The sequence below is a fragment of the Succinimonas amylolytica DSM 2873 genome (assembly GCF_000378405.1).
Classification (GTDB): domain Bacteria; phylum Pseudomonadota; class Gammaproteobacteria; order Enterobacterales; family Succinivibrionaceae; genus Succinimonas; species Succinimonas amylolytica.
Map to the genome: position 1 here is coordinate 177,051 of NZ_KB899640.1, position 42,697 is coordinate 219,747.

At 49.3% G+C, this 42,697-nt stretch carries 32 protein-coding genes; 10 read left to right on the top strand and 22 right to left on the bottom strand.

The window, feature by feature from the left end; translation table 11 throughout:
* A partial coding sequence (locus F557_RS22830; protein ID WP_019003284.1) for an IS66 family transposase occupies window positions 1–345 on the top strand: 345 nt, incomplete at its 5' end.
* Here F557_RS22830 and F557_RS22450 read toward each other — a convergent pair.
* The 7 genes from F557_RS22450 to F557_RS23550 all read right to left on the bottom strand — a co-directional run bounded on the left by F557_RS22450 (window position 342) and on the right by F557_RS23550 (window position 10,875).
* On the bottom strand, window positions 342–4,148 hold the full coding sequence (locus F557_RS22450) for an RCC1 domain-containing protein (protein WP_019003285.1): 3,807 nt from the start codon (window positions 4,146–4,148) through the stop codon (window positions 342–344). The two genes, F557_RS22830 and F557_RS22450, sit on opposite strands and share 4 nt — an antisense overlap.
* 571 nt (window positions 4,149–4,719) lie before the next feature.
* Window positions 4,720–5,193, bottom strand: coding sequence for a hypothetical protein (locus tag F557_RS0116355; protein ID WP_019003286.1), 474 nt, complete (start codon window positions 5,191–5,193; stop codon window positions 4,720–4,722).
* Between the two features lie 193 nt (window positions 5,194–5,386).
* Window positions 5,387–6,172 (bottom strand): AAC(3) family N-acetyltransferase, encoded by a 786-nt coding sequence (locus F557_RS0116360; protein WP_019003287.1) that lies wholly within the window; start codon window positions 6,170–6,172, stop codon window positions 5,387–5,389.
* A gap of 188 nt (window positions 6,173–6,360) precedes the next feature.
* Window positions 6,361–8,211, bottom strand: coding sequence for a bifunctional metallophosphatase/5'-nucleotidase (locus F557_RS0116365; RefSeq protein WP_019003288.1), 1,851 nt, complete (start codon window positions 8,209–8,211; stop codon window positions 6,361–6,363).
* Window positions 8,212–8,408: 197 nt separating this feature from the next.
* Entirely contained in the window at window positions 8,409–8,894 is a 486-nt protein-coding gene (locus F557_RS20540) for a tetratricopeptide repeat protein (RefSeq protein ID WP_019003289.1), read from the bottom strand.
* Between the two features lie 273 nt (window positions 8,895–9,167).
* Window positions 9,168–10,775 carry an alpha-amylase family protein gene (locus tag F557_RS20545; RefSeq protein ID WP_019003290.1) on the bottom strand — a complete coding sequence of 536 codons (1,608 nt, stop codon included), beginning with the start codon at window positions 10,773–10,775 and terminating at the stop codon, window positions 9,168–9,170.
* Window positions 10,753–10,875, bottom strand: coding sequence for a hypothetical protein (locus tag F557_RS23550; protein ID WP_019003291.1), 123 nt, complete (start codon window positions 10,873–10,875; stop codon window positions 10,753–10,755). Before F557_RS23550 ends, F557_RS20545 begins: the two co-directional genes overlap by 23 nt.
* Window positions 10,876–11,210: 335 nt before the next feature.
* Between F557_RS23550 and F557_RS20550 the strand changes: the two genes are divergently transcribed.
* The gene (locus tag F557_RS20550; RefSeq protein WP_019003293.1) at window positions 11,211–12,359 is read left to right on the top strand and encodes a nucleoside hydrolase; all 1,149 of its coding nucleotides are present in this window, start codon (window positions 11,211–11,213) and stop codon (window positions 12,357–12,359) included.
* Window positions 12,360–12,436: 77 nt separating this feature from the next.
* On the opposite strand, the gene F557_RS0116390 is transcribed toward F557_RS20550, so the two are convergent.
* The 3 genes from F557_RS0116390 to F557_RS0116400 are packed head-to-tail and all read right to left on the bottom strand — an operon-like array spanning window position 12,437 to window position 14,988.
* The gene (locus F557_RS0116390) at window positions 12,437–13,627 is read right to left on the bottom strand and encodes a MalY/PatB family protein (RefSeq protein ID WP_019003294.1); all 1,191 of its coding nucleotides are present in this window, start codon (window positions 13,625–13,627) and stop codon (window positions 12,437–12,439) included.
* The gene (locus F557_RS0116395) at window positions 13,624–14,562 is read right to left on the bottom strand and encodes a DUF3737 family protein (protein ID WP_019003295.1); all 939 of its coding nucleotides are present in this window, start codon (window positions 14,560–14,562) and stop codon (window positions 13,624–13,626) included. The genes F557_RS0116390 and F557_RS0116395 overlap by 4 nt, the downstream gene beginning before the upstream one ends.
* Before the next feature lie 21 nt (window positions 14,563–14,583).
* A complete protein-coding gene (locus F557_RS0116400; protein ID WP_019003296.1) occupies window positions 14,584–14,988 on the bottom strand; it encodes a winged helix-turn-helix transcriptional regulator in 405 nt (134 codons plus the stop codon).
* A gap of 805 nt (window positions 14,989–15,793) precedes the next feature.
* On the opposite strand from F557_RS0116400, the gene F557_RS0116405 reads away from it, so the two are divergent.
* The 8 genes from F557_RS0116405 to F557_RS0116435 all read left to right on the top strand — a co-directional run bounded on the left by F557_RS0116405 (window position 15,794) and on the right by F557_RS0116435 (window position 25,369).
* Window positions 15,794–18,301: an IS1634 family transposase gene (locus F557_RS0116405; RefSeq protein ID WP_019003297.1), complete on the top strand. Its 2,508-nt coding sequence runs from the start codon at window positions 15,794–15,796 to the stop codon at window positions 18,299–18,301.
* Window positions 18,302–18,341: 40 nt separating this feature from the next.
* On the top strand, window positions 18,342–18,578 hold the full coding sequence (locus tag F557_RS23720; protein WP_169335226.1) for a transposase: 237 nt from the start codon (window positions 18,342–18,344) through the stop codon (window positions 18,576–18,578).
* A 480-nt stretch (window positions 18,579–19,058) separates the two neighbouring features.
* The gene (locus tag F557_RS0116410) at window positions 19,059–20,042 is read left to right on the top strand and encodes a 3-oxoacyl-ACP synthase (RefSeq protein ID WP_019003298.1); all 984 of its coding nucleotides are present in this window, start codon (window positions 19,059–19,061) and stop codon (window positions 20,040–20,042) included.
* Entirely contained in the window at window positions 20,032–21,186 is a 1,155-nt protein-coding gene (locus F557_RS0116415; protein ID WP_019003299.1) for an ATP-grasp domain-containing protein, read from the top strand. The genes F557_RS0116410 and F557_RS0116415 overlap by 11 nt, the downstream gene beginning before the upstream one ends.
* The gene (locus tag F557_RS0116420) at window positions 21,179–22,159 is read left to right on the top strand and encodes an NAD-dependent epimerase/dehydratase family protein (RefSeq protein WP_019003300.1); all 981 of its coding nucleotides are present in this window, start codon (window positions 21,179–21,181) and stop codon (window positions 22,157–22,159) included. Before F557_RS0116415 ends, F557_RS0116420 begins: the two co-directional genes overlap by 8 nt.
* The gene (locus tag F557_RS0116425; RefSeq protein WP_157617935.1) at window positions 22,146–22,949 is read left to right on the top strand and encodes an MBL fold metallo-hydrolase; all 804 of its coding nucleotides are present in this window, start codon (window positions 22,146–22,148) and stop codon (window positions 22,947–22,949) included. The genes F557_RS0116420 and F557_RS0116425 overlap by 14 nt, the downstream gene beginning before the upstream one ends.
* Window positions 22,942–24,234, top strand: coding sequence for a F390 synthetase-related protein (locus tag F557_RS0116430; protein ID WP_019003302.1), 1,293 nt, complete (start codon window positions 22,942–22,944; stop codon window positions 24,232–24,234). The genes F557_RS0116425 and F557_RS0116430 overlap by 8 nt, the downstream gene beginning before the upstream one ends.
* Entirely contained in the window at window positions 24,224–25,369 is a 1,146-nt protein-coding gene (locus tag F557_RS0116435) for a hypothetical protein (RefSeq protein ID WP_019003303.1), read from the top strand. The genes F557_RS0116430 and F557_RS0116435 overlap by 11 nt, the downstream gene beginning before the upstream one ends.
* Before the next feature lie 37 nt (window positions 25,370–25,406).
* Here the strand turns inward: F557_RS0116435 and F557_RS20555 are convergent, their stop codons facing one another.
* The 12 genes from F557_RS20555 to F557_RS0116490 all read right to left on the bottom strand — a co-directional run bounded on the left by F557_RS20555 (window position 25,407) and on the right by F557_RS0116490 (window position 42,347).
* Entirely contained in the window at window positions 25,407–25,961 is a 555-nt protein-coding gene (locus F557_RS20555) for a glutamate--tRNA ligase family protein (RefSeq protein WP_019003304.1), read from the bottom strand.
* A complete protein-coding gene (locus F557_RS23725) occupies window positions 25,925–26,113 on the bottom strand; it encodes a glutamate--tRNA ligase family protein (RefSeq protein ID WP_425425353.1) in 189 nt (62 codons plus the stop codon). Before F557_RS23725 ends, F557_RS20555 begins: the two co-directional genes overlap by 37 nt.
* Window positions 26,114–26,128: 15 nt before the next feature.
* Window positions 26,129–26,419, bottom strand: a complete 291-nt coding sequence (locus tag F557_RS0116445) for a PAAR domain-containing protein (protein ID WP_019003305.1) — start codon at window positions 26,417–26,419, stop codon at window positions 26,129–26,131.
* A gap of 22 nt (window positions 26,420–26,441) precedes the next feature.
* The gene (locus F557_RS0116450; protein WP_020621257.1) at window positions 26,442–30,005 is read right to left on the bottom strand and encodes a phage late control D family protein; all 3,564 of its coding nucleotides are present in this window, start codon (window positions 30,003–30,005) and stop codon (window positions 26,442–26,444) included.
* An 80-nt stretch (window positions 30,006–30,085) separates the two neighbouring features.
* Window positions 30,086–34,630, bottom strand: coding sequence for a type VI secretion protein IcmF/TssM N-terminal domain-containing protein (locus F557_RS0116455; protein ID WP_019003306.1), 4,545 nt, complete (start codon window positions 34,628–34,630; stop codon window positions 30,086–30,088).
* 1 nt (window position 34,631) lies between these two features.
* A complete protein-coding gene (locus F557_RS0116460) occupies window positions 34,632–35,570 on the bottom strand; it encodes a DotU family type IV/VI secretion system protein (protein WP_019003307.1) in 939 nt (312 codons plus the stop codon).
* A 19-nt stretch (window positions 35,571–35,589) separates the two neighbouring features.
* Window positions 35,590–36,966: a type VI secretion system baseplate subunit TssK gene (gene tssK / locus F557_RS0116465; RefSeq protein ID WP_157617937.1), complete on the bottom strand. Its 1,377-nt coding sequence runs from the start codon at window positions 36,964–36,966 to the stop codon at window positions 35,590–35,592.
* Window positions 36,967–37,086: 120 nt separating this feature from the next.
* Complete coding sequence (locus F557_RS0116470) at window positions 37,087–37,764, bottom strand: hypothetical protein (protein WP_019003309.1); 678 nt, start codon at window positions 37,762–37,764, stop codon at window positions 37,087–37,089.
* A 4-nt stretch (window positions 37,765–37,768) separates the two neighbouring features.
* Complete coding sequence (locus F557_RS0116475) at window positions 37,769–38,953, bottom strand: DUF6931 family protein (protein ID WP_019003310.1); 1,185 nt, start codon at window positions 38,951–38,953, stop codon at window positions 37,769–37,771.
* A 48-nt stretch (window positions 38,954–39,001) separates the two neighbouring features.
* Window positions 39,002–40,039 (bottom strand): type VI secretion system baseplate subunit TssG, encoded by a 1,038-nt coding sequence (gene tssG / locus F557_RS21580; protein WP_019003311.1) that lies wholly within the window; start codon window positions 40,037–40,039, stop codon window positions 39,002–39,004.
* Window positions 40,018–41,850, bottom strand: coding sequence for a type VI secretion system baseplate subunit TssF (tssF, locus tag F557_RS0116485; protein ID WP_019003312.1), 1,833 nt, complete (start codon window positions 41,848–41,850; stop codon window positions 40,018–40,020). Before tssF ends, tssG begins: the two co-directional genes overlap by 22 nt.
* Entirely contained in the window at window positions 41,850–42,347 is a 498-nt protein-coding gene (locus tag F557_RS0116490; RefSeq protein WP_019003313.1) for a GPW/gp25 family protein, read from the bottom strand. The genes tssF and F557_RS0116490 overlap by 1 nt, the downstream gene beginning before the upstream one ends.
* Between the last annotated feature and the right edge of the window lie 350 nt (window positions 42,348–42,697).

Genomic DNA, 42,697 nt, shown 5'->3' on the forward strand with positions numbered 1-42,697 from the left:
GTCAAGTACTCTCACAATCAGTGGGAAAAATTCACCAGAATTCTGGAGGACGGCTCTATTCCTCTGGATAACTCGGCCGCCGAGAGAGCTATTCGTGACTTTGCAGTGCTGAGACATTCAATGCCCAGCGGATTTGGCTCTATTGAGGGAGCTAAGTCTACGGCTGTGTTCTCATCATTTCATGAAACCTGCAAAGCTCATGGAGTTGACCTGGAAGATTACCTTGAATTTCTGTTCAGATATATGGGTATTCACAGAGACGAACTGAAAGATGAATCGCTGTCTGATGAAAGAAGAAATGCTATTCTTGAGCAGGCTATGCCGTGGAAATTTAAGAAGGCCTAAAGTACTGACTTTAGACCTAATACGAAAAAATTATCTGGATTTTCAAAAATCAACGTCCAATTATCATTGTCAACTAACCATTGCCACGGATAATCCTCGCCATTGGGATAGCCTGTTTGTCCGTACATATTACTGCCCCAGCAATAGGTATCATATTTGATGTTATTATTCCTTCTGGTAGCGCATACAGAATTCTTGTTAACAGATAAGCTAATTACATCAAACAGATTAACCTGAGAGGCCGTTTCAATCCCTGAATCTGTTGAAGAGGTATTTGTTGCACTTATACCGAGTAATCCTAAATGATTATTTCCTAAGCTGTATACTAAACCACGAGCCGTCATAATGTATATATTAGATTCTGTAGCATGTATTCTTGAAACATCAGTTATTTCATCGCCATGATGATCTTTTATAAAATAAACTTTTGTGTTTGGATGATAAGTATTCCACGTTAAGTTTTCAAAACACTGTACTTTTGATGTCTCACCATTAGAAACTACCGCGCAAATCTGTCTCGCTAAATTAGTTCCCTCTATGGCAATATCTGAAGCATTTTCAAATAATGGATTATTTGTTGGACCTGCTGCAGCAAATTTCATCGGAAAAATATTATGCGAATTGGTTCCTTTTTGAAGGAGATATGGCAGATGATATCTCCTGTATTGAGCATCCCCCACACACTTTTTCACTGCATTACCTGATATATATGTAAAGCTATATGTCGGATTGGAATTTAAATCAAAATCCGTCGGTCCAAGCATGCACACTGGATTATCTTGTAAAGTAGGGGCATACGATGAACTGGCAAAACTTTCAATCACATAATCAATAATCCACAGCCCTTTACCATGTGATGTCATGTCATAATAATTATTATGACAATAAGTCAAAGTTGAATAATCTCTAAAAAAATGATAATTGTTTTCTATATATAAGCAATTTATTTCAGATTCTGATAATTTATAATTAAAAACACCATCCTGTTCTATATCAAAAAATGGGTTGCTTGAATATTCATCTCCTGCCTGATCAAAAAAATAACCGGCATCATTAGCTTCTTTATGATATTTATCATAATTATCGGCATTGTTGGTAATTAACAACCCTGAATCATTTCCCCAGCAATAAACATTGTGAGGGTCATTATCATTCCTTTCCACCGTTGCACAGGTTATATCGTAGCCAACAAATAACTTCTTAACAGTCGCAACTTCGCTGGGAAAGGTTACCTTTAAGGGGGTAGGAGAATACCTTCTGGCCTCAATAATTGGCTTACCCAGAGCATCAACCTCGCCAAGTGACTGATTGCCATCAGGAGATTGCCACGGGGTTTCTAAAAGCTCGCTTTCGTTATAGCTGCCCAGCTGCATGGAACCGTTGATTCCCCAGCAAAAAACCTCACCGTCATTTGATAAAGCACAGGCAAATTTCTGACCATGGACAACCTGCTTTATGTTGTTTAAATACGGGTTTTCATATGAACGTTCGGCTGTATTAACAACTTTGCGGGCAACATTCAGACGACTGTTGGAACCATCAGCAAGAACCGGCTCCCCCTGGCCGCCTTCGCCGTCCAAATTCTCGCCCCAGCAGTAGACGTAGCCATCCAGCGTTACCGCACAGGCACTGGTGTATGAGAACGAGATATCACGGACGGGAGGAATTTTGTCATAGCAATGCTCCTCCGTAGAATCCTCGGGACATGCAACCTCTTCTTCAACAGGAACTGGAGCATAACTGAACATATGTTCCGCAGATCCCTGCTGTGGATGATACTTATTCCAAACAGTTTCATGATCAGCACAATATTCATGGTTCCCAAGGGAACACCAGTCAATTGCCAGTCCCCAGCAGTAAGCATTATTTGTTTGAGTTATACCACATCTCCAGTCATCAGATACTCCAGAAGCCAAAATCTTAAATGACTGACCTAACTGTTCATGAGCATCTTCGATGGCCTCTTTTGTCGTTTCTTGATTACTGGATATGACATCGTTGATAAAGATTTTTAAAGCTTCAAGATCCTTCAAGATGTCAGTTATGGTCTGATTCTTATCGATCTTGATTTTTAAATTTTCCATTGATGATGGCATAAAACCTAAACGAGTCAAAAATTCACCAATTATAAGCCATTTGCTTTTTTCATAATTATAATCGGTATGTAAATCATGACTGTTGTTATCGCCAAAATATTCAGCAACTTCATTTAATCTATCGTTATAATCATTTTTAGTGTCGGGATTGGACAGATCTACCATGGTGCTAAATGGAGATAGTATATTAAAACTGTCAGGACTTGAATTTAAAATATCGGAATCAAATAAAATTCTGGTAAATACTGCATCCTTTGTTGTTTTTGTTTCCTGACCTGCTATTATATCCTTAGAATCCTTTTGAACCTTGGCAATAACTTTAATTTTTCCATGAACAGATGTCAGTTCTTTCAGAGTTTTCTTATCAAAATAAACCTTACCTTCATTATCAGTAATTCTTAAATAATCATTACCATCAAGGCATGTTACTCCGTCGACAGAAATACAAACCTGGGATGATGACAAATATCCATCAATAACCTGAACAGGCACTGTATCATTTTCTTGATCTGGAATCTTGGTACCGGTGTCAGTACCGGTGTCAGTGCCGGTACCGGTGTCAGTACCGGTGTCAGTACCGGTGTCAGTGCCGGTACCGGTGTCAGTACCGGTGTCAGTACCGGTGTCAGTGCCGGTGTCAGTGCCGGTACCGGTGTCAGTACCGGTATCAGTACCGGTGTCAGTACCGGTGTCAGTGCCGGTGTCGGTACCGGTGTCGGTACCGGTGTTAGTACCGGTGTCAGTGCCGGTGTCGGTACCGGTGTCGGTACCGGTGTCAGTACCGGTGTCAGTACCGGTGTCAGTACCGGTGTCAGTATCCGGATCGGAATCAGGCTTAAGCCTGGCAGCTTCTTCCAGAGCCTTTACAGCTTCTGAAAAAATATCTGTTTCCGGAGTGCTTTCCTCAATAATCTTTGCGATTTTTTCTTTAGCTGCAGCTACATTCTTCCGATATGCAGAGATTTGTGAAATAACTGCTTCCAGTGTGAATTTTTTGTCAGCGGCGCCTTCCTTCAAGTCATCGATGCTGTCAGGCAGAAGGCCGTTTCTAACCAGAATTTCAGCGGCAATTTCAGGCAGAAGAGCACTGATCTCCTCCTTTGAAAGCTTGGTAATGTCCTTGTTGCCGTACATCTTGCCTAGAGTTCCCTTCGGAATTCCAAAAAGGTCACCCAGATCATCGATATTGGATTCATAGACTTCCTTCGAAAGTTCGCCGGAGCCGGTGGCTTCATGAGCTGTGGATACGAAGGTTGAGAAGGGCGATAGCATAGCGTTTTCGATCTTGCCGTCTTTAATGAAGGCATAGCCGGAGAAAAACAGATCCTTCTTAAAATCAAGCCCCTGTTTCTGACCGAAGAGATGGTTGGTAGCAGCCCCCTTGTTTGCCGCAAAAATTAACTTAAGCCTGCTGCGGTCACTGCCGTCATCATTCCTGAGAGCAGACTTCTTAACCTCAAATTGAGCCTTGCCCTCGTAATCGGTACAGGCCCGGGGTTCCCCTTCATCCTGCTGGAAGTTAGGGATCTGATCGATCCAGCCGCAGGCATTCTCCAGCGCGCCGTCAACTACCTGCACATCAAAGTAAACGGAATCATCCTCGGCATTTTGATTGTTATTGTTGCTGCTATTATTATGGCCGCCGCATGCGGAAAGGCTCATGGCCGCAACCATTGCAATAGAAAGTTTGGAAAAATTGATTTTCATAATCAGGCTCCTTTTTGAGGAACAACAGAAAGAACGGCAGGAATGAAATAATTCCTTTTACTTTATAAAAGAATAATAAATATCAGAAAATCAAACATCCGAACTGATCACAAAATCGTTAGTTCTATGCATAAAAAATAAATTAGTGCGGTGCAAAAAGTTCCCAAGATTATTTGAAGCTGAAACCGCGCCAAGTTCTTTCTCCCGATATTCAAAAAGAAGCTCTTTATTTGAGATTTTAAATTAAGAATATAATTATTTTACTATTTGTCTCTAAATGATGATAACGCAAGCATTATCAGGCTGACTATCTTTATAATCGGCTATTGCTATTTTCAGTCTGGTGATGATTTTTGATTAGATTTAGTGTTAAACCATTGCGGGAATGGCTAGTCAGTATAATTACTAAAGTTTGTGAAACTTTTACTTAAATAGCAATCATGAAGGGGCTCATACGGAGAAATTCTCCCGGTGTCCGGTGCTGCCGTATCACCAGAGGATGTCTTTTCGGGCGGAATACGGCCTGGTTCAGAAATCTCTCCCTAATCACGGGTCCTGCTTTTCTTACGGATCACCAGCTTTTTTCCACTTCGGTACTGTAATCAAAAAAGGTCGTGGAAAACGGAAATTCCTCCTGTATCTCAATACCGGGATCCCCGTCGCACAGTGTTACTGTCATAGTCACCCTGTTACTGGCTGAACGTATGCGGGGTGCCTGAAAATCCCTGACAATGCAGAGCTTCGCGGTGGTGCCGTCCTCCAGGCGGGCCTCGGCGGTGCACTTATGCGTGTACATAGTATGATCTTTTTTGCAGCTGTAATTATAGACGTCCTTTACCACCGCATCACTGCGGCCGGAACGTCTGAGTGCCAGTGTGGACATTTCTGCCAGTGTTTTTTCCAGTCCTTTTCCCGGTGTAATCTTCCGGGTATTCGTGCAGCTGTTTATGTACAGGACGGAGGTGAAAACAAAAAGTCCGGTTCCGATGATTAGCGTCCATTTTTTCTCAGCCGGACTGGCCGGAATGATTTTGATGAGTCCCATTTCTGAAATCCTTTGTTCTTTGTTTCGATGCAAATCTTAAATCTTCAGGGAGGCGTTCCTTCCGGAGGGCAGTGTTCCTTCCGGAGGACATGATCACCGCCCCGTCCGGGGACGGCAGGGAATCATTCCCCGGGCAGCTATGGAAAGGCGCCGGCCTCTCCCTGCCGGAATTCTGCAGCTTTCCGGGTTCCTGCTACCGGCCCCGGTGCTTTTCGATCCAGGAAACTGCAAAGTCCACCAGCTTTCTCTGGCTCATCAGTTTTACTGTAGCCTTTCCCAGCAGAGTCTCTGCTACCGGCTGCTCCTTTTCGAAGGCATTTCCGATATCATTAAAATCCTCACCGTCGACAAACAGCGTTTCATAGCTCTTCCATACTCTGCTGCCGTTTTCGGTTACGGCGCTGTGCTCGGTGCAGAAATGCTTTCCGGGGTAGGAGGCCCGGGCATCGGCCAGATGGAGCGAGGTGTTTTTGTCATAGCCGACACCAATGAGAAGCACCCTGGCGTCCAGATCGTAGAGCCGGCCAATGGGCGAGCCGTCCCCGAAGATATTCGAGAGATCGTGATCCCGGGTCAGAAATGCTGCATTACAGCCCCATGCCGCCACGGATCTGGCCGGGTGATCGCTTCTCAGGGTTCCGGGCCAGGAGCGGAACATTTCCGCTACGGCTCCCATGGTGTTCGTGGGAGTGATGTTCCTGTCGTAGGCCGGCCAGGTGTCTCTGATTACCTGCCAGTATTCCCGGGGAACCTCCCAGTGCACGCCGGTTTCGGGATCCAGGTTTTTCCAGGACTGGGTCGGCATCATAACGGTGCCATTATCTCCGACTGCTTCCGTCAGGGCGGAAATAACCGTCTGAGCGCCGCCGGACACGTAGCCGATGGAGGAGAGGGAGGTGTGAACCATCAGGGTATCCCCGGGAACAATGCCGAGGTCCTGAAAGGCTTTGAGAATGTCGTTTCTGGTTACCGGTTTCATAGAGCTGCCTGCTTAACTTGATAATTATGAACTTCCGTGAATATAGCACAGGATTAGCAGCCTGGGCAGTATTTTAAAATATCCCCGGGGCTGTCCGTAAAAAAGCCCTTCTGACGTGATATCAGAAGGGCCTCATATTATCTTTCCGGAATTTTTCCGGGGAGATATCGGTCTTTCAGAAAAGGCACTTACTCCGAGAAGGAGGTAATGGTCTTAAACTCCTCGGCGCTCAGCTCAGGGAAGGAGCCGTGCTTCTTAAGGTAGTTCTTGACAATATCGGCATCAATGCCCAGGGACTTTCCGGCCTTTTTCTTCTTCAGCAGGGCGAACCCGTCCTTGCCTCTCAGAACGTAGTCAGTGGTAATAACCCGGTAGGTCTTCTTCAGATCAATGGGAGTGGATTTGCCATTGCTGTCAGTGAACATGACCTCGGTAACCGGATTGTCACCGCTCATCTTCATGGCATAGGTGAAGCCCCAGCCGCAGGGGGTGCCGCCGTCACGGGCTGCGGTGTCCGCATTGATGTAGCGGATTACCTGATTCAGCACCGATACAAATTCCTTTCCGGTGAGCCGTACCTGCTTCATCTCGTTGCTGAACGGGATAATGGCCAGCAGATCGCCGTCGGTGAATTCCCCTTCCTCCATGTCAACCCGGAACATGCCGGAATTTCCGAGATAGATATCGCCGCCCAGCTCGTCCAGGAATACCTTTCCGAATACCTTGCAGGTTTCGGAGCCGTAGGGATTCGGGCCGTTCTTGATAACGCATTCGTCAGTGGGGTAGCGGGTGGTGCAGGTGTCCTGGGAAGCCTGGCCGAGAGTGGTGAATTTGGCCTTGATGGCATCACGGTAGGGCTTCATGGCGTCCTGAGCTGCCTGACTGAAACGGGCCTCGATAAACGGGCTTCCGGGTTCGTTAATCAGGTTTTTGACCTCGGCCTCGGCAGTGGTCTTGTTGTCCGGAGACTTCGGAACTCCCTTGAGCTCGGCAGAATCCACCCAGAGCGGCATATACGGAGTGCCTTCGCACTTGAGCACGTTGCCGTCTTTGTCGAAGGATACCTTCAGATCGCCGATGATTTTGCCGTATTCGTTGGCCTGAACCACGCAGATCTTGTGTCCGGACGCATTAACACGGGTCATAGGGTAGGTACACTCGCCCTTGAAGCCGTATTTGGAGAAATCGCCGCAGAGACTGTGGGAATCGCCGCCGACGATGATGTCCACGTCATTCAGAAGCGGGGCATTGGTACGATCGGCAACGACGCCCTGATGGGTAACAAGGACATGGATTTGGGCCTTGTCGCGGTTTCTGGCGGTCATCTGGTTTATCAGCGGAACGGTGTCGATGAACGACATGTCAGGATCCGGGCTGGAGCTGTGGACGATCTTCTTTCCGGTGGTGGCTCCGTAGAACGCTACGGTATGGCCGTCAATTTCCCGGAAGGACTGGGTAACTCCGTTGTGTCCCCTGAGCGGGCTGGCCGGTCCGACTGTCATGTCGGAGTTCAGGAGCACAGACTGGGGACTCAGCTTGGTCATGAAATCCACGTAGGTGCGCAGGCCCTTTCCGCCGTGGTCAAATTCATGGTTTCCGTAAACATAGAAATCGGTGCCGTACATGCCGTGGAGGGCCGCATCAGCTTCGCCGTGGAAATTGTCATAGTTGGAGGCGTTGCCGGTGATCTGGTCTCCTGCAGAGATAACCAGCACGTTAGGATTATCCCGCCGTCTTTCTTCAATGACCGACTTGATAGCCTCCGGTCCGCCCACCTTTACTCTGACAAGACCGGATCCGGTCTTCAGGGAGACCTTGTTGGGATCGATGTAGGAGTGCACATCGTTAACATGAAGAATTTCCAGTGAAAAGTCAGTCTGGGAGGCGATTTCCGGATCGGGACTGTTCAGGGATGCCAGCTTGGCGTCAGTGACATTGTCCGGAGCGGTATTGCCGGCACTGGTGCCGGAGGTGGAGCTGCAGGCGGCAACAGCCAGAGCCAGTGCTGTAAGAGCAGCTTCTTTGTAATATGATTTCATAGTCTGTCTTTCAAAATTCTGTAAAACTCAAAAACACTTTCTGATGACAAAAAGTACCACTAACCCCGGTATTCTAGCGAAAACACAGCTGTTTTTTTGAGAGATTTCCGACATTTGAGATGATTTTCCCTGCCGGAATTCCTTTCCGGAGTCAGCTTTCAGGAAGATTGGCTTCCTTTTCCGGAGCCGGGTTCTGTTCAGATACCGGAGTTGTCCAGCAGATCATTCAGGGCCCGGCAGGCATCCTCCATTCCCGCATCGCAGGATTTCTTGAAGCATTCCAGAGCCTTGGCGGGATTGGCTCCCGCAGGAGTGCTGCCGTTTTTATAGCGGTTCCCGGTGATGTAGCAGTATTCCGGGCTTCCCAGATCGCAGGCCTTTTCGTAGTATTTCAGGGCAGTTTCGGGAGACTTCGGGGTGCCGCCGTAGCCCTTTTCATAGATGGAGGCCAGGGCCCCGCAGCCGTTGGCGACATTGAGGTCACAGGATTTTTTCAGGTATTCCTTCCCCTTTTCGCAGTCGATAACCCCCCAGGGGGCGCAGTATCTGGCGCCGATTTCGCCGCAGGCAGCGCCGTTTCCGGCCTGGCAGGCCTTTTCATACGCCTGAAGACTGGCGGCCGGGGAATATGCCGGAAGAGCTGCCAGAAGTGCTGTTATGAGAAAAGTTCTAAGTTTGGTCATGGCGTGAATTTTCCTTGCTGTCCGCTGATAGTCGGTGAAGTGATATGCCGCTGTTCATTATATTTATCTTGCATTTCCGTCAGGGTGACCGGTTTCAAAATTGCAGGACATTGCCGGACGAATTTTTAGTGTTTTTTCCGGACAAATCTGAAAAGGCAGTAAAAATGCCCCCGCAGGCCTGTTCAGCTTACGGGGGACATTGCAGATGCGGTGTCCTTTTTATGAAAGAGCTTCCGGTCTCACGTCACGACGGGCTGCCGGAAGGGTATCATGTCAGTCATCGCATACCTTGCTGTAGGCGTCCTGGTTGCCCAGCAGAATGGCGGTAAGGGGCTCCAGCAGGATCGGGAAGGCATTTCCTTCGGCCGGAAGCTCCTCGCAGGCTGTCAGGTCGTAAAGAGGCTCTCCGGCACCGCCTGTAACAGCAGTGTCCAGCTTGATGTCAGCGGTTTTATCTTCCCGGACATTCATGAAGAAGTATACCGACTCATCCTCATAATCCTTTCTGATGGAGAAGAGCACATCGTCGGTTTTGATGTCGGTCATGCTGCCCATGTAGAGAGACTTCAGCTTGCTGCGGTATTCCATCAGGAGCGTGAAGACCTCCATAAGTCCCTTCTGTTCTTCTGAAAAGCCGGAGAACTTGCCGTTTACGCGGGATACATGATCATCGTAGTAGCCCATTTCATCCTTCTTGACGTCGAAGTTCGGCACCTCCTGTCCCCATTCATCACCGTAGTAGACGGTCATGGGGCCGCTCAGTACTGCGGTGGTCATGTGCGCCAGCATATAGCGGTTCCAGTACTTCTCGTCCTTGATGGCGTTAAGCTTCTTGGCACGCTGAATGAGGTCTCCGAAGCGGACCAGGTCGTGGTTCCCCAGGAAGTTGTTCGGCATGGCGAAGCTCGGGAAGGCATTTTCGTTGTCCTGGAGCTGTGTCCGGATTACGGTGCCGGTATGGCTGTGGTTGCCGGATTCCTCTACCGCCAGTGCCTGGGTGATGGCATATCTGACATTAAAGTTGAAATTGGACTTGAGTCCCGGAAGCCTTTCCGTGCCGTAGCCCTTTTCGGTCATCTCGGCATTGGATCTCCAGATCTCCCCCACCATGTATCCCAGAGGATTTACCCTTTCGCCGTCCAGACTGTAGGATACCGTAGCCGAGGTGTTCTCCACGGCGGAGCTGAAATCGTTCCAGCTTTCCACAGGAACCTGGTAGGCCTGATCCAGCCGCCAGCCGTCTATCTTGTAGTTCTTTACATAGTAAACAGCTACGTCTCTGAAGAAGTCCTGGGTTCCGGTGGATCCGGGAACATTGTAGTCAGCGCAGAGGGCACTGGCAGGGATATCCTTGCAGTCCTTGGTCTGGTTAACCACATGACCGTCCGGGGATATTCTCTGAATAGTATCCTTGAAGTGTCCGAAAACTCCGTCCAGGAAGATGTAGATACCTCTCTTATGCGCTTCCTCCACCAGAGTTCTCAGGGTGTTCTCGTCACCAAAGTGAGGATCTATCTTAAAGTAATCCTCCCCGTAGTAGCCGGAGGCGTCAAGTTCTGTTGTATGGTCGGTCAGGAGGGCACTCTGGAATACCGGGGTGAGCCAGATGGCGTTAACTCCCAGATCCTTTATGTAATCGAGACGGTTGATGATGCCCTGAATGTCTCCCTTGTGGTCGCTGGTGCCGTAGCCAATGCCGTAATTGATGGAGTCGTCGCCGTTACTGAAGGCCTCCACCATTACCTGGTAAATCCGGAGTCCGCAGAGCTTATCAGCCTTCTCTTCGGTGCTGCGGTTGCAGTAAAGGCTGTTTTTGTAGAAGTTCTGGTTCACACTGCCGATTTCGTAGGCTACCACTTCAGGATTCACCGGGTCCGTCATGCCCGCCGCCGCTGCCGCCACCGCCGCCGCAGGCTGCAAGAGAGGTTGCAAAAATGGAAGTCAGAAGGGCCGAATAAAGCCTGTGCAATTTCAGAGTCATTTCGTATCCGTATAGTCATAATGGGTTAATAACGCCGGTAAGGGCTTCCGTCCGGTTATTTTAGCACGGAGGAGCTCCGCCGCCACATAAGAAGAAAGCCGGATCCGCAATTTTACGGATCCGGTTCCTGAAAATGAGTTTTTTGGTGAAATTTCCTGAAAATTGCTACCTTACCCGCACTTATGGCCTCTGTGCTGTTACGGTGTTTTCAGGTGACGGTACAATAACCGCGGCTGGGCCAGTTCGGCCGCCTTTCCGGAATCCGGCAGTTTGCTGTCAGGGATCGGAAATCCGTCCGGGCTAGTGATAAACGTTTATACAGGACAAGTTTTGGAATGACGAACAATATTTTAAAAAGAACACTGTCTTTTGCCTGCGGCATGCTTATCAGCATGGTTTGCGCAGGAACGGCTGCGGCAGCAGAGGCCCCGGCCATGAATACTCCGGCGAAGGCTCCGGTTAAGGTTATTCTCGATACTGACATGGTAGAGCTTTTTGACGACGGCATTGCCATGATGATGCTGCAGAATGATCCCGGCATTGATCTTCTGGGAGTGGTTACCGTTACCGGAAATTCCTGGGCCAATGACGGCATGGCCTATCTTGTGAAGCAGCTTTCCGTAATGAAGACCCAGAAGCCGCAGCCGGTTCTGGCCATCGGCGAGCAGTATCCGGATCGCCGGGGCGGCGGTTTCGGGCGGGATATCCTGAAAAAGGAGCTGGCCTCCTACGGCGATGTCATGGAGGGCTATATCGGAGCACAGGAAACCGATAATCCGAAATCCTGGAAGGATGCCTACAAAAAGCACTACGGTGTCAGTGCTCCTGACGTGAAGATCCGGGAGGACGGGGTAAACTATCTTATTGAGATGGCTCACAAGTACCCGCACCAGATTAAGCTGGTGGCCATCGGTCCTACCACCAACATTGCCAGAGCCGTTCAGAAGGATCCCGAGGTAGCTGCTCTTTTTGATGAGGTTATCTACATGGGCGGCGCTTTCTGGGTGAAGGGAAATGCTCATGAGAACGCCGAGTTCAATATCTGGCTGGATCCGGAATCCACCAGGGTTGCCTACCGCGCTCCTTTTGACAACCAGACCTTCGTGGCTCTCGATGTTACCGACAAGACCATCATGGATCACGATCGCTTCAACAAGATCCGCTCCCATATCAAAAACCCGGAGCTTCTGAAGATGTTTAACGAATCCTTCTTCGCCAAGCGTTTTGATGCTGACAAGGACGGCAAGTTCTCCTGGTTTGTCTGGGACGTTATTGCCGCTGCCATAACCATTGATCCTTCCCTGATTCTCTCCACCCGTCATGCCTACATTGACTGTGTGGATCAGCCGGGAGCCAGCTACGGCCGTACTGTTCCCTACATGAAGGATGAGGCTCCTGAGGGTGCCAGAAGCGCCAGCATTGTTCAGGAAATTGATCAGGATCGCTTCTGGAAGATGCTTTACAGCTATCTGGAGAAATTCTGATTCCGGGCCGGAATGATTCCGGATCGTAAATAATCAGTAAAGGCCGGTTCTTCCGGCCTTTTTCGCAGCTGCCGGGACTACGGTTCCCGGCTTTTCATTTTCTGAGCAAACCTTTCGGTGCCGTCCCGGAGTCTGGCAAGTCCGTCCATAAGCGTAGTTTCGGGACAGGCCAGATTGATCCGTATAAACCCCCGTCCCGCGTTTCCGAACCCGCTTCCCGGGGAAATCCGGAGTCCGGTTTCTGTTCTGAGAAAGGCGGCAAATTTCTGGTCATCCGCCGTGATGTTTCCAATATCGGCCCAGAGGAGATAGGTAGCTTCGGCCGGGACCGGCAGGATTCCGGGGATCTCCTCCCTGATGAAACGGGAGGCCAGCATACGGTTTTTCTGCAGGGTTTCCCGGAGCGCCAGAAGCCAGTCCCGGCCCCGGGTCAGGGCCAGCACCGCACTCCGGGCTCCCAGAGTGCTGCTTTCGGCCAGCTCCTCATTGTTAAGTCCCCGGGAGATCCGCTGCCGGAGATGCGGATTCGGAATCATTACGGCCGCGGAATGCAGACCGGCCAGATTGAAAGCCTTGGAGGCTGACATGCAGGTAATGCTGTTCCGGCGGGCGCTTTCGGATACTCCGGCAAAGGGGGTATAAGCCCGGCCCGGCAGCGTGATGTCGCAGTGAATTTCATCCGAAACCACGGTAACTCCGTGCTTTTCGGCCAGATCGGCCACTGTTTTCAGATCCTCCCGGGACCAGATCTGACCCGTGGGATTATGCGGGTTGCAGAGAATCAGCATGGTGCACTGGGGATCCCGGAGACATTCCTCCAGTTTTTGCGGATCCATGCTGTAGGACAGGGTTTCCCGGTGGTAGACCAGGGGGCATTCCAGGACTCTCCGGCCCTGGTTTTCCACCGAATTCCAGAAGATCCCGTATACCGGAGGCATGATACAGACCTTTTCATTGGGCAGGGTGATTCTTCTTACAATGGATGAGAGCGCGGGCACCACTCCTGATACAAAGACAAAGCAGTCCTCGGAAACGGAGAGACCGTGCTCCTGATGCCACCAGTCCCGGTAGGCCTGATACCAGATCCGGGGAATGCCGGTGTAGCCGAATATTCCTTCCCGGACTGTTTCCAGAAGTCCCTCCGTGATCTCCGGGGCGGTACGGAAATCCATGTCAGCCACCCACATGGGAAGCTCGGTTTCGGGGCCGCTCCATTTGAGAGCATACTCGTTCCGGCGGTTTACCGGAGTTTCAAAATCGTATTTCATGCCGCTCTCCCTGGCAGAAATTCCCGGGGCACCGGCACCGGATCCGGCTTTTTCCCGTTTCTGACCACGATTTCGGTGGCGGCGGGATTTATTTTTGCAGGATCCAGGATCAGCTCCGTTACCTCGTCCGCGATGATTCTGCCGTCTTCGGGATTAAAAATGCTCTTTATGCCGCCACTGATTTCCGCGTCGATATTCCGGCAGTATTCGAAGGCCAGACTGGTTCCGGAAAGCCGGCAGTTTCTGAGCGTAAGTCCGTCGATGTAGCAGAGACCCTGCAGGCTGTCCACGGTACAGTCAATCAGGGTAATGTTCCGGGAATTCCAGGCAAAGTACTCTCCGGAAATGAAGGAGTTCCGGATGACAATGTTCTCGGAATTCCAGAAGGCATCCTTGGTCAGGAGCCGGGAGGAGGAGATCTCAATGTCCCGGGCACCGTCAAAGCCGTAGTTGCCTACCAGAGTAAGACCGGAGATCCGGGCCTTGCTGAGATTCATGGCAAAGTAATCCCCCCGGGCGGTTACGTTTTCGAGCTCCATGTCCGCGCAGTTCCAGAGAGTTTCCAGGGCGTTCGTAAACTGGACTCTGGCAAGACGGCCCCGCCGTACCTTCCGAAAACCCTTGGGGGCTTCGTAAAGGCAGTCTGTCATGGTGATATCGTCGGTATACCAGATTCCGGCCCGGCCCATTTCAAAAAAGGTGCTATGGGAAACCGCCACGTTCCGGCAGTACCAGAGGGGGTATTTCCATTTGAAGGAGACGCCGTTAAGACGGAGATTCCGGCCTTCCTTGAGGGGGGATTCGCCATTCTCGAAAATACAGTCGTCAATAGCAAGATCCCGGGCCTGAAACAGGGCTCTCTCGCCGGAAAATATTCTGGAGGATACGGTGCTGCAACCGCCGATCTGAGGGTTTTGGCTGATATTTGATGTCATTGCTGCTTCCTGTTCTCAAAATCAGTTTTCAGAACTGCCGTCTTCGTTCGGGATATCGGCGGAGACAATCAGCTTGCGCTGGGGATTGTGCTCCAGGGTGTAGCGCTCCCTGATATACTCGCCGCCCCATTCGCAGATGTTGTTCAGTACCGGCAGCAGTGTTTTTCCGAGAGGAGTCAGGCTGTATTCAGTTTTCGGGGGGATTACGGCATAAACCTTGCGGGAAATCAGAAAATCATTCTCCAGCTCCCGGAGCTGTTTCGTAAGTGTTTTGGCAGTGGCTTCGGGGATCAGCTTCTGAAGCTCGCTGAAGCGCAGCGCCCTGTCCCGGAGATGATAGATAATAACGACCTTGTATTTGCCTCCCACCACCCGGAGGGCGGTTTCTACCGGGCATTCATTTTCGCCATAGCAGTTACTGTTCATAGGGCCTCTCTGTTATCACAGTCTGCCAGTTTCCGGGCTCTCGCGGGGATAGCCGGAACTGACAGGAAGTGCTTCAAAAATAATCTGTACACATCCTTTAATGCGTATATTCGCCCGTTTCAGAACAGAATAAAAGGAGTGTACTTTCCTGAAGAATAACACTTTCTAAAAGAAAGTAAATGAAAATAGTTCCCCCTACTACTTTTCTGGCGGGAGATTGCTTTGGGGATTCATTTTTTCTTGCTAGGTACCGTTAAGAAATAAAGTTTAATTTTTTCAAATAAATACAGATATGAAAGACAAAACAAGAACTCTCCTCACAGGAGAAAAAGTAATCCCTGATTTTACCGTTAAACGGTAAAGGTTGGGAGTAGTGGATTCGGGCAAGTCCTTATAGTTTCTGTGGTCTAAAATATCCATGTTCGTAACCTTGCTGTTTAGCTATTGCAGTTATGAACGGGGAGATTGCGGAAACCGGGTAAAGTTTTGGGCAATCTTCTTCTTAAAACTGTTCCATTTTTTCTTCACTGCTTTCTATTTTCTTCAATATTCTTCGTAAAAACTCAAACATGCTTCTGATTTACTGGATCCTGAGGACCTCCGCCTGTGGTGATAAGGGGGATCAGGAATTTAAAGAACAGACTGTCAAGATTGTATGAAAAGAGGTGTCACTAAATTTCAGCGGAGATGGTCACGTAGGGGGGGGGTAATTTTTATAGTGGGTGCGAAATCGTTGCATTGTAGCCAGCATTATTGTATAATGCCTGTATGGTCATAGCATACTTGAGGTTCAGGGGTACTTATCGTGGGAATTTATGTGGCAATAAAGTCATCTGGAAAAATGCATGAGAAATACCTGTCTGTTGTTGAAAACTACAGAGATAAGGACGGCAAGAAAAAACAGAGAACAGTCGCTTCTTTTGGGAAGTTGAAAGATGCACTAAAAGAAGATCCTCAGATTATTGAAAAATTAAAACTTAAATATGAGCATTCAGAAACAACAGAAAGAAAACAACTGCTCAACAAAATTTCTAATGATGTTAATGATGATGCGCTACAGACTTTTGCTAAATTAAGGGACAATTTGAATAATGCTCCGTTATTTAACGGTGAATTAAACTATGGCATTCAAGCCCTACGGCCAATATGGAATGACTGGCTTGGTTTGTACTATAAATTGAATTACCTGCAACAAGAAAACTCAAAGCTTAAATGTAATATTTCCGATATAGCTCAATATCTCACTGCGTTAAAAATTATTGATCCGCATTCGTATTTTTGTGGGTACAGATCTCAATATAAATATTTATGCAATCCAATTCAAAATGTGTCAATTAGTGATATTTATAACACAATTGAATTTATAGGGCAGAACCGCAGTGCGATAATGGAATATATTAATAGAAAAATGGTTGAGAAATATAATAGAAATCTTACCATGGTTTTTTATGATTGCAGTAATGTATATTTTGAATCGCCATACGATGATCGTGAACATATTTTCAGAGCGCTAATGACAGGTGTGAGAAAACAGTTTAAAGAAGAAAATAAAGAAATAAATGAAGCTGAACTACGGGAGATGAGCAGCGATCCTGAAAAAATTAATGAGGTAATAAATAAATTAAAATCAATGCTAAATGAAGATACCTGCTGGCGAATGAGAGGCATGTTCAAAGAACATCGTTATGATTTACCATTGGTATCTGTTGCTTTGACTATCGATGACAGAGGCATTCCTGTTGATTTTGATATATTTCCAGGAAATTTTTCTGAATACAAAACCATGCCCAAAGTCATAGGTAACATGAAGAAAAAATACAATATTCAGGATACGATAGTTGTAGCAGATTGCGGTTTAAATTCCATTGGTAATATTGAAATGCTGGTCAATCATAAATTGGGTTTTATAGTTGCTCAAAAAGTATCAAATCTACAACCAGAATATGAAGCTGTTATGTACGATCATTCCACTGGATATAAACTTTGGAATACTGATAAAGAAAATTCTCAAAGCAATCAAGATGAAACAAATAATAAAGATAAGGCAGAATACTGCACCAGAAAAAACGATTTGAAAGATGATGAATTCGTGTTCAAGAGAATTCCCTATATCAAAGAAGTGATAGTAACTGACGAAAATGGCAAAAAGCATAAAGCAGCAGTAGATTGTGAAATATTGTTTACTTTTTCACCCAAGAGGTACAAGAGGGATATTGCTCAACTAGAGGATGATTTGGTAAAAGCAAGAGAAGCTGTAGCTCAAAAAAAAGATATGGCGCCATGCGGAGCTGGATGGAAAAGTTTAGTTTCAGTAAAAAAAGAAGTTACAGAAACATCAGCAGAACCAAATAATAATGTTCCTGAAGGACAAAATTTATCAGAACAGGATGTTAGCAGCAAACGGCAACAAGAAAATAATAAAACTGAAAAAGGAAGAACTATCAAATCAACAAATGAAAATATTTCTTCGAGAAATGATGCTTTGGAAAGCAATACCAAAGATAAACAAACTCAAAATAGCAAGAAATCGAGAAAAAAGTCAGAAGAAAAAAGTAAAAAATCCAAATCATGCGATCTTTACAAAGCAGAAAAAATTAAAGAGGATGTCGTAGAAGAGCGAAGAAAGAGAGCTGGGTACGTTGCAATTATATTTAAACAGGCTAATGATAACAATAGTAACAACAAACTCAATAACAGTAAAAATCAAATTGATGATAACAACATCGTTAAAGGAAGTAAAGGCATAACAGACTCAAAATTATTAACCTGTCACGACAAATTAGTTAAAATAGAGGAATGTTTCAGAATTATGAAGAGTAATTTCTCTATTAGGCCAGTATATGTTAGAAAGAAAATTAACATTTGCGGTCATATAACCTTGTGTGTTATAGCCCTAATTATAATGAGGTTAATGGAAATTAAACTTAAGGATGCTGGTACACCTTTGACTATAGAGCAGATACAAACCGCTCTAAACAGCACTGTTACAGCTATGAGCAATAATGGAAAGGATGGATTATTTATTAAAAATAATGAAATAAATAACTTTATCGATATTAAAGAATGGAAAGAACTATCCTCTCCTGAAAAGAATAATTCAAAAGAATCATTTATAACAAGTTTTTTGAATAAAAAGAAATACCTTCAATCTGACATAGATAAAATTTTAAAAGTTGTTGGTCTTGAACCTTTATGCGGAATTTGTTCCCCATCTACTGTCTGCCAAAAATTAAAAATCAGATCCAATTATCAGGATATGATTGGAAATCTGTTATCAGATATACAGAGTGCCGTTTATGAGAATAACACCTAAGCCATAGGAAAGTTTCGCACCCACTAATTTGAAAAGGAGTTTGAGCACAAAGCCAGTTTCCACAAGGCTTTGTGCCTATTTTTCGGCGTTACAAGTCGAAAACGCAGGTTTACTTAGAAACCATCTGGAAGGTATATGCAACTATGCTCTATATCATATTACAACAGGTAAGGTTGAAGGGACTAATAACATGATTAGAACTCTGAGAAGGAGACATTATGGGATCCCTGATGATGACTACCTTTTCTTGAAAATTATAGACGAATCAAGAAGGTGATCCCATTGAAATATTTATTGAGCCATTTTTATTCGTTCATTTTCTTTGTTTATTTCATTTTTAACATAACGTGCTTACTCAATTATAACTGCCTATATTAAGGCCTATGGTTATGAGTCCGGGGTAGCTTGGCGGTTATTTACGTAAAACGGCAGAAAGGGTCCTTTTTCAGAATATGATAATTCAGGTAATCTTTAAAATAAACAATATTTGATTGTGCAATGTTTTGTATATTTATTTTTTGAACTTTTTTATGATAACTGTATCAAATAAACAACCTTTTCAGGATGAAGGTGAAATATTCAGCCGCGGTACGGGAATCGGACAGTTACATGTATGACTGATTATTTAGAATTGACAGGTGTCAATCATAAAAGGCTTTTCAGGCTGAGGCCGGAAAATGTCCGAATACATGGATGTTGATAATTTAGAATCAGTTTAGTTTTTTTGTTAATAGTGTATTTGGAGATAGATTTGAAAATGACAGGTATAAAAATTACATCAACGGGTTCGTTTCTTCCCGGAAAAATTGTTACTGACAGTATTTTCGATGAAAGGTTTAACCTGAAGGAAGGTACCACATTCAAAAAATCCGGAGTAAGAATCAGACATTATGTGGAAAATGAATCACAGGTGGATCTGGCTCTTGCTGCCTTAATCAATATCCCTGAAGAAAGTCGTAGAGACATCGACTTGATAGTTTTTGCCGGAGGTTCCTCACAGCAGCCTATTCCATGCACTGCCTCTTTAATTCAGAAAGCTCTTGGACACGAATATAATTCCATTCCATGTTTTGATATCTGTTCCACCTGTTTAAGTTTTGTAACGGCGCTGGATACCTTGTCATATATGATTGATGCGGGACGCTACAGAAAGGTTCTGCTGGTTTCCAGTGACATTGCCTCAAAAGGGATAAATACCAGAGATTTTAACAGTTCCATACTCTTTGGTGACGCTGCGGCAGCGGCGATACTGGAAAAGACTCCGGAAAATGAGTCATCCGGAATACTCACTTACAATTTCAAGACCTTTGGTGAAGGAGCCGACTGTGCCAGAGTAAGAGGCGGTTCAACCTTTATGCCGTTCTACATGTGGAATGAAGACAACATTGACGATTACCTTTTCCACATGGATGGTCTTAAGCTTTATGAAATATCCTCAAAGTACATAGTGAAAATGTTCAATGACGCACTGACGGATGCCGGTCTGACTATGGATGATATCAGGCTGGTGATTCCGCATCAGGCAAGTCTCCCCGCACTGAAGCTGATACAGAAAAAACTGCGCATTCCTGAAGGTAAAATGCTTATTAATATTGAGAATCAGGGAAATACCATAGCATCCTCCATTCCTCTATGTCTGGATTATGCTGCGAGAAACAAATTAATCGAAAGAGGTGACAGAATTGTTCTTCTGGGGACATCAGCAGGACTCTCCATAGGAGTAATGGTTCTTGAATATTAAGAATATACTGATTACAGGTGGACGGGCTCCGGCAACTCTTTTTCTGATAAGGAAGCTGTACCGTGCCGGCTGCAGAATAATTATTGCTGAGGGCTGTGATTATCACATTGCAAAATACTCTGCGTGCGTTAGCGCCTGCTACAAGGTAATCTCTCCGGTATCTGATACTGAAAAGTTTATTGATGAGATTACCGGAATTGTGAAAAAGGCAAAGATTGATCTGATTATTCCGACCTGTGAGGAGATTTTTTATCTCTCAAAAGGTAAACAGACTTTAGAACAGTACTGCCGGGTCTTTTGTGATGAGCAGAAAAAACTTTTGGAGCTGCACAATAAATGGTCTTTTTATGAAAAGATCAGAAATTCATATACCGGAGTTAAGCTGCCACGGAGCGCTTATGTTGAGAATGCCGTCGAGCTTGAAGAGTTTATTAAAGGTAGCTGTTCCTGTAAAAAATTTATCATCAAGCCTGTTTATTCGCGGTTTGCCACCAGAGTTATGATTACGGACAGGGTACCTGATAACTTCGTTCCTGGGCACTATATTGTTCAGGAGTTTATTGAGGGGGATCAGATCTGCAGTTATTCGGTTATCCGTAATCACCGGATTCTTCTTCACAGTGACTACCGGACGGTATATGCCGCAGGAAAAGGTGTAACAATCGCATTTCAGTACGAGGATAACCGCAGGATTTATGATTTTATCGAAGAGTTTTCCCATAAAGAGGATTTCTTCGGCCAGATAGCCTTCGATTTTATTCAGAATGACACCGGACTCTATCTCATTGAATGCAATCCCCGCCTTACCAGCGGAATTCAGTTATTTGATGAAAGCAGGGATATATCCGGAGTGTTTACCGGAGAAGGGATTTCTGAAACGGTTTATCCGGACCGCGGGTACAGAACGGCACTCATTATGATTATGTTCATGTATATCTTTGCCAATGTCCATTCCTGTAGGGAACTGCGGGCATGGTGGCATACCATAGTGTCTTCTGAGGATGTAATCTATGATAAAAGGGATATCAAACCTTTTTTCATGCAGTTTGCCGTTCTTATTATGGTGCTGTTTTCCGGATTCAGGAAACATGTCGGTCTGAAGGAAATGTCAACTTACGATATAGAGTATAACGGTGATGATTAAGGTACTTGTAACAGGAGCTACCGGATTTTTAGGCTTCCGGCTGGCTCTGAGATTAAAAAAAGCGGGATTTGCTGTAACCGGTCTCGGCCGGAATCAGAGTAAGGGAAGATTTCTGCAGCTTGCCGGGGTGGAGTTTATTTCCTGTGATCTCTCAGAGACTGATAAAATGGACCAGGCTTTTACCGGTGTAACATATGTTTTTCACTGCGCCGCCAGATCCAGCGTCTGGGGTGACTATAAATTATTTTACCGGGATAATGTCAAAGGAACTGAGAATGTGGCATCACTGTGCCTTAAAAAAGGAGTAAAAAGACTGGTGTATGTCTCAAGTCCGAGTATTTACTTTGATTTCAAGGATAAACTCAATATAAAGGAAAGTGAACCGCCGACAGAACATCCTGCCAACAACTACATTAGAAGTAAAATCATGGCGGAAGAGGTTATCGACAGAGCTCATGAACAGGGGCTGGATGTCATTACCATCAGACCTCGGGGAATTTTCGGGGCGGGGGACCGGGCTATTCTGCCACGGCTTCTTAAAGCCAACAGGGAGCGTTTTATTCCCCGAACCAGAAAGGAAGATATCCTTATTGATTTAACCCACGTTGATAATGTGGTGGAAGCCATGATTCTGGCAATGAATGCTGACAGTCGCTATTCCGGTCACAAGTACAACATTACCAATGGAGAGAGCGTCAGAATGTACCGGACATTAGAAAATGTGATAACCGGTTCCGGTGAAAAGTTTAACTCCCGCTACATGTCCTATCGTCTGCTTTTCACCGTTGTCAGACTGACGGAATTATTTCATAAGTATATTCTCAAAAAAGAACCGGTTTTTACGGTTTATTCATTGGGGCTTCTTTCATTCAGTCAGACGCTGGACATTTCCAAAGCCAGGAATGAACTTGGTTACAGACCTGTTATTTCTGTAGAGGACGGACTCCGGGAGGCTTTAAGTGATAGAACATAAAATGATGTGGGCCGGATACTGCCTGCAGAAGGAGGCGAATTCCATAAAGGGTGGCGGAAACAGGGAAATCCGGTTTCATGCGCTTTTTGTTCTGCTGGAGCATCCGCAATACGGCCATATTCTTTTTGATACCGGCTACGGAAGCTATTTTTATGAGGCGACGGAAGTCTTTCCTTATTCTGTATATGCCAGGGTTACCCCTGTTTTTATTAATGAAGAGGATACGGCAAAATCACAGCTGCTGAAGCTGGGGATTAAACCTGAGGATGTCTCATATATCATTATTTCCCATTTTCATGCCGATCATATAGGAGGACTTCGTGATTTTCCTGAGGCAAAATTTGTCTGTCTGGAGTCTGCCTATCAGGCGATTAATAAGCGTACGGGGATTATGGCACTAAGAGAGGGATTTTTACCGAAACTCCTTCCTGATGATTTTTCTGACCGGGTTATGTTTTTAAGGGAAAAGACCTTTTCTGATGAATTCTGCCCGTTCACTTATTACTATGATGTCTTTGGAGATAAAAGTATTCTGGCATTTGCTCTCTCCGGTCATGCCAGCGGACAAATCGGCATTCTTTCCGGAAAAAGGTTTTTTGTGGCGGATGCCTGCTATCACTCCGATGCCTACCGGAAGATGCTGCCTCCGCCTTTAATGGTGCGAATGCTTCTTGGTAGCAACAGGGAGTATCTGAGGATGCTCTCAATACTTCACGCTTTTTATCAAAAGCATCCGGATATCGAAATAATTCCTTCACACTGTAATGAAGTAGTCAGAAAGTATGCTTAAAACAATAATCATTTTATATTACTACTTTAAAACAAAATACTTCATGAGATTTGCTGACAGAGCAGCTCTTTTGAAATGGCAGAATTCCAGAGTGACCGGTTTTCTCAGAAAATATATTGCCAAATCCGGTTATTACAGTAGGAAATTCCGGAATATGGATGTCAGAAACTGGCAGAGTTTTCCAACAATTGATAAAAAGGAAATGATGGAGAACTTTGATGAACTGAATACGGTGGGGATTTCCCAAAAGGAGGCGTTTGAGCTTGCCTTAAACAGCGAAAAAACCAGAAATTTTAAACCGGAGATAAACAATATAACCGTAGGACTTTCCTCCGGGACCTCCGGAAACCGCGGTTTGTTTCTGGTATGCCGGATGGAAAGATACCGCTGGGTCGGTATAATTCTTGCTAAAACCCTGCCGGATTCCATCTTTAAAAAACATCGTATAGCCTTTTTTCTTAGAGCTAACAGTAATCTTTATACCGGAGTTAAAAGCCGGAACATCAGCTTCGAGTTTTTTGATCTGCTTGATTCCACGGATCACAATCTTAAAAAACTTGATGAGTATAAACCGTCAATTATCGTATCTCCTCCGTCAATGCTGAAAATTATAGCTGCAAATCTTAACAGAATATCGATAAATCCGGTGAAAATCATCTCCGTGGCTGAAGTGCTGGAAGAGCTTGACCGGCGGTATCTGGAAAAAGCGTTTAACCAGACTGTTCATCAGATTTATCAGGCAACCGAAGGGTTTCTTGCCTGTACATGCAGATACGGCAATCTCCATATTAACGAGGATCTTCTGGCAGTTCAGAGGGAGTACGTTGATAAGGATAAATTCATACCGGTGATTACAGATTTTTCCAGAACCTCCCAGCCGGTGATCAGGTACAGACTGAATGATATTCTGACAGAAAGTCATGAACCTTGTCCGTGTGGTTCTATGTGTCTCAGAATAGCCGGAATAGAGGGCAGGTGTGATGACATTTTTTATCTGGATTCTGTAGACGGCAGCTCATCTGTTGCAGTATTTCCGGATTTTCTGTCACGGGCGGTTATATATGCCTCAGACAGGATAGAGGAATATAAGGTGATACAGAACACCCGCAGGGAGATTCTGGTTTATGTGGATAAAACGGAGGAATTTATTCCGGTAAAAGAGTCTCTTATAAAACTGTTTACCGTTAAAAAATGTCAGATACCGGAGATTATTCAGCTGAAATCACTGGAGATTGACCGTACTAAAAAATTCAAGAGAATAGAGAGCAGAATTCATGACAGGTGATATTGTACTGTACGGCAGGGATAATCTGGCGGATCTCACCGTGCCGGACAATGATGATGCCAGATACGCCTATAACTACCTCAGTCCGATGATAACCGGCGGAGTAAGGAAATATATCAGAAATATAGATACGGAATTGATGATTCTGAAGATAGATGAACTGCTGCTCCCGGTAAACATCTGTGATAAGGAGTGCGGCAATTCGTATACATCCTCGCTCTACACCCATTATGTCTCCTATTCGGCTGAAGAACTGTGGGAACTTAATAACCCGCGTCTGGAGTGTTTTTTTAAAAAGGTGCTGTCCGTCCTCGGATGGTGCTGCCGAAAGTGTCAGACGGACAGAGTGGTATATGTTAACAACTGGTTTCTCTCCACCAACCTGTATCCGGAGATTACCGGAGAGCAGTACGGGATAATAACTGAATTTCTGAAAAAAAGATATCCGGGACATGCAATTGTGTTCCGCTCTCTGAATGAGCATTCCAACAGTAAGGATATCGGTTTTCTGAAGGAACTCGGATATGGACTTCTAGGGAGCAGACAGGTATATATTTTTGATTATGATAAGAGAAGGAGACTCACCGGAAAAATCAAAAATAAACTTAACAAGGATATCAGACTGCTTGAAAGCGGTAGATACCGGGTGACGGATATCCGTGAGGAGCAGGCTGCCGAGGCGGAGAAGTTTTACAATCAGCTGTATCTTGATAAATATTCTCTGCTTAATCCTCAGTTCAGCAATGATTTTTACCGGCTGTGCATCAGCAGAAAACTTTTGCATTTCAGAGTTTTTTCCAATGATAAAGGAGTATGTGCCGTGCTCGGCTATTATGTTAGAAATCATGTTATGACCACACCGGTTTTCGGATATGATACAAGTATTTCCCAGGATCAGGGAGTATACAGAGCCATGTCGGCACAGCTGGTTCTTGAATCAGAAAATAACGGCTGTACTGTCAATAACAGTTCCGGCGCCAGTAAATTCAAAATGTGGCGCGGTGCCGTACCGGCACTGGAATATTCAGCTGTGTACTACCGGCATCTGTCATTATTAAGAAAAACAGGATACCGGCTGTTGCGGCTGCTGATTAATGGTATAGCCATGAAGATGATTAAACATTACGGACTTTAAGTAAACCCCGGTGTTATCACCATGAGCCGGTGGTAATCTATGCCTCAATCCTGCGGTTTTCTACGGGAATAAGGTCGGGATTAAAATTTTTTACCGCATAATTTAAAATTACTTCCGGTTTTTCATGTTCTATTTCATCCGGCATTTTCTGTCCAAGAAATTCAATGGCTTTCACTAGAATTATTCCGGGACGGGAGACATCAATATGTGTGGCGTGATTCTGCTTGGAGTATTTCTGCCGGTTCTCTGAGAGGGCGAGCTGGAGATGCAGATACTGAGGGACAGGTGCTTTCAGACCTTGAAGCAGAGATATCTGGGAAAAGGTGTCATAGAGCAGATCCGAGCCGCGAACCACCTCGGTGATTCCGGTATCAATGTCATCATCATCAAGAAGGCAGACGAGATTATAGGCAAAAATACCGTCCCTTCTTTTTAAAATAATATCCTGCGTTTTTTTTTCAGGATTAGTGATCCGGCCGTACAGACTGTCGGTGAAACTCTCAACGTAATAATCGTTTCTATAACGGATGCTACGCTCCGGTGAGGCGGAGAGATTCAGATTACGGCATCTGCCGGTATAGATCCCTCCCATGGATTTATATCCGCCCGGGTACAGGAACAGTTGTAGGTGAGTCCCAGGGATATGAGTTCATCAAGCTTTTCCTGATAAAAGGAAAGTCTTTTACTCTGATAGATCACCGGCCCCTCAAACTGCATCCCTAAATGCTCAAGATCCTTAGGAATTGTTAAAAAAGGACGTTACTCTATCCGGTTAACATTCGGACAGACGGCCAGCGCGGTGGCCACCGGTACTCCGGTTACGGGGTTGACTCCGGTTACCACCGAGCCCAGATTGGCAATGGGACGTCCCATGCTCAGTCTGGTAACAGCCGTGGTGGCGGTGATTGCTCCGGTGCATACCGCTCCGGCAACGGCATCGCCCATGCAGGCCGTGGGAAGACCGTTGACAAGTCTGGTGGGATTGCCGGGACCGACGACCAGATCGCCGGTGGCGGTAGCGTTGGTCAGTGATGCTTTTGGTGTAGGCATTTTGAACCTCCTGAAATCACGGTTAAGAGTTAACTTTCATGCCGGTGGTGTCTGTATCCAGAGCGCCGACTCCGGTGCTGACGGCATCGTTGGAGTTTTCCAGCGGAACGGTGCTGGACTTGGCTGCAGAACCCTTGACCTCGCCGGTCTTGATGCTTCCGGAGGCTCCTGAAACGTCATCCTTGGCGGCGCTCTGCTCGTTTTTCGAACCGTGGGCGCCTTCCTTCACCGAGTCGACCTCGTTTTTCGAAACCTTAAGGTCCTCCTCGCCCACCGGATTCCGCTCGTTGATCTGCGACGAGGTAGAGATCTGCAGAGTTGTTTCGGTAACATTCCCCGCGGCGTTCGTGCTCTGCTTCGTCACTTCTGTGCCAATAATCTTGGTAAGACTGCTGGCATCGTCATCATCGACATCGATGAGGTTGTTTTCCTCGATAATTTTCATGTCATTGGACACATTAGGGCCGATGAGTTCCTTCTTGGAGGTGGCTGACAGCGTCAGGTTTGTTCCGGTAAGAGTTACGCCCATGGAATTAACGTCCACCGATGAGGTTTTGACCATGGTCATATTGGATGCCATCAGGATTACGGCCTTGGCTATCATGGCGGTGGTTCTGACAGAACTGGTGGTCATCAGGTAGATGTCGTGTCCGCTGACATAGTTGTTTGCCAGATTGCGTGCGGTATAGCTGTTATCCTGGTCGATGTTCTTGACGATAGTGTTGGCTACGAGAGCCTCCAGCACGTCGGCCGCGTCCATGGCGATGGCGATGCCTGAAACAATCAGGGTGATAACGTCCTTGGTGCCGCGCGTGCCGCGGGTTCCGGCGAGCTTCCAGTTATTGATGGCTGTAATGGTATCGGCCACGATTCCGGAAATACTGTTGGCATACCCGGCTATGTCATTGATAATCGAATCCGCCATCTGGGAGGCCTTGTTGTTCACCGCCGTGCACGGGATATTGGCTATGGCCTGCATGGTTCTGGTTGTGAGTCCGGTGATGGTCCGTATGAAGGAGGGCCCGTTCATGGTGCTGATCTTGATGAGCGGGGCGGAAATCACTCCGAATCCCGTTTTGGTGCTGACACTGCCGCCGAAGCTGTCCGCGATGCTGCTGGACATGAGAGATTTGGCGTTGAACTGGTAGCCGGAAACGGTGACTCCGGAGGTAGGGCTCAGCACAATTCTGGCATCCCAGGGGGCAATCTTGTACTTGAAGTAGGATACCGCTGCGGCAATGGTATTACCGTTGATATTGATGGTGGAGTTGCCCACCTGCAGGGTAATGGTGGAATCTGCAGTAATGACCACGTTCTTGGCGGCATGGAGCTTGACGTTGCCTCCGGCATTGACGGTGACATCCTGAGAGCAGCACCGTTCCAGGCTGCTGGAGTATTCCCGGAGTACGCCGTCAAAGAACAGGGCCCCCGTGGAAAGACCGAGAATGGAGGAGAGCGCCGCATCGTCAGTCAGCACGGGGTTGCTGTCTTTCATGCTGGTGATGACATCCGATATCTGCTTGATATCCTTGATGCTGCCTACCAGGGTATTGGCCAGAGAGGACAGGGCGGTATAGGCATTGGAAAGCTTCAGCTTGGCGGCGTCCACGTCCTTGCCGCTGGCGATGGCCTTATCCAGCTCCGTGCGGGCATCGGTAACAGCCTTCAGATCGGTATCGATGGAATCCTTGTTGAGGGTGTATATCTCCGCAATCTTAATACTGTTGTACCGGACGGAAAGACAGTTAAGGAAGGTTTCGAGGCGGTTCTGCATAATGAGGTACTCAATAAGCAGTGCCGAGCTGGAAAACCTGGTGAAATTAAGATACTGGTTTGTGACATCCCGGCTGGAGTTGTCAGTCTGCCGGTCGGTATTGTCACTCCCCCGGGGGTCCACTCCGCTGGCCAGGAAGCTGCTGTGCATGAGGTCGTCCCGCATTTCCTTATGGAACGTCGGAAGGGCGTTTCTGTCCGGGAGATAGCCCATAAGGTAGTAGCTGCCGCCGGCCATGATGATGAGTATTTTCTGGGCAATCTTCGGGAAATTTCCCAGGGGGGCCGAACCGCCGGAAATGCTGATGTAGTTTACCACCACGGCGTTTGCGGCGCCGTCAATGATGGCATAGAACATGGCCGGGAAGGCGGTGTCATCATCGGAGGCCGGGACGATCATTCCCGGCTTCGTATCCCCCGATGAGGACCCGTCTCCGGCGCCGTACTGTCCGGCGGCATCGCATACGGTGGCCCGGTAAATCAGCGGGGCGCTTTCGCCGGAAGGATTTGCCGTGAGCGCCGCCTTTTCACCGGCAATCCGGTGCATTCCCAGGCCCTGTCCCGGACGGGGAATGCCGGTGAGCTGAAAGGCGCTCTCGGCGGTCGGGTTCTCCGGGATTCTTCCGAAGCAGCACAGGGGGCCCAGGGTGTCCTGCGTATCATCGGGCAGGGGAACAGCCACGGCGACAAGCCGGAGCTCCTGTTCCTCCTGGTCATAGTCACGGGCCGCCTTAAAGCCTTCCGGAAAGGCAATATTGAAGCTGAAAGCTGCGCGGACAAGAAGATGACTCTGACTGTCAAGCCTGAGGGAAAGTCCCGGGGCAATGGCAAAATCGCCGGCGGAAATAATCTCGTGTCCGGAGGTAAGACGGTCCAGAGCCATACAGGAATCTGACGCAAAGGAGGCAATGCTGTCATTGGTGCCGCTGCCTTCGCCGCGCCTGCTTTCGAAGCCGCCGGTGAATACCGGGCTGTCGGTGTTTTCTGACTGGAGCGCCTCTTCATCGCCGTCAATGTTTCCGGCTCCCATATAGCCGGAGTTCACGAGCCGCGTCAGGGACACCGTGCCGCTGCCGAAGTTTTCTGAAGTCTGCTCCCCGACGGTACAGGGGATTTCCTGAAGACCGGTCAGGGTGTTTCCCGTGATCTGGGTGGCATTGCTGACCCGCCAGCCTCTGGAGAATACCGTAAGGGCTTCGGAAAATGCCGTGCTGTCCTCCGCCGTGCTGCTGTCCGTTTCGGCAAACTCGAAGAAATAGTTGAAGCCGTAGTTGAAGCAGATGCGGTTTATGAAATTGAGGTCGGTTTCGTTGTTCTGCTGCGCAATCTGTCCCTGATCCGGAATGCTGTCGAAAAGCGCATTGTCAAAAAGACACTTGAGATGGTATTCTTCAAAAATTCCGGTGATGATATCCGCCGGCGTGCTGGAGGAATCAAAGCTGCGGGTGCGCCGCTTCAGCCCCATAAGAACCATTTCCGGCTCCAGGGTGATTTCGTATCCGTAGCAGTCATCACCTGCAAAGCTGCCTGAGATGTCCGATACCAGACCGAGGGATTTGTAGGCGGTGATGATGCCCTGGAATTTCCGGCCGCGGTATAGCAGCCCCGCCGTGTTGTACTGCATTACGGCCAGCTCTGTCTTAACCCGGAGACAGGAGTCCAGATCCTTTCTGGCAAGCTGTTTATCGGAAAATAGCGTGATTTCCGCCCGGAAGGGTATGCTTATGCCTTCGTTAAGAACGCAGCGATACGGAACGGCATCAGACAGGGAACAGTCCCTGATGTATGAGATTTTAATTTCCTTCTTAAGCATAATGAGCTCCTTTCCACGGTACGTGGATACGTGCGGGTACCATTGCCTCTGTATGTTCCCGGACCTGCGGTGCAGGACTGTCAGTAGGCAGACAGAAGCGGCCAGTTTTCAGCGGAAGGCCATTCCTCCGGAGTCAGCATTTTTTTGCTGAAGTATATCTTCAGGAAAATGACGCTGTCATCGCCGTCAAAGGAGCTGACCTTCAGAGGAACATAGGAGGCCTGTCCCCTGTCCTTGCCGGCAGCGTCATTTTCGGTATCTTCATCCAGATGCACCAGGTTTTCGTCAAGGTACAGTCTGAGCGGGGCGTAGCGGCCCTTAATGGCAATCTCCGCCTCCGCGCCCTTGTCATCGGAATAGCGGAAAAACCGGAAGCGGATCCCCTCGGCATCAGCCCGGCCTTCGTAGATGACCTTTTCCGGGGCATCGGTAACCAGGGAGCTGAAGCGTTTGGCCGGCAGCTTTCCTGAGGTGACATCCATGTAGCGGAAGCGCAGGGCTGCACTGGCCATATCCTTGCCGTATACCTTTTCCAGCAGGGCGTTCTGGGTGCTAATGTCCGGAATGGCGATCTTCGCGATTACCGGATGCTCGGTATCCCCGAAGGTTTTCAGAATAAAGTCCACATGCTCAGCCCATGCGGCCACTCCGTCTCTTCCGGCCTGGATTCCGGAAAGCAGGGGCTTCTGCATGGAATCAACGCCCTCATCGGCAGCCTCCGGCGGCAGCTTCGCGGTATCCGGGGCGGCATCCTTTCCGTCATTATTTCCTGAGGCGGGGCCGGACTTGACGATTCCGTAGCCCATAAGCCCCTTGCGCAGCTTCTGCATGTCCTCCGGAGGAATGACCTGACCGCTGGTATTGCCGTTTCGGAGCACCGGGAAGTAATAAAGCCGGTTCTGGAATTCCGAGAGGGAGGCTATCACGGTGGTGCCGGCTTCGGACTTGAGAAGATGGATGCCCTGTCTTACGAAGCTGTCCCACCAGGGCATGGTGTTCTGTGCCCCGTTTTCAGCCATGAGCAGGGTGTAGTCGTTGCGCACGGCCTTCCTGCTGAGTCCGGAGACATATCTGTTGGCCTTGATGGGGTCCTCGGGCAGAAGGGCCCAGGAGTTCAGAATGTTGGTGCAGGCCTGGTTGTAGCCGAGATCCAGCAGCTTCTTGCGGGCCCCGATTACCTTCAGGGCGTGATCCCTGCTGGCGGCGCCATTGGCAGACAGCACGGAATTATGTATCCCGGACAGCACGTCAAAGGCCATGCTGTAGATGTCACGGAGCACGGCGTTGATTTCGTAGGCCCGGCTGGCCTTGCTGAATTCATGGAAGCCGTTATAGTCGCGGAAAGCCGGCTTGATGCTGTCAGCAAAGGAAGCCCAGTAGCTGACAAAGGAGTCGGCATAGCGGGTTACCGTGCGCTGCAGCTTCTTAAGACGGGGATCGTTCTGAATATAGGAGGCGAACATCACCGAGGCCCGGCCGCTGTCCCGGGGGGCCGCGCCGTCCTTTTTGCCATCCTTTCCTCCCTTTGCCTTGCCGTCATATTCCAGGAGAACGGCCAGGGGGGTAATCAGAATTTCCGTGGCCCGGGGTGCATACTCCTCGTCGACATCGAAGTTTCCGAGAGCTCTTCTGGCGGAGGCGGTATCAATGTAGTCTCCGAGAACGTCTCCGTCAGCGGCAGTGATTTCCCGGGCTACTTCGGCCACAGTGGTGGCCATGCGGCCGTCTTCCGGATAGAACTTCAGAAGATTTTCCGCGAGATGCACCCGGGCCAGAAACTCCTCGTATTCCAGGAAGGTAGCAGCGGCATCTGCAATATGAATGGTATTTTCCAGTTCCTTGTGGATTTCGAAAAATTCTTTGAGATTGGCGGCCTTGCTCTTAAAAATATTCCCCAGATCCTGGAACTGCCGGGCGAAGTTTTCCGGCTTCCTGAGAGCCACCGGGAGTTCATCCTCATTCACATAGATGATTTGCATGAGGTCGGCAATAATGCGGTAGTTGCAGGGCTGGCTGGGGCCGGCACCTGCCTTTCTGTTGAAGACATTGCTGTTTATGATATTCTGGAGCCCGGCCTTGGTTCTCTGATAATCCTGATCAAGATTTTTCAGCGCCCGATCCCGGAAGCCGGCGAGGCTGGCGGAATCTGAATAGCTGCGATCAAGATGCCTGCCGATTTCGGAGCTGGATTCGATATAGGCGATAAATGCCTGGAAATCATCCTCCAGAAGCTTCCGGTAGGCATAGTGGCTTTTATCGAACAGTGCCAGCCGCTGCAGATCCAGGGTTTCCATCTCCCCGGCACCGCCCTTTTTCTCCGGAAGGAGCGGCGTGGAGAAGCTGTTCAGGAAATTTGCATAATCGCGATCCAGAAGCTCCGCGGTGTTCATGGCATAGAAAATTTCCTGCCGGAGCTCCCGGTAGTCGGCAATGGCGGCTTTCGGGTCGCGTTTCCCCTCGTCCCGGGCAAAATCACGCATATGCTTTACCGTGGTGATGAAATCACTGCCGTATTTCACAATGGCCCGGAATGACTGATAGTCGGATTCCGGATAGGCGTTAACATCCTGAAGCTGCTTCACCAGATTCCGGATGCCGGTGTTTATGCCCGGGAAGAAATCCTTGTAGAGCATAATCTGGCGAATGGCGTTTTTGGCAAAGCTCTGGTTGCCGTCGGTAATGTCGCTGAGCTCCCGGGCGGCCTTTACCGAAACGTTGGGATACATGGCGTTCACGATGCCTTCCAGACATGTCTGAATGACGTCCGTGCTCTTTTCATGAACATGCCGGTCGGCATCGGACAGCGAGAGATGCATGCAGTCCAGCAGGGCGTCGGCCCGGGCTTCGGTGAAATAGGAATCGTCGTGCTGCAGGTTGTATACAAAGGAGGTGGCAGCCGGGAAGAAAATCATGTCCGAGGCCATCTGGTTGTAAATAGTCTCCCGCTCGTCGTGATACAGGTTGTTGTAGTCGTAGAACAGGTAGCTGCCCGGCGCGTAGATGAGCGGCAGGGGGCGGTCGGCCAGCAGGGTCAGCTTGGAGCTGGCGAAGAAGTTGAATCTGGTAACTCCCGTCATGCCGGTCATGATGCTGTCGAAGCGGTCAATGCCCTCGCCGGTTTCCCGGTCGACATCCAGAAGCGGGGAATCCAGGAGCGCATGGGTTCTGAAGAGGGTGGCCATCTGGCGGTAATACTGGGTGTCAGCCTCCAGATTGCGGGTAATGAGATGGTTTCCCAGCACGGCTCCTGCCAGGTAGTTGAGGGCAAACAGGGACAGGGCGATTCCCACGGCCAGCGCGGGGACGTGGCGCCGGATGATTTCCTTTCTGGTGAATCTGGCCCGGTGATCCAGATCGTTAAGAGACGATCCCAGGAGCGCATCGCGGAACAGGGACTCGCCCAGGGGATCGTGTCTGCCGGAAAGCGGGGCATCCTCGGTTTTTACATGCCTGAGAGCGGCGAAGGCAGCACTGAAGCACATTCCCTGGTCGGAGGAGGAGCAGAAATAGATGCCCTCGGGAATTCCGGGGAGAGTGTCACTGTCCGGATCGAAAATTACCCGGAGATAATGGCAGAGGGTATCTGCCAGGGCATTGACCTGCTCCGGGTAGGAAAAAATCCCGGAAGTGATGTCGATACGGCCCTGGGCGGTATAGCTGGCATCCACCGCCTTTTTGGAGAGGAGAAGCCCGTAGGACGTTTTTTTAAGGGCGAGGATATATTTGTTCCAGGCTCTCCGGAACAGAATTTCATTATAGTGACCGCCGTTCTGGGCAAAGCTGGAGAGATCAATGCCGGTCATTTTTTTTCTGGCAGCGGTGATCCCGGAAAAGAATTCCCGGAAGCCCAGGATGCAGTCGGCCTTGGTAATCACTATTCTGACCGGCAGATTCATTCTGACGGTTCTGGAAAGCCGGAGCATTTCCGAGAAAATCAGTGAGGCCTTCTTTTCAGTAATGCTTTCACTGTCGATAATCAGGGCATCGGCAGGAATGGTGAGAATGATGCCGGACAGGGGCTTAACGGCATGGCTGCTTCTGATAAGATCGCAAATGGAGTACCATTCTGCGGAGGAGCCGCCCATCCAGTTGTCAAAAAACACATTTCCCCGGACATCCAGATAGACCCGGTCCCGGTGGATATGGAAGTGCAGGGGTTCGGTATTGCCGGGATCCTGCTCCTGGCGCAGGCTGACGGTATTGAGAGTGCCGTCTCCGAAGAGGGATGTCTTGCCGGAAAGCGGTTCACCCAGTACGGCGTACCAGGGCGTCCTCTGCTTTCTCTGGCAGTGCACCTTTATATAATCCTGGGCGGTTTTGAAAACCAGCCTGATGAGCTCGTAGTTTGCTGCAAGATTCTGCTTTCCGCGGGAGGCTCCCTTTTCGCCCGAGACCATGCGGGAAAGGTTGGACCAGATCATGAGGTCGTCCTTAAGAGACCGGCGCTCCTCCTTGAGAGCATGGCGATGCCGGAACCTTTGGATTACGATATAGAGGACGAACGCGGCAATAATAAGGAGAATGATAAAAATCAGAATGCCCAGCGGCGTCCCGAAGAGGGCCGACAGAAAATCGGTTCCTTCATGCAATGCTTCTGCTGCGGCGCTGCCTGTTACATTATCCATTTTACTTCCGCTCCCTGTTATCGGCCTGGTCTGCCGGTGCTGTGCTGTTGCTGTTTGCGGATCCGGCGGTACCGCTGTTCTGCGGGTTGCCGTTCCAGCCGGTGTCCGGATTATGCTCCGGGGTCTTTAGATCATCCCCGGCCTCCGGGCCGGCATCATCAAGGTCATCCGTATCCGGGGTGTACGATCCGGAAGTGCCGGCGGCACTGTCTCCGTGTCCGGCCTGAAACAGCAGATTGGCCGTGTCATTAAGATAGTCTTTGCTCGGGGAGGCCATGCGGAGAGCCCTCATGACGCTGTTTCTGAAGGGGGCGGTATTGACGTGCATGGTCAGAAGATTGAGCCCAAAGGAGAGTGCTGTGATAAGCGCGATCACGGACAGAATCTTAAGACTCCGGAAGGAATGCCAGGAGCTGTCTTCCCCGGAATAGTGCCCGGAGTTCTCGGTGCATATCGCGTCGTAGCCTTTTCCGGTCTCATTCCCCAGAAGTCCGGCGCAGGCCTGCATGCGCTTTATGACCTCCACCGGTTCTCTTTTGTAGGAGCCGTCGAAGCCCAGCCCCAGCATGAGGTAGTAAAGAACGAGAACTCCGGGATCCTTTTCAACCTTTATGGCCTCATCCAGGAGGTCAAAAAACTTGTCGTCGCCCGAAAGCTCATTGTAGCTGTGAGCCAGAGGAACATAGTCCCGGGAAAAGGCGAATCCGGATTCCTTGACGGTATAGTCAATGAAGAAAATCAGGGGGGCCTCGATTTTCCGGAACTGGGCCTTCAGAGTTTCGCTCTTTTCTGCGCGCTGTCTGGCCTCGGAAAGAAGGCTGTTTATTTCGGCGGAAAACTCTTCATAGCGAAGCTGATAGCCGTTCTGCTCGTAGATGTAGTAATCGCAGAGCTTGCAGAGTATCGGACCTATGATTCCGACGATTTCACTAGATTCCATTACCGGCTCCTTATGCGGTTCATTCCTTGCCGTTTTCAATCAGGATATACAGTCTGGCGGTGAACCTGCTGTTTATGGAGGGCGCATAGTCCAGCACCATGGCCCGGTCATCCATGATATAGCGCCACATCCGGGCGGATTCGTCCTTCATTACCTTGAAGTAGACGGTATTGCTGTTCATAACCGGAAGGTAGCGGGGCGGGAATCTGGAGTGGGACAGCCGGACTCCCCGCACCCGGCTGTCGATGGATCCCTTGTCAATAAGACGGAAGCTGTCTCCGGACTCAATCTCCCCGATAAGATCCTTCCAGGAGAGGTCTCCTTCAAAGGCGATGAAGAAGTCTCCGGCCGATGCGATCATTTCCGGGGTAAATTCGGCAACAAGCCGGGAGGCTCCATCCTCCTGAACAAAGTCCACGGTGATGAACTCCGCCTTGCCTCCGGCGTTCAGAAGCACGCCTATCTGCCGCACCGTCTCGCTGAAAATTCCGTACAGGTTGTAGTGGTCATAGGCCGGAATCTCGCCGTTGTCCGACAGGGGGGACAGTGCCCGGAGCGAGGCCAGAAGACCAGACAGCACACTGTAGAGAGCGAAGGGCGTGGTGCGGTCCGGCACCAGAAGACTGGCAATACTGCTGACGGAGACATTGAGAGTCTGGAGCTGCATAATTTTCAGGATCGTGGCTCCGGTGGCAAGGGCCGGCTCGAACCCCGAGTTTTCCAGATCGCTCAGAATGCGGGACCGGCAGCTCCGGAGCTCGAACAGGAGATCCCGTACCATGGCGAAGATATTGGAATTCACGGATAGCACTACCGTCGGCGGGGTATAGGCAGCCACCATTTCCAGAACCGGTCCGGCGCCTTCCGTTGCGGTCCATTTCAGCTTCAGGATCGGGAGTACCGTGCAGTCGGAGGCCTTGCGGGGATCCGTGATCAGCCTGACGTTAATGCTCCTTTTGAAGACGGTGGTTTCGTTGTCGCCGGTGTTTTCATCCACACAGGAGGTTTCATGAAGCAGGTAGCGGCGGCGTTCATCGGAGCCTCTGGCGCAGAGATTCGGTTCCATGACGGAATAGCGGGGGACGGCCAGGTAAACCATGATTTCGGAGGCTGAGGTTCTGGGACCGGCGCTGATTTCGCAGGGGGGAACGGAGCAGTTTCCGGGCATTGACAGAAAAAGACCGTCGGGCATTACAGCGGACAGGGCACTGATAATAACGCGCCGGGACTTCAGAGCCTCCCTGTCAATTTCCAGGTCGCAGATCCCCTCACTGTAGGGAATGGCCAGCCCGGTATGGGCGCTTAAGGCGTCGTTTATTATGCGTTGAAACTGCTGAAAGTGGTGCGGCTGCAGAAAAAGCCCCTCACTCCAGTGAAGAAACATGGGATATTTCACAATCTTTTTTCCTTATATCGTCTATTTCAGCCCGCCTGCCGTCCCGGATATATTTTATTCAGGACGGTGAAACGCTTTCATTTCTTTAACGGGATGGCAGGGCGCATGGTTACAAAACTGTCAGTGATTTTCCGGCGGTTCGGATCCGGGAGGAATCTCACGGCAGTCAAGCTTGCCGCCTTTGTTTTGGGAAACGCAGCGGAGCTCCACGCTCTTCGGCTGCTTTTCAGTTTCCGGTGCTTCCGGAAGGTCTTCCTCGGCATCCTCCCTGGTGGTTCTGATAATTCCGGTACCGGCAATTTTAAGATGGAGATCCGGGCTGTCATCAAAAAAACCGGTTGGAATTTTATAGACAAACTTCCGGGGATCCAGACTGGCATCGTCCTTTTTGTCAGTGTCCTTCTTCTGGGGATCACCGGTCAGCGGAAGATTCACCAGCACCACCAGATATTCAGGAGATCTTCCCATCAGCTTCTGGTATTCCGGGGAGCCGGAGCTCAGCTTCTTTTTGCGGAGACTGTTGTCGGAGAAGCGGTAGGTAACCGGACCAAAGTATTTCCGGAGAGGGCTTTCCGATTCAAAATACCGTTCCTGAGAGTATTTTGAGAGCTTGAGGACATCCTCCTGTCCCGCTCCCAGAATATCAACCTCGAATGAGGGATAATACCCGTAGGTCCGGGCCAGATCCTTTGACGGATAGATACTGACATCAAAGCTGGCGGAGGTTCCTTCGCTCGAGGAGCATCCTGAAACGCCCCCAAGAACAGCAGCGGCGGTCAAAAGCAGAATGGCCTTCATACGTCTATCCCTTAAAGCGTTCAAATTTCCGGGCGTCCTCGGACGGGTTTTCATCCGCTGTACCGGGATCCCGGCCCAGGAAGCCGTCAAAGGCGGCGAGACCAGGATTTTTGTGGGGCGGTTCGCGGTTCTTCATGAACTCGGACCAGTTGTTCTGGCCGAAGGCCACCTCCCGGCCGATATTAAAATAAAGCTGCATTCTTTCCTTGAAGCTGCGGCTGCCGCCTTCGGCCAGAGCGCATTTCATGATAAGTCCCTTCATGCCGTTGGGAGCCAGCTCCGGCGGAGTTTTTACCACCTGCTCCATATTGGGGGTGAGGTTGCCGTAGCACCAGAAGGTTATGAGCGCGGCCAGTCCCTCGCAGGTTTCCGGACACTCGTTGCCGCAGTTCAGACAGTAGGTGGCATTCTGATCCGTCGGGGCGGTAATGCAGGCATAGACCGCATCCAGAGCCTTTCCGGTCTGTTCCTTAATCTCGCCGGCTGTCTTTACCGGGCAGGCCTCCTTGATTTTGGCCACTGTGTCCAGACGGATCTTTTCGAGCTTTTCCATAAGCTCCTTTTTCATCTGGTATATCGGTGCTTTCTGCTGGGCTTCTGCCGGCATGGCCATAATCTCCTCGGCCTGTGCCACGGCTTTGGCCATCATTTCATCCGGATCCATGCCGACAATTTTTTTAAATTCCTCATAAACCTTCTTTTTAAGGCTTGTATGCTGTTCCCAGACTCCCGGCGGCAGCTGCTGGATAAGCTGTTCGGTATTCATCTTGATGGTGCTGAGGCTGCTCTGAAGCCTGACATATTCAGGATCTGCCTTGTAATCGTAGGGCTTCTGCTCCGGCATTTTGGCCCAGTCCGGGATCTCCGGCTTTTTCCGGGCACCAATATCAGAAAGATCCCGGGGCTGGTGAGGTTTTTCCAGAAGCTCCTTATTTACTGACAGGACGCAGCAGTAGGCCCACCAGGCCAGCGCTCTCTGGTGAATGTTGCTGGCCAGAAATTCCGTAGCTTTCTGGTAAAGTCCGTCTTCAGCCAGCTTTTTCAGGTAGTCCTCGGCCAGGGGATATCTGATGGCGAGATCGCGCAGTTCAAAGGGAATTTTGTAATGGGAATTATCCACCACTTCCTGTACTGTCTTATGCTTCATCAGTACAAAGTGTTCGTTGAGCCAGTCAAGTTTGTCAGGCATTTTTGGCCTCCCCTGTTCATTGGATTTTGGTCATTATCGCACATCTGGTCAGGACTGCTTATGGAAATCAGTCCGATTTATGACCGAAGACATGCTGATGGTTACCGTAGTTACTGTTCCCGGTGCCGGGGCGGATATCAGATGGGTTCCCTGTCCCAGCGCTCCGGATCCGTTCAGTGCAATCCGCGGTATGGTGCCGCCATCAATATGCAGCTCCAGATGAAGCTGGCAGTTTTTCCGGAGGTACATGGTAACCAGATCGTGCATCTCCCTGAAGTAGCGGCTTTCGGGCATATACATCAGGCTCTCCTGGTAGCTTACCGGCCCCAGTTCAATGCAGAGATCCTGGGTTCGGGTCCGGTAGTGCGTTCCGATCTGGGCATTCAGGCCCAGTACTGAGGTGTGCGGATCTCCCAGCTTCATTCTTACTTCCTTCGGCATGAGGTGGAATTTTTCCACAAACTCCCGGACTCTGATTCTTTTTCCGAAGTGCGCCTTCAAAATATTTTCCAGACCTTTTTTGTTGCGGCTTCCCTGAATAAGAATGGCGGTACGGGCCAGTTCGGTGCCGGAGGCCAGTGCGGTGCCGGACCGGATCGTCTGGTGATTAAGACTGCGGAAGGTGTCCAGGAGCCGGTCGTCCTTACGGTCAAAGGATGACGCCATTTCAAACATGCTGCAGGCCCGGTAATAGAAGGTCAGAAAGCGGTGATTGATGATGTCGAGAAAGCGGCGTATTACCGGATCGGCATTGTTAAGAGTGCGGTGGTAGACGTAGTCAGTCACCTCCAGCGGCATGGGGCCGTTGGGGCCGAGAAGTCCGAAGAAGTATACCATAATGTTCAGGAGTTCCCGGCCTTCGGAGGAGCCGCCGCGGGTTACGGAATGGATTTTTTTGTCCGTAAAGCCCAGAAACGGCATCTGTCCGAAACGCACCGGCTCCAGAGAGGGGGACTCGGCCTCGCCGATGCGCGGGAGATCCCTGCTGAGATTTTCCAGCAGCCGGAGCAGGTAGCAGAAATCCGGTTCCCGGCCGCCGGCGTTTTCCTCGGAGAACAGTTTTATTAGTCGGTCAGACTCTTGCATGAATAAATAAGTCCTCTTTCATCCGAACAGATATCAATGGTCAGGGGAATGTTGATATCCCGGTAGGTCATTATCAGGGAGGCCAGCACCTTGGAAAAGGTGAAGAATCCCGCCCCGTCCAGATCCCGCTGTCTTAGAGTCAGCTTTATCTGGTAGCCCTGCTCAAAAAACACCACGCCCCGGCTGATAAAACGGTATACCCGGTTACTGATCCTGATATCCAGGATGGAGGACTTGAGTCTTCCTGTTTCCTCCTCGGTGCGGAGAGAGAATACCGAGATGAGATCCTTCAGATTGCGGAGCAGATTTTCCTCGCCTCCGGCAATAACCGCCGCAAAGTTGCACATGATAAAGGAGAGTCTGCGGAAATCGCTGGGGCTGCCTGCATGAACCAGCGGTATCCGGGGGCGTGTTACGGTGGTGATAATGTCCGCACTGTGAATTTTTCCCAGAGACTGGGTGTTCAGCCGGTTTCCCAGAGACAGTCCTGACGGCAGATCGGCATTGGTTACCAGGCATTCAGCGGAAAACTGAATTTTCTGGTGCATGTTTTCCAGATAGTCTTTTCCGGAAAAGGTGAGAAACGCCTCATGCTTTTTGTAGGCCCGGACTCCGGAACGCTCCTGAGCGCTCATCCGGGGCCGGCGGTTTACCGTGAAGAAATTGCGGTATTCGTCGCCGGACGCCGGGGCGGCATGAGCTGAAAAGAACGGATAGGCCTGAAACAGCGGCAGCCCCGAGCTGTCAAAGAAATCGGTCCGTTCCACATAGAAGACCTCATAGTCAGTCTGCCGGGTACTGTCCACGTTCAGATTGATTTCATGCTCTCTGTTCAGGAAGGTTCTGGAGGAGCGGTGCCGGAACAGGTTGATGAGCGGAATCACGTTAAGGAGGAGTGCATCCCGCGTCAGTCTGGCGTCCTGCCGGAAGCCGTGTTCCCTGCTGAATATGAATACCAGCGATGCCTCATGGGAACTTATGTCCTGGAAGGCATTTTTAAGTCCCCTTATTCTCAGATATTTCATGACATCCGGATAATTCATGTAGATGCTGAGGATGCTGATTCCGGAGACGCTCAGAGCCTCCCGGGAGAGGGCGTTCTCTGTGGCGTCCAGTACCGCTAGTTCCATGGTGATGCCGTCCAGGCGCCGGTAGGAGCCGTCAGCTAGTCTGAGAAAGACTCCTCTGAGAGCGGTCAGAAAGTACTCCGAAAGCGCTGACGCATCCTGGGCGGTCATGTTTATGTAAAGATCCAGATAATCCGGGGCAATGCTGCCCAGCGTGCCGGAGCCCTCGGCGTGCAGGACCAGAGTCAGGGCGTTTCGGTAGCCTTCCTCTGTGAGATCCGCGATTTCGCTGTCGTGGTCGGAAACCCGGAGATCGCCTATGGACAGAGCATGGATTTCCGTTTCGAAAAAGTTCTCGAAAACAACGGGCGTGGTGCTTTCGGCTGTGGTTTTGGAAAACCGGCTCCCCGGAGCCACCCGGAAGCTGCCGTTCTGGATCTTGGAAAGATCCTGCTTGGCGATGGCAGCACTGCAGAAGGCGGGTACCGGAGCCAGCACTGCCGGACATGACGCATAGAGTATGGCCTCAAGAAAGCGGGAGTAGCCGCGGTCCATCTGGTTTTCCACCCGGGCCCCCAGAAAGGCCGCTCCCTCCAGGAGCCGTTCAATAAAGGGATCCTGACACTCAATGGCGTTAAGATCCAGCCGGGCGGCCACATTGGGAAATTCCCGTGCGAATTCCGCGCCCAGCCGGCGAATGTAGGAAAGATTGTCGCTGTAATATGAAAAGAATTCCCTTTCCATTATGAATCACCTGCCTTGATGCTGGATCTTCCGGTTTCCAGCTCCATATAAAAGTTGCAGGAAAAGCTATCCTTGAGTGCGTTGATGGCGAACCGGGCCTCAATATGCAGCGAGAAGCTGCACTTGTCGGTATTCTCATCCTCGAATCTCGTGATGACAAGGGTGTTGGGATTCAGTCTTGGTTCGAAGCAGCGGATCTGCCAGGCGATTTCCTTGCGAACCATTTCGAATATTTCCGGATTGTTGTCAAGACCGCAGAAGTCAGAGAGCCCGTAGCACAGCACCGAAGTTTTTATTTCCGGCCATTTTTCCAGCTCTTCGGGGCGGGGGTGCATTCTGGAGCTGAAGATCATTCTGAGATTGGTCAGGACTTCCTCCTCCATATGCTTCTGAAAATAATCCTCCGGGGCACATCCTTTTTCCGGGATTGCGGCATCAGTGAGTCTGGAGAGACCGCAGGGCTGGTATCTGTCTCCGGCGTAAATCTGTTTGACCATGAAAAAATGAACCTCTGAATTTTCAGGAATTCCGAACCGGGCGGAACCCGTCAGAGACTATCATAGCATAACCGGAAAACTCTTTACCAAATCATTATACGGGAAATGTTTGCGGGATCTTATGTTTGCGGGCGCCGGAAAATCCGTACGGTTTCAGGCGGCGATTTTGAGGACACAAAAAAAGACAGACCGTTTCCCAGTCTGTCTTCTGTTCCGGAGCGCCGGCATTACTGCGGCTCCAGATCCTGTCAGGCGTTCTCTACCTGGTTGAAGGAGGCTTCAACAGCGCCGTCCTTGGTATTGTCAGGCTTGATGGCGGTGTACTTCCAGGTGATCTTGCCGGCTACAAT

Excerpts from the sequence above, each read along its gene's own strand:
- tssG (WP_019003311.1), bottom strand. The coding sequence starts at position 40,039 with ATGCAAGAGTCTGACCGACTAATAAAACTGTTCTCCGAGGAAAACGCC.
- F557_RS20540 (WP_019003289.1), bottom strand. The coding sequence starts at position 8,894 with ATGACCAAACTTAGAACTTTTCTCATAACAGCACTTCTGGCAGCTCTT.
- F557_RS20550 (WP_019003293.1), top strand. The coding sequence starts at position 11,211 with ATGACGAACAATATTTTAAAAAGAACACTGTCTTTTGCCTGCGGCATG.
- F557_RS0116460 (WP_019003307.1), bottom strand. The coding sequence starts at position 35,570 with ATGGAATCTAGTGAAATCGTCGGAATCATAGGTCCGATACTCTGCAAG.
- F557_RS20555 (WP_019003304.1), bottom strand. The coding sequence starts at position 25,961 with ATGGGAGGGATCTATACCGGCAGATGCCGTAATCTGAATCTCTCCGCC.
- F557_RS0116475 (WP_019003310.1), bottom strand. The coding sequence starts at position 38,953 with ATGCCTGACAAACTTGACTGGCTCAACGAACACTTTGTACTGATGAAG.
- F557_RS0116470 (WP_019003309.1), bottom strand. The coding sequence starts at position 37,764 with ATGAAGGCCATTCTGCTTTTGACCGCCGCTGCTGTTCTTGGGGGCGTT.
- F557_RS0116435 (WP_019003303.1), top strand. The coding sequence starts at position 24,224 with ATGACAGGTGATATTGTACTGTACGGCAGGGATAATCTGGCGGATCTC.
- F557_RS0116400 (WP_019003296.1), bottom strand. The coding sequence starts at position 14,988 with ATGAACAGTAACTGCTATGGCGAAAATGAATGCCCGGTAGAAACCGCC.
- F557_RS0116450 (WP_020621257.1), bottom strand. The coding sequence starts at position 30,005 with ATGCTTAAGAAGGAAATTAAAATCTCATACATCAGGGACTGTTCCCTG.
- F557_RS0116490 (WP_019003313.1), bottom strand. The coding sequence starts at position 42,347 with ATGGTCAAACAGATTTACGCCGGAGACAGATACCAGCCCTGCGGTCTC.
- F557_RS0116410 (WP_019003298.1), top strand. The coding sequence starts at position 19,059 with ATGACAGGTATAAAAATTACATCAACGGGTTCGTTTCTTCCCGGAAAA.
- F557_RS22450 (WP_019003285.1), bottom strand. The coding sequence starts at position 4,148 with ATGAAAATCAATTTTTCCAAACTTTCTATTGCAATGGTTGCGGCCATG.
- F557_RS0116420 (WP_019003300.1), top strand. The coding sequence starts at position 21,179 with ATGATTAAGGTACTTGTAACAGGAGCTACCGGATTTTTAGGCTTCCGG.
- F557_RS0116365 (WP_019003288.1), bottom strand. The coding sequence starts at position 8,211 with ATGAAATCATATTACAAAGAAGCTGCTCTTACAGCACTGGCTCTGGCT.
- F557_RS0116455 (WP_019003306.1), bottom strand. The coding sequence starts at position 34,630 with ATGGATAATGTAACAGGCAGCGCCGCAGCAGAAGCATTGCATGAAGGA.
- F557_RS0116360 (WP_019003287.1), bottom strand. The coding sequence starts at position 6,172 with ATGAAACCGGTAACCAGAAACGACATTCTCAAAGCCTTTCAGGACCTC.
- F557_RS0116445 (WP_019003305.1), bottom strand. The coding sequence starts at position 26,419 with ATGCCTACACCAAAAGCATCACTGACCAACGCTACCGCCACCGGCGAT.
- F557_RS0116390 (WP_019003294.1), bottom strand. The coding sequence starts at position 13,627 with ATGAAATACGATTTTGAAACTCCGGTAAACCGCCGGAACGAGTATGCT.
- F557_RS0116355 (WP_019003286.1), bottom strand. The coding sequence starts at position 5,193 with ATGGGACTCATCAAAATCATTCCGGCCAGTCCGGCTGAGAAAAAATGG.
- F557_RS20545 (WP_019003290.1), bottom strand. The coding sequence starts at position 10,775 with ATGACGGACCCGGTGAATCCTGAAGTGGTAGCCTACGAAATCGGCAGT.
- tssF (WP_019003312.1), bottom strand. The coding sequence starts at position 41,850 with ATGGAAAGGGAATTCTTTTCATATTACAGCGACAATCTTTCCTACATT.
- F557_RS0116430 (WP_019003302.1), top strand. The coding sequence starts at position 22,942 with ATGCTTAAAACAATAATCATTTTATATTACTACTTTAAAACAAAATAC.
- F557_RS0116395 (WP_019003295.1), bottom strand. The coding sequence starts at position 14,562 with ATGACATCAAATATCAGCCAAAACCCTCAGATCGGCGGTTGCAGCACC.
- F557_RS23550 (WP_019003291.1), bottom strand. The coding sequence starts at position 10,875 with ATGACTCTGAAATTGCACAGGCTTTATTCGGCCCTTCTGACTTCCATT.